General features: G+C 64.7%; 54 protein-coding genes. 26 read left to right on the plus strand and 28 right to left on the minus strand.

From position 1 onward, the window contains the following. The 14 genes from Q7A36_RS28650 to Q7A36_RS28715 all read right to left on the minus strand — a co-directional run. A partial coding sequence (locus Q7A36_RS28650) for a TrbI/VirB10 family protein (protein WP_305107201.1) occupies positions 1-837 on the minus strand: 837 nt, incomplete at its 3' end. Next, positions 821-1,819, minus strand: a complete 999-nt coding sequence (locus Q7A36_RS28655) for a TrbG/VirB9 family P-type conjugative transfer protein (protein ID WP_305107202.1) — start codon at positions 1,817-1,819, stop codon at positions 821-823. The genes Q7A36_RS28655 and Q7A36_RS28650, both read right to left, overlap by 17 nt. 11 nt (positions 1,820-1,830) lie before the next feature. After that, complete coding sequence (locus Q7A36_RS28660; protein ID WP_305107203.1) at positions 1,831-2,616, minus strand: VirB8/TrbF family protein; 786 nt, start codon at positions 2,614-2,616, stop codon at positions 1,831-1,833. Then, complete coding sequence (locus tag Q7A36_RS28665; RefSeq protein ID WP_305107204.1) at positions 2,613-2,804, minus strand: hypothetical protein; 192 nt, start codon at positions 2,802-2,804, stop codon at positions 2,613-2,615. The genes Q7A36_RS28660 and Q7A36_RS28665 overlap by 4 nt, the downstream gene beginning before the upstream one ends. Before the next feature lie 10 nt (positions 2,805-2,814). Further along, positions 2,815-3,969 carry a type IV secretion system protein gene (locus Q7A36_RS28670; RefSeq protein ID WP_305107205.1) on the minus strand — a complete coding sequence of 385 codons (1,155 nt, stop codon included), beginning with the start codon at positions 3,967-3,969 and terminating at the stop codon, positions 2,815-2,817. Between the two features lie 274 nt (positions 3,970-4,243). Further along, a complete protein-coding gene (locus tag Q7A36_RS28675; RefSeq protein WP_305107206.1) occupies positions 4,244-5,089 on the minus strand; it encodes a type IV secretion system protein in 846 nt (281 codons plus the stop codon). Position 5,090: 1 nt separating this feature from the next. Then, the gene (locus Q7A36_RS28680) at positions 5,091-5,408 is read right to left on the minus strand and encodes a hypothetical protein (RefSeq protein WP_305107207.1); all 318 of its coding nucleotides are present in this window, start codon (positions 5,406-5,408) and stop codon (positions 5,091-5,093) included. Then, complete coding sequence (locus tag Q7A36_RS28685) at positions 5,405-7,846, minus strand: VirB4 family type IV secretion/conjugal transfer ATPase (protein WP_305107208.1); 2,442 nt, start codon at positions 7,844-7,846, stop codon at positions 5,405-5,407. The genes Q7A36_RS28680 and Q7A36_RS28685 overlap by 4 nt, the downstream gene beginning before the upstream one ends. A 3-nt stretch (positions 7,847-7,849) precedes the next feature. Further along, positions 7,850-8,236, minus strand: a complete 387-nt coding sequence (locus Q7A36_RS28690) for a hypothetical protein (protein WP_305107209.1) — start codon at positions 8,234-8,236, stop codon at positions 7,850-7,852. Next, entirely contained in the window at positions 8,236-8,562 is a 327-nt protein-coding gene (locus Q7A36_RS28695) for a hypothetical protein (protein ID WP_305107210.1), read from the minus strand. The genes Q7A36_RS28690 and Q7A36_RS28695 overlap by 1 nt, the downstream gene beginning before the upstream one ends. Further along, positions 8,559-9,212, minus strand: coding sequence for a transglycosylase SLT domain-containing protein (locus tag Q7A36_RS28700; RefSeq protein WP_305107211.1), 654 nt, complete (start codon positions 9,210-9,212; stop codon positions 8,559-8,561). The genes Q7A36_RS28695 and Q7A36_RS28700 overlap by 4 nt, the downstream gene beginning before the upstream one ends. Then, positions 9,209-9,364: a hypothetical protein gene (locus Q7A36_RS28705; RefSeq protein WP_305107212.1), complete on the minus strand. Its 156-nt coding sequence runs from the start codon at positions 9,362-9,364 to the stop codon at positions 9,209-9,211. The genes Q7A36_RS28700 and Q7A36_RS28705 overlap by 4 nt, the downstream gene beginning before the upstream one ends. Positions 9,365-9,375: 11 nt before the next feature. Next, a complete protein-coding gene (locus tag Q7A36_RS28710) occupies positions 9,376-10,698 on the minus strand; it encodes a carbohydrate-binding domain-containing protein (protein ID WP_305107213.1) in 1,323 nt (440 codons plus the stop codon). 74 nt (positions 10,699-10,772) lie between these two features. Next, a complete protein-coding gene (locus tag Q7A36_RS28715) occupies positions 10,773-10,910 on the minus strand; it encodes a hypothetical protein (protein ID WP_305107214.1) in 138 nt (45 codons plus the stop codon). 120 nt (positions 10,911-11,030) lie between these two features. Between Q7A36_RS28715 and Q7A36_RS28720 the strand changes: the two genes are divergently transcribed. Then, complete coding sequence (locus tag Q7A36_RS28720) at positions 11,031-11,321, plus strand: helix-turn-helix domain-containing protein (RefSeq protein WP_305107215.1); 291 nt, start codon at positions 11,031-11,033, stop codon at positions 11,319-11,321. Positions 11,322-11,383: 62 nt separating this feature from the next. Here Q7A36_RS28720 and Q7A36_RS28725 read toward each other — a convergent pair whose 3' ends face one another. Continuing rightward, positions 11,384-12,301 (minus strand): replication protein RepA, encoded by a 918-nt coding sequence (locus tag Q7A36_RS28725; protein WP_305107216.1) that lies wholly within the window; start codon positions 12,299-12,301, stop codon positions 11,384-11,386. Positions 12,302-13,501: 1,200 nt separating this feature from the next. On the opposite strand from Q7A36_RS28725, the gene Q7A36_RS28730 reads away from it, so the two are divergent. The 8 genes from Q7A36_RS28730 (at position 13,502) to Q7A36_RS28765 (ending at position 21,027) form a co-directional block, all read left to right on the plus strand. Next, complete coding sequence (locus tag Q7A36_RS28730) at positions 13,502-15,901, plus strand: phage/plasmid primase, P4 family (RefSeq protein WP_305107217.1); 2,400 nt, start codon at positions 13,502-13,504, stop codon at positions 15,899-15,901. 615 nt (positions 15,902-16,516) lie between these two features. Next, entirely contained in the window at positions 16,517-16,708 is a 192-nt protein-coding gene (locus Q7A36_RS28735; RefSeq protein ID WP_305107218.1) for a hypothetical protein, read from the plus strand. 238 nt (positions 16,709-16,946) lie between these two features. After that, positions 16,947-17,306: a hypothetical protein gene (locus Q7A36_RS28740; RefSeq protein WP_305107219.1), complete on the plus strand. Its 360-nt coding sequence runs from the start codon at positions 16,947-16,949 to the stop codon at positions 17,304-17,306. Between the two features lie 105 nt (positions 17,307-17,411). Continuing rightward, positions 17,412-17,645, plus strand: coding sequence for a hypothetical protein (locus Q7A36_RS28745; protein ID WP_305107220.1), 234 nt, complete (start codon positions 17,412-17,414; stop codon positions 17,643-17,645). A gap of 95 nt (positions 17,646-17,740) precedes the next feature. Continuing rightward, positions 17,741-18,097 carry a hypothetical protein gene (locus tag Q7A36_RS28750; RefSeq protein ID WP_305107221.1) on the plus strand — a complete coding sequence of 119 codons (357 nt, stop codon included), beginning with the start codon at positions 17,741-17,743 and terminating at the stop codon, positions 18,095-18,097. After that, entirely contained in the window at positions 18,063-19,424 is a 1,362-nt protein-coding gene (gene terL, locus Q7A36_RS28755; RefSeq protein ID WP_305107222.1) for a phage terminase large subunit, read from the plus strand. Before Q7A36_RS28750 ends, terL begins: the two co-directional genes overlap by 35 nt. Before the next feature lie 11 nt (positions 19,425-19,435). Continuing rightward, positions 19,436-20,773 carry a phage portal protein gene (locus Q7A36_RS28760; RefSeq protein WP_305107223.1) on the plus strand — a complete coding sequence of 446 codons (1,338 nt, stop codon included), beginning with the start codon at positions 19,436-19,438 and terminating at the stop codon, positions 20,771-20,773. Positions 20,774-20,778: 5 nt separating this feature from the next. After that, entirely contained in the window at positions 20,779-21,027 is a 249-nt protein-coding gene (locus tag Q7A36_RS28765; protein WP_305107224.1) for a hypothetical protein, read from the plus strand. Here the strand turns inward: Q7A36_RS28765 and Q7A36_RS28770 are convergent. Continuing rightward, entirely contained in the window at positions 21,024-21,209 is a 186-nt protein-coding gene (locus Q7A36_RS28770) for a hypothetical protein (protein WP_305107225.1), read from the minus strand. The genes Q7A36_RS28765 and Q7A36_RS28770 overlap by 4 nt on opposite strands. Positions 21,210-21,655: 446 nt before the next feature. Here Q7A36_RS28770 and Q7A36_RS28775 point away from each other — a divergent pair, with 446 nt between their 5' ends. The 3 genes from Q7A36_RS28775 (at position 21,656) to Q7A36_RS28785 (ending at position 26,166) form a co-directional block, all read left to right on the plus strand. After that, positions 21,656-22,642, plus strand: coding sequence for a site-specific integrase (locus Q7A36_RS28775; protein WP_305107226.1), 987 nt, complete (start codon positions 21,656-21,658; stop codon positions 22,640-22,642). 138 nt (positions 22,643-22,780) lie between these two features. Continuing rightward, positions 22,781-24,082, plus strand: a complete 1,302-nt coding sequence (locus Q7A36_RS28780; RefSeq protein ID WP_305107227.1) for a hypothetical protein — start codon at positions 22,781-22,783, stop codon at positions 24,080-24,082. A 797-nt stretch (positions 24,083-24,879) separates the two neighbouring features. Beyond that, positions 24,880-26,166: an ImmA/IrrE family metallo-endopeptidase gene (locus Q7A36_RS28785; RefSeq protein ID WP_305107228.1), complete on the plus strand. Its 1,287-nt coding sequence runs from the start codon at positions 24,880-24,882 to the stop codon at positions 26,164-26,166. Here the strand turns inward: Q7A36_RS28785 and Q7A36_RS28790 are convergent. Next, positions 26,145-26,831, minus strand: coding sequence for a hypothetical protein (locus Q7A36_RS28790; protein ID WP_305107229.1), 687 nt, complete (start codon positions 26,829-26,831; stop codon positions 26,145-26,147). The genes Q7A36_RS28785 and Q7A36_RS28790 overlap by 22 nt on opposite strands. Positions 26,832-27,183: 352 nt before the next feature. Here Q7A36_RS28790 and Q7A36_RS28795 point away from each other — a divergent pair, with 352 nt between their 5' ends. Both Q7A36_RS28795 and Q7A36_RS28800 read left to right on the plus strand, forming a co-directional pair. Beyond that, the gene (locus Q7A36_RS28795) at positions 27,184-27,375 is read left to right on the plus strand and encodes a hypothetical protein (RefSeq protein ID WP_305107230.1); all 192 of its coding nucleotides are present in this window, start codon (positions 27,184-27,186) and stop codon (positions 27,373-27,375) included. 1,543 nt (positions 27,376-28,918) lie between these two features. Continuing rightward, positions 28,919-29,446, plus strand: a complete 528-nt coding sequence (locus tag Q7A36_RS28800) for a hypothetical protein (protein WP_305107231.1) — start codon at positions 28,919-28,921, stop codon at positions 29,444-29,446. 116 nt (positions 29,447-29,562) lie between these two features. Here Q7A36_RS28800 and Q7A36_RS28805 read toward each other — a convergent pair whose 3' ends face one another. Genes Q7A36_RS28805 through Q7A36_RS41675 form a run of 4 tightly spaced genes read right to left on the minus strand, consistent with a single transcriptional unit; the run spans position 29,563 to position 30,664 of the window. After that, complete coding sequence (locus Q7A36_RS28805; protein ID WP_305107232.1) at positions 29,563-29,820, minus strand: hypothetical protein; 258 nt, start codon at positions 29,818-29,820, stop codon at positions 29,563-29,565. Positions 29,821-29,824: 4 nt separating this feature from the next. Further along, positions 29,825-30,079 carry a hypothetical protein gene (locus Q7A36_RS28810; RefSeq protein ID WP_305107233.1) on the minus strand — a complete coding sequence of 85 codons (255 nt, stop codon included), beginning with the start codon at positions 30,077-30,079 and terminating at the stop codon, positions 29,825-29,827. Further along, positions 30,076-30,372, minus strand: coding sequence for a hypothetical protein (locus Q7A36_RS28815; protein ID WP_305107234.1), 297 nt, complete (start codon positions 30,370-30,372; stop codon positions 30,076-30,078). The genes Q7A36_RS28810 and Q7A36_RS28815 overlap by 4 nt, the downstream gene beginning before the upstream one ends. 16 nt (positions 30,373-30,388) lie before the next feature. After that, the gene (locus tag Q7A36_RS41675) at positions 30,389-30,664 is read right to left on the minus strand and encodes a helix-turn-helix domain-containing protein (protein ID WP_370655716.1); all 276 of its coding nucleotides are present in this window, start codon (positions 30,662-30,664) and stop codon (positions 30,389-30,391) included. Between the two features lie 122 nt (positions 30,665-30,786). On the opposite strand from Q7A36_RS41675, the gene Q7A36_RS28820 reads away from it, so the two are divergent. The 9 genes from Q7A36_RS28820 (at position 30,787) to Q7A36_RS28860 (ending at position 36,423) form a co-directional block, all read left to right on the plus strand. Beyond that, positions 30,787-31,152, plus strand: a complete 366-nt coding sequence (locus Q7A36_RS28820; RefSeq protein ID WP_305107235.1) for a hypothetical protein — start codon at positions 30,787-30,789, stop codon at positions 31,150-31,152. A gap of 14 nt (positions 31,153-31,166) precedes the next feature. Then, the gene (locus Q7A36_RS28825; protein ID WP_305107236.1) at positions 31,167-31,430 is read left to right on the plus strand and encodes a hypothetical protein; all 264 of its coding nucleotides are present in this window, start codon (positions 31,167-31,169) and stop codon (positions 31,428-31,430) included. Next, positions 31,430-31,897, plus strand: coding sequence for a hypothetical protein (locus Q7A36_RS28830; protein ID WP_305107237.1), 468 nt, complete (start codon positions 31,430-31,432; stop codon positions 31,895-31,897). Before Q7A36_RS28825 ends, Q7A36_RS28830 begins: the two co-directional genes overlap by 1 nt. Further along, a complete protein-coding gene (locus Q7A36_RS28835) occupies positions 31,894-32,196 on the plus strand; it encodes a hypothetical protein (protein ID WP_305107238.1) in 303 nt (100 codons plus the stop codon). Before Q7A36_RS28830 ends, Q7A36_RS28835 begins: the two co-directional genes overlap by 4 nt. Then, positions 32,193-32,564: a hypothetical protein gene (locus Q7A36_RS28840; RefSeq protein ID WP_305107239.1), complete on the plus strand. Its 372-nt coding sequence runs from the start codon at positions 32,193-32,195 to the stop codon at positions 32,562-32,564. The genes Q7A36_RS28835 and Q7A36_RS28840 overlap by 4 nt, the downstream gene beginning before the upstream one ends. Before the next feature lie 488 nt (positions 32,565-33,052). Continuing rightward, complete coding sequence (locus Q7A36_RS28845) at positions 33,053-33,826, plus strand: hypothetical protein (protein ID WP_305107240.1); 774 nt, start codon at positions 33,053-33,055, stop codon at positions 33,824-33,826. A 14-nt stretch (positions 33,827-33,840) separates the two neighbouring features. Next, the gene (locus Q7A36_RS28850) at positions 33,841-34,350 is read left to right on the plus strand and encodes a hypothetical protein (protein WP_305107241.1); all 510 of its coding nucleotides are present in this window, start codon (positions 33,841-33,843) and stop codon (positions 34,348-34,350) included. Position 34,351: 1 nt separating this feature from the next. After that, on the plus strand, positions 34,352-34,570 hold the full coding sequence (locus Q7A36_RS28855) for a hypothetical protein (protein WP_305107242.1): 219 nt from the start codon (positions 34,352-34,354) through the stop codon (positions 34,568-34,570). Continuing rightward, positions 34,570-36,423: a LamG domain-containing protein gene (locus Q7A36_RS28860; RefSeq protein ID WP_305107244.1), complete on the plus strand. Its 1,854-nt coding sequence runs from the start codon at positions 34,570-34,572 to the stop codon at positions 36,421-36,423. The genes Q7A36_RS28855 and Q7A36_RS28860 overlap by 1 nt, the downstream gene beginning before the upstream one ends. A gap of 33 nt (positions 36,424-36,456) precedes the next feature. Here the strand turns inward: Q7A36_RS28860 and Q7A36_RS28865 are convergent, their stop codons facing one another. The 3 genes from Q7A36_RS28865 to Q7A36_RS28875 all read right to left on the minus strand — a co-directional run bounded on the left by Q7A36_RS28865 (position 36,457) and on the right by Q7A36_RS28875 (position 40,557). Continuing rightward, entirely contained in the window at positions 36,457-36,900 is a 444-nt protein-coding gene (locus Q7A36_RS28865; protein WP_305107245.1) for a hypothetical protein, read from the minus strand. 1,808 nt (positions 36,901-38,708) lie between these two features. Further along, positions 38,709-39,326, minus strand: coding sequence for a hypothetical protein (locus Q7A36_RS28870; RefSeq protein WP_305107246.1), 618 nt, complete (start codon positions 39,324-39,326; stop codon positions 38,709-38,711). 283 nt (positions 39,327-39,609) lie between these two features. Beyond that, positions 39,610-40,557, minus strand: a complete 948-nt coding sequence (locus tag Q7A36_RS28875; protein ID WP_305107247.1) for a hypothetical protein — start codon at positions 40,555-40,557, stop codon at positions 39,610-39,612. Positions 40,558-41,270: 713 nt separating this feature from the next. Between Q7A36_RS28875 and Q7A36_RS41680 the strand changes: the two genes are divergently transcribed. Genes Q7A36_RS41680 through Q7A36_RS28885 form a run of 3 tightly spaced genes read left to right on the plus strand, consistent with a single transcriptional unit; the run spans position 41,271 to position 44,456 of the window. Then, on the plus strand, positions 41,271-41,687 hold the full coding sequence (locus Q7A36_RS41680; RefSeq protein WP_370655717.1) for a GIY-YIG nuclease family protein: 417 nt from the start codon (positions 41,271-41,273) through the stop codon (positions 41,685-41,687). After that, a complete protein-coding gene (locus Q7A36_RS28880; protein WP_305107248.1) occupies positions 41,684-42,058 on the plus strand; it encodes a hypothetical protein in 375 nt (124 codons plus the stop codon). The genes Q7A36_RS41680 and Q7A36_RS28880 overlap by 4 nt, the downstream gene beginning before the upstream one ends. A gap of 1 nt (position 42,059) precedes the next feature. Further along, on the plus strand, positions 42,060-44,456 hold the full coding sequence (locus Q7A36_RS28885; protein WP_305107249.1) for a relaxase domain-containing protein: 2,397 nt from the start codon (positions 42,060-42,062) through the stop codon (positions 44,454-44,456). On the opposite strand, the gene Q7A36_RS28890 is transcribed toward Q7A36_RS28885, so the two are convergent. The 4 genes from Q7A36_RS28890 to Q7A36_RS28905 all read right to left on the minus strand — a co-directional run. Continuing rightward, the gene (locus tag Q7A36_RS28890; RefSeq protein WP_305107250.1) at positions 44,453-44,638 is read right to left on the minus strand and encodes a hypothetical protein; all 186 of its coding nucleotides are present in this window, start codon (positions 44,636-44,638) and stop codon (positions 44,453-44,455) included. The two genes, Q7A36_RS28885 and Q7A36_RS28890, sit on opposite strands and share 4 nt — an antisense overlap. 12 nt (positions 44,639-44,650) lie before the next feature. Then, positions 44,651-46,462, minus strand: coding sequence for a type IV secretory system conjugative DNA transfer family protein (locus tag Q7A36_RS28895; protein ID WP_305107251.1), 1,812 nt, complete (start codon positions 46,460-46,462; stop codon positions 44,651-44,653). Then, entirely contained in the window at positions 46,459-47,508 is a 1,050-nt protein-coding gene (locus tag Q7A36_RS28900) for an ATPase, T2SS/T4P/T4SS family (protein WP_305107252.1), read from the minus strand. Before Q7A36_RS28900 ends, Q7A36_RS28895 begins: the two co-directional genes overlap by 4 nt. Then, the coding region (locus Q7A36_RS28905) for a hypothetical protein (protein WP_456306825.1) at positions 47,505-47,819 on the minus strand (315 nt) is incomplete at its 5' end. The genes Q7A36_RS28900 and Q7A36_RS28905, both read right to left, overlap by 4 nt.

Here is a 47,819-nt window from a genome sequence, read left to right on the forward strand (position 1 = left end):
CTGGATCTTCTCCCACAGATGGCTGTCGTAAGTTCCGGTGATGCCGTTCTCGCCAAGCTGGGAGGCGCCGATGCCCCGCAGTGGGATCCGGACATAGTCGGTGGTTCGGATGCGCTCGAAGGCCACCATGAGCCGCCGCTGGCCGTACTGCAGGCCGCTGCTCAGGTAGCCTTCGATGACGGCGCCAGGCCAAAGCAGGAAGTTCGTCCCGTCCTCCGAGCGCACCGCGGCGTCGATGGTGCAGGTGATAGGGCCCTGCGCCTCACTGTTTATCGGCCCGTCCGGCGTGCAGGAGATCGGCGTGTGGCTCGGGATGGTGAACTCGGGATGCTCGTTCACCCAGGGCGCCGCCCGGTTCACCCCCGGCCGCTCTCCCTCGCGCTGCGCAACCTGCTGCTGGGCACCTTGCCGGGCGGCAGCGCGGCTCTTCTCGACTTCCTCGGCCTTGGTGCGGGCCGCCTCGGCACGATTGGTGCTCGCGAGGGCCGAAGCCTCCCGCACGACGACCACCGCCCGAGTGCTCGCCGGTGGTGGAGTGGACGGGCCGGCTGCCGGTGCCGGAGCCGCCGCCGCGCCGGTGCTGGCCTCGGGCACAGCAGGTCGCAGCGGGGGAGGGGGCGGGGTAGTGACGACCGCCGCCGCCGGCTCCTGCATCACCCGCTGGCCCGTCATGGCGCATGTGGTGAGGGTGATGGCCACGGGCAGGCCTGTGCCGAGCAGTACCCAAGGCCATACCCGGCGCCGAGGCCGCTCACGCGATGCTTCGGCTTCGCCAGTCTCCTCGTAGAGGCAGTCGAGTTCGTCGTCATCCTCCTGCAGGTCAGTAACGGGGGCCACGACGCACCGTCCTCACAATGTTCGGGCTGATCGTGCCGGTGCCCGGGTTGGCGCCGTAGGGGTCGAAGCCGATGTTGCGAACCTCGGTCGCCTTGGTCGGGGTGCGGCGGAAGCACAGCACAGGGAAGGTGCCGTGGATGCGGAACAGGCCGGGCCCGAGGGTGTCTCGCGTCACCAAGGCCTCGCTCTCGGCGCCATCGCACTTGCCCGTCTCGGACTTGTAGACGTTCGGCACAGGCAGCCCGACGTCAAACCGGACCACGGTATCGAGGCCGTTGTCGGAGATTTCGAGCGGCTGGGTCTCTGCGTCGCCCCGAGCGATGTACTGCCAGTTGCGCGGATGCGGCCCGTAGAACGCCTCCTGCCGCAGCGTGCCGGCCAAGCGGTTCGAGGTCTGCACCGCGGCAGGCTGGGCCGGGGAGCCGTCCACCGCGATGCGCGGGGCTGGCCGCGGCGGCGGGTTCTGCTGGGCCGTATAGCTGAACCGCAGCAGCAGCATGGTGTCGGCATTGGCTGCCTTGCGCTTGGCCTCGTCAGGCTCGTCCGTTTCAGACAGCAGTGCCGCGCCGGCCTTGCCCGGGTTCGGCGCCAGGGCGTCGAGTTGAAAAAGGTGGTTCAGCACCTTGCCGTCGCGCATCTGCACCGGGACGGTCATCACCGTGCTTGGCAGGTCGGAGCGCAGCGCTTGCAGTTGCAGGGTGTTGGCGTCCGGTACGATCTGCCATTCCTTGGGCTTGTTGTCGTCGCCTTCCTTCCTCGCGGCGATCATGGCGCCGGCCGGATCGAGGATGGTGCTGCCCTCGGCGAACAGGATGGTGACGTGGGCCCCGACGCGGGCCGGCACGCGATAGACCTGCACCTCGTCGTAGGGAGCGCATCGTACCCGCGGATCGCCGGCGGCCGAGCAAGCTGGCGGGTCCACCATGGCAAGGGCAGGACTGGCGAGGATGGCGGCAGCGGAGGCGAGCAGCAGGTGGCGCATGAGGTTCTCCGTCAGCGGCAGGTGGTTGGGTCGATGGGGGTTGGGTCGACGTCGCGGCTGCGACCAACGAACATGATGTCAGCGGTCGGGTACTGGAGGTGCAGCGAGGTCGGCAGGCTTTTCACGGCCGAGTAGGACAACCGGATCAATCGGCGAGCGCACTGCGGCTGCTCCCCAGGCCGCGCCGCGACGATGATGGTCGGGACAACGATCGCGGTGGTGCCGGTGCGGATGGGCTTGCCGGTAGCGACCCGCTTCCAGCCATTGGTGCCGAAGAGAGCCTGCGCACTGTCCTTGTTCGTTGGATCCCATTCGGAGACGACTTCCTGGCGCAGCATCGCGGCCGAGAGCCCGGCGCAATAGTCGTACTGGCTCTGCGCCTCGACCCAGCTATATCCCTCGCAGGCGCGGACGAACTGCGCGGCGGTGCCAAGGATCAGCGCCTCGCGCTTGCTCTCCGGAAGGTCCCAGGTGCTCTCGAAGACGGCGGCCGTGTGGTCGGTGTCGTTCAGCACCGTGAAGTGGTGCACGTCGCGCCGCAGCGGGTAAGTGCCGCTCCACCCCCAGGCCATGGCCGCGGCCGAGATCCAGCCCGCCACACCCACGCCGACGCCAATGCGCCGCCACGTCCTCGTGGTCGCCTCACGGTCACGGGCATCGCGCCGGCCGGCGGCCAAATCCTTCCGAAGCTCGAACATCTCGTCCGCCGACGGCGTAAACAGGGCGCGCGGCGGCGGGGGCAGTTCGGCCACGACCTGGTTGCCGGTGGCGCCGGCGGCCGGCAGGGCGTCGCTCACCGAACGCCTCCGAGGCCGGTAGCTTCCGCAGCGCCGAGCGGCGGGCGGGCGATCTCATTCCCATTCCACGCCCATTGCCCGGCATTGAGTTGGCGCCAATCGCCGCCGGGGGTGACCAGTGCCGGGCGATCCTTGGACGAGCTACAGGCGGCGAGAAGAAGGGCGGTGACGATCAGCAGGGCGCGCATGTCGAACCTCTCACGATCCATACGGACGGGGGCGGGCAGGGCTGGCGACAGAGGTGGCCTGACGAGCGATGGCACCGCCGGGCCCACCTGAGCCGCGCGGCGGACGGCCTTGCGGACCAGGACCGGAACCTGGGCCGCGCCCCGAAGGCCCGCCCCGCCCGCCGCCATGGATGTGCTGCATCATGTTGCGAATTGTATTGGTGGTGCCGGCGACCAGCGCGTAAGCGCCGCGCGCCGCAGTGCCGGCGGCCCTGCCGGTGGGGCCAGCAAGGTCGGGCACGATGGTGGGGGCCATGCCCGAGCCGCCGATCTGGTAGGCCAGCAGAGAGGCGTAGCCCATCAGCAGCAATCCGACGCAGCAGACGATGGCGATGAAGTGCAAGACCCGATACGACTGCAGCGGCCCAGGGGTGTCGGCCGAGGTCATCGGCGGATCAACCAGGGCGTCGAGCATGACAAGTTCGCTCTGGAGCGACATCTGCGTCACCGCAACGAGCATCACGCCGGCCAGGATCAGCGAGACAATCTTCCCTAGCCACCGATCGAAGAACGGCCGGGTCCGATCGAACAGCGCCAACATGAGGAAGACGGGCGCGAAGCCGATCAGCATGCCGCGCAGGACGCTGGTCACGAGATAGCCGACGAGACACCCCATGATCTGGATGCCCGTCGCGGCAACGACCATTATGAACGAGGCATGGCCGAACAAGTCGTAATAGCTGACCTTGCTCCACAAGGCCGCAACGCGCTTCCATCCGTGGGCCCAGAGCGCATCAAGGTCGGTGCCGAAGTTCCCGGGCATGGTCAGGCCGAAGTCAGCAGGCGAGGCAGTATTCTCACCCGCGAACCCGGCGCTCGTCAGGGTGCGGGTGAGCCAGCCGGGAAGCGACACGCCGAAGAAGTCGCGGACATACTGGTTCAGCAGCGGCGTCGAGAGAGCGAGGGAGACGAGCAGGGCCATCGCCACGCCACGGCGGATCAGGTACTTCAACTCTTGCTCGTTGTCGCCAACCAGAAAACGCCAGCCGGTCACCAGGCACCAAGCCGTCAGGGCGATGATGGCTGCCGCTCCCATCTCGCGGACGAAGGCCTCCAGCAGCCGGTCCGTTGCTCCGACGACGGCGCGGTCCCAGAAATCGACGATGCTGGCGATGTCGGGTTTCACCGCGCGTCGAGCCTCCGGGCTTCGCCGGCAGCGGCGCACGCACGGGCACTGGGCCGCCCCGTGGGCCGGCTGCACATCGACAGCACCCAATCGCGGGTCCAGGGCGTGCCAGCGTAGAACAGCGGGTTGCCGGGGTCAGACCGAGGATGAGCGCGGATGAAGGCGTCGGCTTGCCGCGTCATGGCGCGAGCGTCGGCAGCGCGTGCCTCGCGGCTCTCTCGTGCCAGGGCAGGGGAGGCGACCGCCAGCAGCACCGCCACGACGAACCGGCCCCTCATGGGATCAAGCTCGCGGTGACGGGGATGTAGCGGGCTCGGCGCCGCGCAAGGACCGCGTCCGCCTCCCGCACCATGTCCTCAGCGCTCTTGCGGTTTCGCTGCTCGTCCTGCTGCTTGCGCCGCTCCTGCTCGGCCTGGTTCGTCATCTCCAAGGCTTTGAGTTGATTGGCCTGGGTCTGCGCAAAGGCCACTTCCGCCAGCAGGCGGTTGTTCAAGTCAGCGCGCTCTGCGGTGGTGGCCTGCTTGCCGATCTGTCCCGCGAGTTCGCCTAAGCCGTCGATCCGGCGGGCATTTCCCTCATATCCCTGCTGTGTCATGGCAAGCTGGGCGGCGTTGGAAGACGCCTCCTCCCGCAGCCGCACCGCATCAGGATCGTCGCCTTCGGGGCGATAGACGAGGTTGCGTTGGAGGAAGTCATTCATCAGGCCGGACAACTGGAAGCTGGCCGGGTCGAAGCCGAGCGCGCCGGCGAGCGCATCGCGGACTTGGTTGCTGTCGCCGGGCAAGGGTGCTCGGACGTTCGCCCGCACAAGGGACATGGCGAAGTTCTGTAAGTAGGTTGGGTCAGTAAAGTTGTGGTAGAGTTGGACGCCCTGGTTCACCTGTTCCACACCGTTGCGGATGATCGCCGTCCCCTGCGTGATGGTCTTCGCCATCTGCGCTCCCTGGGTGATCCAGCGAGCCGTTGTCTCGGCGGCTTCCTTGCCGACCAGGGCGTTCAGCGCGACGTCCACCACGGGAATGCCAGCGGCGCCAGCGAGCCCAGAGGCCAGGGTGGCGCAGGCGGCGGACGACAGCACGAAGGCGGCCAGCGGTCCGCGGCGAAAAGCGGGATGGGTCACGTCAGCGTCCCCCCACGCGAAAGGACTGCCGGGCAGCGGTACGCGCCAGCAGGCGGTCCGCATAGCGGTTGATGGCGGATCCGATGAAACGCAGCAGCGGGAAAGCGCCGCTAATGCCGCCGATCCAGCCGCCCGCAACCATGCAGGGAGGGACGGCAACGCAGATCATCCGGCCAATCTCATCCGGTCCCCACGGATGAAACGGGTCCAGCGACATGAGCATGGTCGCCACCGTAGCGGATCCTGCTCCCCCAATGACGCCGCCGACGACGCCCTTGAGAGCGCCCATCACCGCATCTGATGCTATGCGCGCGTTCATTCTGCGGCCTCCAAAACTGGTTGCTTGGCCCGCTCCGCATCCTTGGCCGCCTGACGGGCGGCTTCGGCCATGGCGCGCGCATGGGCCTGCGGCGCGCGCTGTAGGAAGATCGGCACCCACGCCTCCGGATCGGGACCGACTTCGGCGATGATGCGATCCAATTCGTCGCCGGTGGACGAGCGTCCGGACAGCATCCAGAGGTGCTGCTTGATCGAGGATAGGTCGAAGTCGAGGACGACGCTCGCGCCGGCCCGGCTGATGACGAAGCGCTTCGGGCCGCGAGTGAAGTCTTGTGTGACCATGCGGAACATCACCGGCGTGAAGCCGATAGCCTGATACTCGTCCCAGTCCGCCTCCTTGTTGGCGAAGCTGATCTTGGTCGGCGTCTGCTGCTTGATGACGTCGCCGATCTTGCTGGCGAGCAGCGCGCCGGGCGACTGCGAGGCCATGACGACGACGCCGTTCTTCTTCCGGATGGTCGATAGATTGTCGCCGATGATGTCCTCGAACTCGGGAATCTTGAGTGCCTGGGCCAGCTCGTCCCAATAGAGGAAGAGCGGCTCGCCGGTCGCCAAGCGCCGCACCCGCCACGACAGGTCGGCGAGGATTGGCCCGCACACCTCCGGGTGTTCGAGCAGGGCGGTGGTGTCAAAGCCGGCGCAGCGGCGCGTCAGGTCCACCTCGTCCCGCTCGTTGGCGAAGACCCAACCCAGCGTGCCGCCCTCGCACCAGGGTTCCAGCCAGGCGCCGGCGCCTTGGTTGTTCCGCCAGCCCATGATCTGCCGCACGCAGGCCCAGGACCGCATGGCCGGCGGCATCCGCAGTTGCTGCGCAATGGCCCGGTTGAGGCGGTCCACCTCCTCAGGTGTCCAGGCGAAGTCCTCCGGCGCTTTGGCATTGATCGCCGCAGTGAACAGCTTGACCAGGTGCCCGTGATCTTCTGGGGTGTTGCGGGCAGCCTTGAGCGGGGCGAGGCCGGACGGCACGCCGTACCGCAGGGTCAGGTAGCTGCCGCCCATGCCGAGGATGCAGGGTTTGGAGCCCTGGTCCTTGTCGAACATGATCCCGCGGGCGTTCAGCCGCTCCACCGCGCCCAGCAGCAGCACGCAGGCCAGCACCGACTTGCCCTCGCCCGTCATGCCCAACAGCAAGGTTGAGCCGACCTCGCCACGGTGAAGGTTGTGCCGGTAGAGGGTGCCGCCCGTGGTCCGGAAATCGGCGACGTAGTCCCCCCACAGCGGGTCGTCGTCACCGGGCGGGTAGTTGTGCAGCGGCGCCACGGCAGCGAAGTTCAACGAGGTGAAGTTGTCCCGGCGGGCGATCTTGTGCCAGCAGCCCGGGGCCTGCGCTGCCCAGGCGGCTTCCAGGTTGAGGTCCTCCTGCACCGGGCTCATACTGGCGTCTTTGAGGACGGTCACGGCATGGTTGGTGAGGTCGTTCAGTCGCGGACGGGTAGGGGCATAGACCGCGACAGAGAGGTGCATGGAGCCAAGCACCCATTCCTTGCGGTGGAACTCCTTCCGCGCCGCGCCAATGCTGCCGACGTCGTCCTCTTCCTCCTCGCCGGCGGTTTTCGCGTGACCCTGCCGGCGCTTCATGATGGTGCGGGCGATGGTTGAACTCTTGAACCCGAAGGTCGCGGTGATGACGCAGGTGCCGGGGAAGCTCAGCAGCCCGTTGAGAACCCCTGGCTCCATACCCTCGGGCCATGCGGTGAAGCCCAGCATCGTGCCGAAGTAGCGGGCCGCCGCCCCATTGCCTGGCGTGCGGATCTCGATGGTGCGGGCGCCGGGAGTGAAGATCGGTCGGTCGCGCAGGATGGCGCGGCCGATGCGGCTGCCGCGCGCCGGCATGGGCACCCGATCATAGCGGCCGTACAGGATGATGCCGACCGCCTCGGCGACCTGGCTGTACCAGCGCAGCACGCCGTTCCGCCGGCGCTCCGCGCGCAGGCCGAGCGGGGCGATGCCGTAGAGGGCGAGGTCGCTCTCCAGTACAGCGCAGATTTCGTCCATCCGCCGAATGTCCTCCGGCGTCGGCATGCCGGTCTTCCCGCCGAACAGCCGGCCGAAGCCGGACGAGCGGAGCGTGACCGAGATGTAGATCGTGTTCCGGGTCAGGCCGTGGCCGAGGACGTGCTGGCGGTAGTCCTGGTCGAACTGACGCGGCCAGGTGTGGCGCATATCGCCAGCCTGGGGGACGCCATGCTCCATCAGCTTGCATACATGGACGCCGATGGTGAGGTTCGGGTGCGCGATGCTGCCGAGCGTGCTCTTCAGGCGGTTGTGCAGCCGGCCGATGGAGCGGTTCGTCTCCAACTCCCAGGGAAGGCCTGAAACCTGGTAGACGCGAACTTGCGTCCCGCCGTCGCGCAGGATCGTGCGCTCGTCATGATGCGCCCAATAAGGAAGAAGCTCGTCCGAGGTCCGGAGCGGCATGCGTCAGTCCTCGGGCAGGGTGATGTGGCGAGGCCGGCCGCCAACGCTGCCCAGGGGCAGGGACGAGACGGTCGAGCCGCCCCAAAGGCGACCACGCTTGCCGCCCGGCCGCATCACGACCGGATCCGGCGTCCACCAGGCGCCCGTGGCGTACTGCCACAGGGTCGCCAGCTTCTTCAGGTCGCCATTGAACCACCGCTGCGCCGCCGCCCAGGCGATCGGCAGCACGGCGATGGAGAACGGATGCACCAGCACCGCCGAAGCTGCACCTGCAATCAAGCCGGCGATGCTCAGACCGAGAGGCACGCCGCCCGGCGCCGCAGCGCGCGAGATTGGGTACACAGGGTCGCTGTGTGGAGGATCGTCGTCCCAATCGGGCGGCGCGCTCATCAGAGGGCGACCCCGCCGCCGCCGAGCAGGCGCTGACCGATAAATGCGCAGCCGGCGATGAAGCAGGTGCCGATGATACCACCGACGATCCAGCGCCCCTCTACCGGGTTGCCGCGCAGGTGCATGGCGCCGACCACGCCCCAATAGCCGAGGATCAGAGCGCCGAGCACGAGCAGCAGGAGATTGATGCCGTTGGAAATGACGGTGGTCGGATTGAGGTTGCCGCTGATGTTGACGCCTCCGGTCGTGATTTGAGCGAGTGCCGGCGAGGCTGCCGTGGTGGCAAGCAGGATGGCCGTGGTGATGCGCTTCGACGGGAAGGTCATGGATTGCGGTCCGCGAGGCGCTGGGGAGGGGCCCCGGTGCTGCCCGCCTCGGATGGCGGCACGGGGAAGCTCGTCGCAGGACGGCGGCCCTGCTCGAAAGCGGTTGCCCTAGCCGCACGCTCGAAGGCCGTCGCGCGGGCGCGCGGGGTGGCGACTTCCGAAGTCGCGGCGGGGGAGGGGGCGTTCAGGAGCGGCGCGAGCCGGGCGCGGCGGTCGGCCACCTGACGGGCATAGGCGGGGGCGCCATCAAGCCGGCCGGAGTTGTACCGCTGGTCGACGGCGGCCTTGAGGTCGGCAACCCAGTGCGCGGCGCCGGCGGCCATGTTGGCGCACGGGTCAGTCAGACGCTCGATCGTCGTCAGGCCGTGACGGCGCCAGTTGCCCTCGCCGGTGAGTTGGAACAAGCCGATGCCAAGGACGTGCCCTGCTGCCAAGCGACGGAGCATCTCGGCCGCAAGCGCGTCTCGGGATATCAGGAACAGGCTCTCGCGGGTGGTCTCGTCCCGCAGCGCCCATGGATTAAAAGCGCTCTCCTGCTCCGCGACGGCGGCGAGGTCGAGCCGATAGGGTTGATACTGCGGAGGCAGGCATACGGGATCGGTCGCCAGGCAGCGGAACAGCGCGATGCCGGCAACCCCGAGGCAGGTCACCGGACCACCGAGAACGCCACGGCGCGCACCGTCCACAGCAACGCCTGCAAAGCAACCCAGACGGCAGCCAACGCCACGCCGAGCGCGAGGCCGATTACCGTGGCGAGGATGTCGAGCAGGCAAGCAAGTGGCGATGCGGCACCGGACGGCATGGACTTCCTCCCTAGACGAGCGGGCTGTCCGCAGCGGCACCAGTCAGTTGCGAAAGCGTCGCGCCGGTGTCTGCCGCTGACGGTGTCGCATAGACGTAGCCCTCAAGCGTGCCGGTGTTGGCGACGCCCTCAAACTTCGAACCGATGCCGGGGCTCGTGTTGGTGCCGCCGTCGACGAAGGCCTGCGGCACGTGATCGGTGAAGGTTTTGAACGCGTGGTCGTCGACGCCGAAGGTGATGTGGTCTTTTTGCCAGTCGACCCAGTAGGCGTGCGGCTGCGACGCGTCGATGCCGGTGTAAACGAAAGACGAATAGCCGTTGTTCGCCTCGCCGCCCTGGCCCGTGACGCCATCTCGCGCCCAGTGCAAAGTGCCGTAGGGCTGGCCGTCGCCATTGATCTCGACGAGGTCGATTTCTGGCCCTGGCCACTTGTCGTCAGATGGCCACAGCGCGGCGTAGGTGCCGCTGTGCCAAGCGGGCGTGAGCGAGCCGAACAAAATATGCAGGCCGTAGGCGAGGCCGCCGTCCGGACCACTTGCCGGGATCATAAGCCCCGAGAAGTCGGCCGAGGTCTGGACTTGGCTATATCCAGTGCCGTCCGTGACACCGGCTTGGCCCCAGTGATTGGTGAACAGGCCGCCGCCGTTGCCGAAGTCCTCGACGTACTTGATGTCGTAGTGCCCGCCGTTGAAGTCGAGCGACTTGTCATCGACCGCTACCGGGGCGCCGCCGTTCTTCACGCCGGGCGAGTAGATGTCGTCGTTGAGCCCGGTGCCAGCGAGCGCCTCCGTCATCGCTTTCTGATAGGCGTCGATGTCCGCCTGCGTGATGCCCGCCGCTGCGAACTGCTGCGCCTGCGCCTGGATGTCGGTGAAGGCGCTCTGCCCCGCATGAGCGGTGATGGTGGTGTTGTTGGCTGGCGCGAGGCTAGACGTGGTGAAGGTATTCACTCCGACCGTGTCGCTGTAGATACCGTGCGGACCACCCGGCAGCGCGACACCATCGAACGTGGCGCTGTCGATGATTAAGTTCCGGTCGTTGCCCGGTACCGCCATCACCGCTTCTGGGTTCGACCAATCGACAAGCTGGTTCCATCCATCGTTCAAGTAATCGATGCTGACGACGGCATTCGGTCCCCAGGTGCCGTGCAGAGTGATCGCCTGCGTCTGCCCAGAAAAATGGTCGGCGTCAGCGGTGAAGACGCCGCCGACCTGGTGGCCGTCCACAGAGACGGTGAACATCGGCATCACGCCAGCATAGGGAGTACCCGAAACCTGCAAGATCAGCGTGTCGGGTCCGGCGCCCGCGACGGTGCTGGTGAGCGGCGAAGCCATCAGCGTCTCTCCGTATCAGTGGTGATCGAGGACGAGCACAGCATCGGCCGGGCTCGGGATGACGGCAGGCCGGGTCATAAGATCGCCCAGCCCAATAGGCAGGAGCCGGCACTGCAAAAGCCGCACGCGACCACGAAGCCGCGGTTTTTCAAAAGCAGGATCAGGCCGGCGGCCATCAGGGTCGCGCCGAGGAGGGCGGGGACGGCGGTCATGCCGGAACACCAAACCCGTTGCGATTTGTGCTACCCATGGCGTCGAACCACATCCTAGGGGTTGTCTAAAACTATGTCCGTGTTAAAATGCCACGTCTGAGCGATGGAGGCAAGGCCCGCATGGCAAAAATCGGCTTGACCCGCGCCCAATGCCGGGCGGCTCGGAACGCTGTGGGGCTAAGTCAGCGCAAGCTCGCTGAGGAGGCGGCTGTTAGCCTGCCGGTGGTACAGGAGTTCGAGGGGAAAGCTGGGCGCATCCCGATGGAGAAGAACCTTCGGGACATCAAAGAAGCTCTGGCGCGCGCGGGCGTGGAATTTCAAAAGTTTCCGGACGGGCGCGTGGCCGTCATTTTCAGCGACAATGACACCGAACAGGCTTCGGTTGCTCCCGAAGAGGCTGGTGGCAAGTGATCGCCACCACGGTCACCTGCACCGTGGACGATTGCCGCTGCGCTGGAGTGATGCCGCCGCCGTCAGCGCACCGCTACGATGCGCGGCGCCACTGGCGGGCGAGAAGGATACAGCACCAGGCCGCGCTCCTCGACCTGCACCTTGGCGTCCCGGTAGACCGCCAGTGCGAGCTTCAGGTTTGCGAGGAAGGTCGGCTTGAAGTTGTTCATGCGAGTGAAGCCGGTGCCGAACTGGCCCTTCACGGCCACCCAGGATACTGGTGTGGACTTTTCAAGCGCGTGCAGCCGGTACGCCAGCCACGCATACAGGTCCAAGGCCATCGAGTTGTTGGAGATCGCCCGGATCGCGGCTTCCTCGACCGGAACAGGGTGGCGACGGAGTTGGTCGAAAAACACCTCCGAAAGGCGGGCCACCTCTACAAAGAGAGCATTCTGCGCCGGATCCTCACTTGGCACGAACATGGCGGTGTCCATGACGTTTTGATTGACCAAGCCGACATGGGTCCCGGCTGTAACGTGGAAGGTGAAGCGGCAGCGCGCGATACGGTCGGCCTGCTCCCGGACGTCGACAAGCGACTTTCCGCCGATACTGATGTTCATCCGACCGAGCCAATCGCGCAGGCTGCGCCCGAGCAGCACGTCACGTGTGCCAGTCCGCAGGGCCTCAGATTGCAGGTAGAGCATGATCAAGCGAGCGCGCGAGCCGTAGGGCACGCCCACCGGAACCAGCTTGCCGTCCGCTCCGGGTTTGCGACCAGGCTCGACGGCCAAGGTGAGGTTAGGGCGGGTGATCGTCCAATCTTCATCGTCGGCGAGGCGTCGATGGGGAAGGGCGGCTTGGCACCAGCCGCTGTAGAGAAAGCCGATGCCGCCAGTCTCATCCGAAAGGTACGTCGACGCGGCCTCGACCACTGCCCGGTCGATCGCGGCCAAAGCCGCCTCCTTGCCTCGCGCCTCCAGGATGTCGTGCACCGTGCCCATGTGCAGAAACATGCGCCGCCGCAGGGGACCTGTCGCTGTGGACTTTACCAGCAGGAAGCTACTAGGCAGGTAATTGAAGACTCTAATTGTATGTGCTGGCAAAGTCCTCGGGATAACCCGCCTAAGCTGTTGATTTTATTGCGACACCCTCCTTCCCGGGCGCTGGTAAAGTCCACGCATCCCGCTGGCAAAGTCCACGGGCTGGTTGTGAGTAACCGGGGCACACAGCATCAGCGCAGGCTACCTTCCACCAACCCGCTTCACCCACTGCGCGGTTGGGTCGCAGAACCGTTTGTGCTTGACGTCGCTCAGATTAAACGACACTCTCTCCCCCATCCTCGTGAAGTCCGTCCAGCAGTCAGATCGCCGTCAAACGCGATGCTGAGTGGTGGCGTCTATGCGCTGACAAATGTCACTCATGGACTAGAGGTGCAGTCCCGCACTGGGCACTCTAATGGAAATGTCTGTCGACGGACCGCCACAGGTTTATGTGGCCGCCCGTGGGCACAGGCATGTCTAAGCGCAGACGGCGCGTGTCATTTTGCCCGACCTGAAAACGAGTTCGAGGTACTTGCGGGCCTGTCGTCGGACAGGCGCGAGCATGGGGGCGCTGGCGCCCTTCACGCCAACAATCCCCGTAGGTGACGAGGTAAAACGAAAGCGTCGGTCCGCTTCTGGGAAGGTAGACCCTCAAGAGAGGTATGATGATGAGCAATCTTAGCGCACCCAAACTACGCCCTCTTCGTGAAGTCGTTCTCGCCGTCAAAGAGAATGCTAGGAAAGCCGGAGCTTCCGAGGTTGAACTTGGCGCTGCGAAGCATCGGCGCGCTTACACGGCTGTACTGAATGGTGACATTCCGACCGTTCTGGTGAACGGCCGACACCATGTGACTGAAGACAACGAACTGCGAGTGGCCCAGGCACTTGGCCTGAACTTCGTCGGATAAGAAACCCCGGACGCGGTCAGAGACCGGCCGGGGCATAAAGGTAGGCTACAAAGTTCCCAACGAAAAAGTAGCCGCCTAGCTCGCTGGCCGCAAGCCCAGACCGCGCCTCAAAACGAGGCCGAATTGTTATGCCTTCTGAAAGCACTCGTTCGACCAACACGTTGGTCGAGTGGAAGCCGCTTGTCCGCAACTCATCTCGGGGATTCGCGGCGGTTCTCGCTTTGCTCGATGCCGAGCGCACCGGGAGTGCCGGATGATGCCGGACGATCATTCCCAGCAAGCACGCGACCCGCAGACTGGCCGCCGGCTCCTGATGCACGATAACGGCTTCCCCCCGGTGCCGACCGCGGGCAAGCGCGCCCTTCTGCGAGACTGGCCGCGCGTGTGCGCAACTGCCAGCGTCGAGGAAATCCAACGCTGGTCGGCCAGGTATCCTGACTGGACGAATACAGGCGCGCTCTGCGGCGCCCCGACCGCCCCTGACGCAGACGGGTGCCTTTGGGCTGCGTCCGCTGTGGATATTGACGTGCTGAACGCGACGGCCGTGAACCAGATCGTGGCCCACGCGGATACCATTCTAGGGGTGACGCCTCTGTGCCGGATCGGCCGAGCGCCGAAGACCCTGTTGGTCTTCCGCACTGCGGCCCAACTGCGGAAGATGGCAGTCAGCTACCTTATGCCGAACGGCGAGATTGCGAAGGTCGAGATCCTCGGTCAGGGCAACCAGTTCGTCGCCTTCGGCATCCATCCGGACACCCACAAGGAATACTTGTGGGTCCGCGAGGGTAGCCCCGACATGGTGCCGCTGACCGAGCTACCCCCGGTGGACGAAGCCTTGCTGCGGCGCTTCCTGGCTGCGGCTGAGGCCGCACTCCGCGACGTTGGCGGTGTTGCGTGCGACAGCAACGGGAAGCCCATTCCAGAGGCGCCAAAGACCGCGAACCAGCCGCCCCCCGCCGGTCGTCGCTTCACCTCAGCCGATGACGGAGGAGGCCGCTATGTCTCGGCGGCCCTGGAGGCCGAATGCCGTGCCGTTGCGGAGACCCGCGAGGGCAGCCGCAATAACCGGCTAAACATCGCCGCCACGAAGCTCGGTGGCTTCGTCGCTAACGGCCATCTGGGAGAGGAAGAGGTAAAGACGCGGCTGCTGGCTGCTGCGCTGGCAGCCGGGTTAACGCGCCCAGAGGCGGAAAAGACCATCATCTCGGGCCTCTCATACGGGAAGCAGACGCCCCGTGACGTGCCTCGCCGCGATGCGCCGGAAGTCGGCAGCAGGAAGCAGAAATCTGGTACGGCCAAGCCAAAACACGAAAAGGCGGAGGCGGCGGCACACACAGATCTTGACCCTGACGACCTCACGGAAGACCGGCTGGCGCTAATCTACGCCGAACGCCACGCCAATGCTCTGCGCTACTGCCATGACAGTGACGCGTGGTTCCTCTGGGACAACTGCCTGTGGCAGCGGGACCGAACCCGGCTCGCGGCGGACTGGGCGCGCGAGCTTTGTCGTGACCTCGCCACTGAGACCGGCGCGACCGGAAAGGCGAAGGCGGCCCTCGGCCGCGCCGCCACATGTTCAGCCGTTGAGCGCTTGGCACGGCTGGATCGAGGCTTTGCCGCAACCCGCGAGACTTGGGACGCTGATCCCTGGTTGCTCGGCACCCCCGGCGGCACGGTGGACCTGCGAACCGGCATCTTGAGACCTGGGCAGCAATCCGACCACATCACGAAGTCAACGACGGTCGCTCCGTCCGAAACCGTAGACTGCTCGCGCTGGCTGCAATTCATGCACGAAGCGACGAACGGTGACACGGCCCTGATCCGCTTCCTCCAGCAATGGGCTGGATACAGCCTCACCGGCGATACACGTGAGCAAGCGCTGCTGTTCGTTTATGGCAAGGGTGGCAACGGGAAGGGACTCTACCTGAACACGTTGGGTGACCTTCTGGGCGACTACTGTCGGAATGCACCCATGGACACGTTCGAGGCGACGAAGGGCGACCGGCACCCGACTGACCTTGCACATCTGCATGGGGCGCGCATGGTCCGCGCCTCGGAAACCAGCGAAAACCGCACATGGGACAGCCGGCGCATCAAGCAGGCGACGGGTGGCGACCCGATCTCGGCCCGCCACATGCGGCAGGACTTTTTCGAGTACATTCCGACCTTCAAGATTACCGTCATTGGAAACTACAAGCCGGCGCTGTCTTCGGTCGGGGACGCGGAGCGGAGGCGGTTCAACATCGTCCCGTTTATCCATGAGCCACCGGAGAAGGACCTGACCCTTCCTGCGAAGCTCCGCGAGGAATGGGCCGGTATCCTACGTTGGGCCATCGAGGGATGCCTTGATTGGCAGCAGAACGGGCTGGTGCGACCGAAGGTCGTTCTGGACGCCACCGCTGATTATTTCGAAGCGCAAGACCTGCTTGGCCAGTGGATTGAGGAACGTTGCGAAGTCACCCCAATGGGTTCGGCCCAGTCCTCTCTGCTCTACGCAGACTGGAGCACATGGGCTCGGGAACGGGGCGAGGAACCTGGCACCAACAAGACATTCTCCGGGCAGATGGAGCGCCAGTTCCAAAAAGGCCGGGACAAGAATGGCGTGCGGTTCTTCGGGCTGAAGCTCCAGCCGTCCGAAACCGGAGTCTGGTAACGACCTCTCTCCGTCGTCGCCGGTGAGCAGGGTCTAGACCGCCCAAGTAGCGCATCCCGCAACAGCAGATGATCGCTGACCTTCTGTAGGGGCCAGAGCGCATGCAAAAGCAGGAACATATGATGAACTATATTAGGGCTGCACAACCCTACACCGGCCGCCTTGATCATCCCAGCCAGTGCGACAGCGGTGTAGGGTGTAGGATAGTGCAGGGTATTTGCAGGTTAACAGGTCTACACGCGCACGCGCGCGTGTATAAGGGGATAAACCCCCATTCACCCTACATCAACCTGCACCCTACACCCTCGGATCGCCCCCGCCACAATGGGTGGCCAGTTTGAGGCACACACGATCGGCGGTAGCGGCAGGCTGTATCGCGCCGTTCCGGCAAACCGCTCGCCTCCAGGCAATCGGCGTTGCTGCTACTAGGGCTAGCTTTCTTGAGCAGGCTGCCGAAGCCGCCCTCGCCGCACTGACTGAGGCCGAGCCCGACCTTGTCGCTCAGGAAGAGCGGGCAGCCATCCAAGCCGAGGCCGAGGGCCACCGGCAGACCATTCCCCAGGAAACCATGCTCGCCGGCCTGCTGGCCGGTGCTCGGCGCCACGGAGACACGCGATGAGGCCCTTCCGCCGCCCTACCCGGCCTCGCCGTGCAAAGCCGCTATGCTTCACCAGCGCGGCGCTGCGGGCAAAGGCCGAGCGCGAGTTCGCCGCCCTGCTGGCGCCTCCGCTGGTTCGTGCCGAGGCCGCGCAGGTGCTGCCGGCGCCGATCCAGACGGCGACGGCCGAGAACCCGCCGGCACCCTAGGCGCCTCAAGGGAGGTCTGGCCGATGTAGGTTTTTAAGAATAAGGCGCGCCGCGCTTCGGTCCTGGTTGGCTGAAGTCTCCGCTGGGTGCCACGAAGGCCTTCGATGACACGCAAGCGGAAGGCTGCATCGAAACTAAATTTAGATCCATTTGTTGAACCTCCATGCCACCAGGGGCGCAACCGCCTTCACTGCGTGGCTTGAAGTCGGGACAGAACCCGAAACCAGGGAGGTAGGACATGAGGAGCACCACGTCCGGGATGGTCGTCGCAACGCTTGCGGCGGCGTGCCTCGCCATCCCCACAGCGTCTGCCCAGCAGCAAGGCCCCGTGACGCGAGAAAGCAACGTGCAGAAGGTCCAGCCATCCCCCGAGGCGAAGGAGCGTCTTGGGCAAGAAATTGCGCTCTCCGAGGTGCCGCCGAAGGTCATGCAGACAGCGCAACGCGAACTCAAGGTGGCGGTCACCAGGGCAGAGAAGATGATGGTCTACACGCAGCCGGTTTATGAACTGACGGGGCAGGACGCGACCGGTCAGGAATTGAAGGTCAAGGTGAACGACGACGGCACGGTCATGCCGAGCGGTACTGAGCGCCGTTGAACGGTCGTCAAAGCACAGCGGAGGGCTGGCCTCCCTTCGGCTGTGTGGACCCTTGAAGCACCTCGCTCCATCTGGAAGTGAGGTGAAGAACTAAGGGGATTGCAGATGGCGACCGAGCACGATCTGAAAGTAGCCAGGGCAGAGTTTGATGAAGCTTTCAGTAAAGCTGTTCTGCATGCGTTAGCACCACAACTAATAGAGCTTCAGCAAACTACACTCTATGATTTGGATGAACTTCCTGTTGCTGCTCAAATTCTCCGGCTACAGGCGGTGGCGGTTCAGTTCCGGGACTTCGCCGCAGGTCGGATCAAGTTGGTTGATCTGCAGCCTCAACCGTAATGAATCTCGTGTGATCGCTAGTTGAGATCTGTTGGAACGAACACCGAACGGGGCCATGTCGGAAGCGTGAGTATCTAATCTGGACCCCAGTTGCGATGGCGAAGTACGTGAGGACCGGCGGTCGCAAGCCGGGGACGAAAAACAAGGCCACGCTGGAACGCGAGGCCCGCGCTCGTGCCGGCCTCACCGAGGCGCTCACCGGTGGCCCGATGCCGCTGGACGTCATCCTGACCGTGATGCGCGGTGGCGAGGCTGCGGCGCAGATCTCCGAGCGTCAGTACGACGCCGCGGTCGCAGCCGCCCCCTACCTCCACCCCCGTCTGGCGAGTACGACCGTCGATGCCACCGTCCGCCGTAGCCTCTCTGACTTCACCGACGAGGAACTTGCGGCTCTTGCAGGCGCAGCAGACGGCGAGGATGGAGCTGGCGAGGCGCCGAGCGGCCCGCACTGACCTGTTGGCGTTCACCGGATACACGAACCCGAGCTACCGGCCTGGCGCGATGCATCGGCGTATCGCAGAGGCGCTGGAGCGGGTTGAGCGTGGCGAGTGCCGGCGGCTCCTGATCTTCGCCCCGCCGCGGCACGGCAAGTCTGAACTGGTCAGCCGACGCTTTCCGGCATGGGCGCTGGGCCGGAACCCGCATCGGCAGTTCATCAGCGCGAGTTACGGGCAGGACCTGGCCAGTGATTTTGGTCGGGACGTTCGAAATCTCGTCGCCTCGGCGGAGTTCGCGGCGCTGTTTCCTGGGGTGGGCTTGGCCGAGGACAGCGGCAGCAAGGCGCGCTGGCACACCAACCAGGGCGGCAGCTACGTCGCGGCTGGTGTCGGGACCGCAATAACCGGCCGTGGGGCCGACATCCTTAGTATCGATGACCCAACGAAAGACCGCGCGGACGCCGAGAGCCCGGTGGTGCGTGAAGGGGTCTGGTCCTGGTTCACCAGCACCGCCTTCACTCGCTTGATGCCCAACGGCGCGGTGATCGTTACGCAAACAAGGTGGCACGCCGACGACCTCAGTGGGCGGCTGCTGGACCAGATGGCGGCCGGTGGCGAGCGCTGGGAGGTCCTGAACCTGCCGGCGCTGGATGACGCTGGCGAGGCGCTCTGGCCCGAGCGCTACTCGGCCGAGGCACTGGCGGGCATTCGGGAGGCGATCGGCCCGCGCGACTGGGCCGCCTTGTACCTGCAGAGCCCAGTGGTCGCTGAAGGCGCTGTTTTCGACGTGGACGCCATCAAGGTCTGCGACATCCCGCCCGCGCCAGGTCGGGGCACCTGGATCCGGGCCTGGGATCTCGCGGCGACTGCGGCGCCGAATGGCCGGTCGCCGGACTGGACGGCCGGCCTGCTGCTTCACCAGGCACCGGACAACCGGCTGACGGTCTGCGATATCGTCCGCCTGCGCGCTGGCCCGGAAGGTGTCGAGCGCGCGATCGTCGAGACGGCCAAGCGGGACGGAGGCGGTGTCCTCATCTCGCTGCCGGTGGATCCTGGCGCAGCCGGGAAGACCGTCGCCGAATATTTCGTCCGGCAGTTGCTGGGCTACACAGTCCAGACCTCGCGGGAGACGGGTTCGAAAACGACGCGGGCAATGCCGATCGCGTCGCAGGCCAACGGCGGCAACCTCGCCATCGTCCGCGCGCCCTGGAACAGAGCGTTCCTCGAAGAGCTTCGGGCGTTTCCGAACGGTCAGCATGATGATCAGGCTGACGCGCTCAGCCGTGCCTTTGCCGAAATGGCTGTCCCAACCTTCGACGCTTCCTATTCGTGGGTCGGGTGACCCGGGAGCCCATGATGAACGCCACCTCTTCCATTTCCCGTCCGATGGTCGATTCGCTGCGCTCCCTCGTCGGCGAGATGGCCGGCATTGGCAGTGCTCGTGATAAGGGTTCGGCCGCGCACTACACCTGGGACCGGGTCTCGCCTGCCGAAATCCGGGCCATGGTCGAGACCAGTTGGATCGCGGCGCGGGCGATCGAGCAGCCGGCTGCCGATATGACGTCGCGGTGGCGCACGTGGCAGGGCAAATCCTCTGACGTCGCGGCGATCGAGGCGGAGGAGCAGCGGATAGGTCTGCAGGCGAAGGTGGCGACCGCACTGACTTTGACAGCGCGCGACGGCGCGGGCCTCCTGCTAGTCGGCGCTGGCGACGGCAATTCGGCCGAGCCATTGGAGCCGGCGTCCTTGGGAAAGGGCGGGTTGGGCTGGATCCAGGTGATGGCCCGCGACCAAGTGAGCGTCGGCCCGCTGATCCGGGATCCGGCTAATCCGTGGTACGGCCAGCCCGCGGAATACCGCCTCGCCTTCGACGGCAGTTATGTGCCCATTCACCCGTCGCGGGTCTGCCTCTTCGTGCCGGCGCCGGTGCTCGATTGGCACCTCACCAATGAGCCGTGGGGCACGAGCGTTCTACAGCGGGCATATCGGCCGATTGCGGACCTGGAGCAGACGCTCCGCGCGATCCAGCATCTGCTGTTCGAGAGCAAGCAAGACATCGTCGCAATTGAAGGTCTAAACCGCGGTGTAACCAACCCCGAGTACCGGAGCGCTATTATCAGCAGGTTCGCTCTGGCCAACATGATGAAGGGGTTGTTCTCGACCTTGCTTATGGACAAGGCTGAGGAAATCACCACTCGGCAACTCGACCTTGGCGCGGGACTGCCTGAAACGGTCGACAGGCTAGTCATTCAGGTTTGCGGGGCGCTGGACATCCCGGCGAGCCGTTTGTTCGGCCGGTCGAGCGCCAGCGGGCTGCAAGCCAGCACTGCCGGGGAGAGCGACGATGAGCGGTATTTCAATTCGCTCTCGTCGAAGCAGCGCACCATGGTGGGGCCCGCGCTGCGTACTATCGATGAATGTCTCGTCCGGAGTGCGCTGGGGCGGCGGCCGCGGGCGAGTTGGTACTCTTGGAATCCCCTCTGGGCCGACCGCGCCGAGGTTCAGGCCGAGGTCCGCCTGAAGCACAGCCAGGCGGCCAAGAATCTTGCTGATGCCGGCCTCGTCGATCGCGCTGCGCTTGGTAAGGCCGTGGTCAGCCAAAGCGAGGACGATGGGTGGCTGCCGGCGCTCGCGCAGCACGTCACCGCTGCGGCAGCTACGCCAGAGTCGGATCGCCGGGCGGGAGGATGACGGACATGGACGCGACGGTCTCGGACCCACTTTTGAACATCGTCGAGGACCGCATGCACGAGGCGATCGCGGCCGGCGCCGATGTGCCCGAGCTTGCCGCGATCGCCGTGGACGGCGTGCTGGTCGAGGTCGTGACGCTGCTGGAGACCTACGGCGCCGCGTTGCGGGATCCGGCCCAGCGTGATGCGGTACTGGGTGCGGCCGAGCGGATCATGGCAGCGCAGTTCTCGGGCTGGGTGTCGCTGCGGCGCTAGTCGTTTGCTTTGTCGGGATACATGATCTGCAACACGTCGCCGAGTTGTTCGAGGAGTTCTGCCATACCGGGCGGCACCAGCGTCTGAACTGCCGCATGACGCTCGGCCGCGGCCTGGTCGCCCAGCGCGCGGAATGCATCGACCCAAATCGAGGTCGGAAGCGATGGGCTGGGCTCGTACATCGGCAGACCTGTCGTGTTGAAGGCGGTCCGCCTCAAACCCGGACGATCCGGGAGGGGAGCGAGGCGGACCGCAGTGCTGCCACAGAAAGGGGCTCCCTGCGACAACATGGTCTGCAACACGTGTGCAAGCACATTAGTTGCAGGAAAACCAAGCTCGCAATGAAAGCGCCCATTTGTGTTACGGGATAGCTTGGTAGCTAGAATCTGATGGTCGAGATGGCCTGGGTTGCAGCCCGCCGAGGTACTTCTGGGGGGCGGCCCGCCTCCCGGGCGAGAAAGTCAGGAAGCGGGCGCCGGAGCCGCCGCTTGAGTTTGGGGTTAAGCGGCAGCGGCTATATACCCGCAGCAGTCTGCTGCGGCATTGCAATGGCCCGTGAGATATCTTCCTTATCCGCATTGAGTTTGGTAAGCGCTATTACCGCACGCTATTCGGCAGGGCTCGATCCATGAACGATACGGCCACCAGTCCGGCGCCAGCCGCCCCCGCCAGCACCGCGCTGGTGCTATCTGACGACCTGCGGGCCCGGATCGAGGACGGTCTGCACGAAGCACGCGGCACCATGGCCGAGGAGACCGTGCGGGCGCTGCGCAAGGGTGTCACGGCCTTTGCCGCATGGTGTGCGCCGCGTGGCTTTTGCCCATTGCCCGCCGCGCCGGACGTGGTGGCTGCCTACGTCGATGACCTGCACGACCAAGGCCGCAAGCCGGCCGGCATCCGCCAGGCGGTCTGGGCGATCGGCCGGCTGCACACGCTGGCGCGGCTGGACAATCCCACCGAGGACCAGGTCGTCGCCCTGGCGGTGAAGCGTGTGGTCCGCGCCAGCGGCTCCCGCCAGCGCCAGGCCGCGCCGCTCGGCGAGCTTGCCGTCGCGCGCATCCAGGCCACCACCGGACTGAAGCTGTCGGACCTGCGCGACCTCGCCATGCTCCTGGTCGCCCGCGACCTGCTGGCTCGCCGCTCCGAGGTCGTCGCGCTGCACGTCGAGGATGTCGAGTTCGCCGCCAACGGCACGGCCACGGCGCTGATCCGGCGATCGAAGACCGATCAGGCCGGCGAGGGCGTGGTGCTGTTCCTCGGCCAGTCCACGGTGACGGCGCTCCGCGACTGGCTCAATGCTGCCGGCATCGTCGCCGGGCCGGTCTTCAGGCCGGTGAACAAGGGCGGTCGCATCGGCGCCGACGCGCTGGACCCGAGCAAGGTGGCGGCAATCCTGAAGCGGATGGCCGGCCGCGCCGGCCTCGATGCCACACGCATCTCCGGTCACTCCTGCCGCGTCGGCATGGCGCAGGATCTGGTGGCGAGCGGCGCCGACACGGCCGCTGTACAGCAGGCCGGGCGGTGGAAGACGCCCGTCATGCCGGCCCGCTACGTCGAGCATTTGGAGGCCGGGCGCGGCGCGGTGGCGCGCTACCACCAGCGGCGTGGCGACTGATCAAAGCGCACTGCCTGGGGCGAAGTTAGACCTGTGCAGGCACCCTCCCTTCGCGCTGGCCTACTACCGTCATCACGGGTATGTGAGTGAGTACCTCAGGTGCTCGTTCTGGGTGCCCGATAGCAATTGGCGTTCATTATGCATCCGACCCTAGATAACATTCGCAACCTTCTTCTCACCATCGGTCAGCAGATCTATGTCAAAATACCCCACGATGAGCCGTTAAATATTGCGGTTAGTTGGAATGTACCTGCTCTAACCCGCGCCGAATTAAAGGCGATGGTTCAGAGTATTGCTGATGAAATTGAAGCGCGCGGCCGGGAAGACTTAGGCGCTAACGCCGCCCAAATTACCGATTACGTACGCCGACTTGAACACATTGCGTCGTCGTCAATAATGGACAATTTGCTCAATGGCAATCTCCCATGGGCAGTCCATATGCTCGAAAGCAGTATGAGAGGGTTGCGCCAAGCCCTTAATTCAGCGCTGGACAGCGATCCCGAGGTTGCTCGCTCTCTAAATCAATCTGTAAGAGCTTCCCGTTCTATCATGCAGCGGCTGGCAGAATTGGAGCCGCGGACCGTCACTCTCAAAGCTAAGATTGATGACATTGAACGAGCACATGACGCTGCGGAGAGCCTGCCTGCTGATCTTGCAAAGCTACAGGACGTTCGTAAGCAGGTAGACGATTCGGCGGCGCAAGCGGTGAAGAACAGTGCCGCGACCCAGATATCGAAGGAGGAGGCGTCTGCCGCGCTGGCTGCAATCCAAGCAATCCGCAAAGAGGCTGAGACTATAACGGCGGAACTCGGTGCGGCTTACGCGGCCGCAACAAGTCAGGGCTTGGCATCGGCATTTTCCGAGCGATCGGCGAATATCGAGCGCGCAGCAAAGTGGTGGATTGGTGGATTGGTTGCTGCGCTGATTGTGGGCGGTGGTTACGGCAGCTACCGTGTCCACGAGCTTGTCGCGACTTTGGCGAACCCGCAGGTATCAAGTGTTAACATTGTGGGCACGGCACTGCTCTCGTTGTTCTCAGTAGGTGGTGCTGTTTGGTTCGGTTGGCTTGCCACCAAGCAGATAGGGCAGCGCTTTCGCCTAGCTGAAGATTACGCTTTCAAGGCTGCTGTTTCACGCTCGTACGAGGGATATAGGCGTGAGGCGAGCCGATTGGATGAGACACTTGCCACGCGACTTCTTGCGTCGGCCCTGGATCGCATGGACGAGCAGCCGCTTCGGCTTGTGGAAGCACAAAGCTTTGGAAGCCCAGTGCACGAGTTAATGTCCTCCGAAACGCTTCGTGAGGGCCTCAGGGCAGTTCCGGGTCTGTCTAAGGAAATTCTAGAGTTCGTAGCGAGCCGAACGAAACGGCGAAGCACGGAGACCCCTTTGGTGCACGTCCTGGATAGCACAAAGCAGCCGCTCGCTGCCGCTGAATAGCCGCGCCCGCTCGTTCACTCCAGGGAGCCGGAAGGGGCTCGTTCGCGTGCGCGGCTGCGGTTGGTTAGGCGGGCGGTGGGCTGGGTCGGATGATTCCCTCCTCTCTCACCGCACCCCTACTGGTAGAGTACTGGTAGAGTCTCCGAACGCCATGCAGTGGTGTGCAGCGGCGGTCGCGAGATCCAACACCAGCGTGAGCGCGGTGTGGTAAAGCAGAGCGGACGACCGGGTCGGTCTAGGTTGTGGGAAGTGGCGGGCTGACCCAGGTCTCTTTGAGCGCCGCCCAGGCTCTGCCCATGTTGTACCCGAGAGGTCGAGTGCTAGGGTAACATCAGCAATCCCAACGCCCCACTTACCACAATCGGCGGTTGTATGCGGAAGCGCAAATCATTTAACCAGAAGCGCGACATAATGTCTGCTACTCGGTTTGATGAAGTGAGAACAATGTTAGCTACATTAGCCTCAAGAGTGCGGTATGGGGGCAATCCGGAACACAAGAGGAATCCTGGAGATTTCAACCTGAGCCCACCCGCTATTCCACGGAGGGGCAAGAGCCTTTGTGACGAGGTCGGTATTTTTAGACGGACCGAAGCCTTGTTTTTGTTGCGAAGTGGGATTAGAATGGGGCTGGTTGACGCTCGTTGGTCCGGGGAGGGGTGGCCACAACTGGTATGGGCCGTTAGCGAGGCTGGGCATCCGCTTGAAGCTCAGCGAGAGGCTGATGGAGTCTACCATGGTTACCCCATGCAGGTGGACGATCCGCTTCGTGAGGCGGTCAGTGAGCGGTGGAGGACAGGATGAGGGACGGCCTGACGATTTTTGCGGACTGGGCCGCTGCAGAAGGCGACGTTACCTCAGCGCGAATCAAAATTGATATTGCCGGGAACAATGCTTCTCGTGCAGAGAATCACTGGTCTCAATCAATAGATGATGCGCCCATCCTATCTGCTATGCCACTAGCGCTTTGGCTAGCGAGCTTCTGGTGGCGGTTACGTTGGGAAGGAAAGCCGGTGGTTGGACACTGCTCCACCTCCTGGCGCATGGCTCATGAGGTTGCGGCAGCCGGCTACGGCTTTTTGTGGCCACGCCTTACTTTTGTTTCTGACGGGGAAATCATCCGAGCGGAGTGCTTGCCGACTGAACCTCGGTCGCGTGAGATGATCCGATACATATCTAATTTCGATATATCAATATCCGCAGAGGCGTTCGAAGCTGGAGTCGATAATTTCCTAAGTTTGGTGCTGGAGCGCACGGCTGGAAGTGCGCCCCATCTCAGAGATCTTTGGTCAGACGTTTTAGCGGAACGAGCCGACCCGGAAGCCACCAACATGCGGCGCTTGGAAGCTGCACTTGGCTTTGATCCCGAAGAAGTACCCGACGCATTAATGCAACGGCTTGTTCACCTCCAAAAAATTGCTGGCCAAGAAGCCGCAATGGAAATTGCTGCTCTTTGTTCAGGTGCAAACCCAAGCGCCGAAATCGAGAAAGTCACAACGTTTGCTGAAGATGTGCCGGGAGTCTCAGCCCATTTGGTGCGCAGTCTGCGATTTGAGCAACCTAACAAAACGATGTCCGCGCCGGATCGTGGGCGTACATTGGCTCACTCACTGCGCGCTGCCGCCGGTATAAGCCAAGATGGTCCGGTATCCGACGATAAGCTTGGTGACCTGCTTGGTTTAAGGGAAGCGCAGTTCTCTGACGAGGCTAACGCTCCGCGCCCAAGGCATCCTCTTGCTATGATGGTGTCGGACGAAAGTGGCCGAGATCGAATTATATTCCGTGGACGCTACTCCACTGGGAAACGATTCGAGGCCGCTCGACTGTTGTGTGATGGTTTGATGCAGAAAGGGGAAAGTTGGCACCCCGCCACAGCTTCTGACACGGCACGGCAAAAAATGCAGCGTGCATTTGCTGCTGAATTTTTGGTCCCAATCGAAAGTCTTGCAGAGTACCTTGGTCGAGATTACTCGATGGACGCCATCGAAGGAGCGGCCGACTATTTTTCAGTTAGTTCCTATACGGTTGGGAGCCATCTGGCAAACAATGGTTTAATTAGGCGCACTCACCCCGCTGTTCCTGCGTAAGCGTTATGCGCAAGCGCCTGCGCTAGCAGGGCGTCGGCCAGGGCTCGCGCGTAATCCGTGCCCTTCGTCTCCACAATCCGCGCAGCCGCGTCAGCCGGCTCGCCTAGCGACACGCGATCCGACTTCGCCACCGTGATGCCGGCAGCCCGCGCCGCAGCCGCCACGCTTGGATATTCGTGGATGCGCGCGGCAATCTCCGGCGCGTCGCGCTCGATCCTAGCCTTTAGGTAAGCGGCGCTCGTCCCGTATGCGGGCGCGCGCTGGCCGTCAGGGCGGTCTTTGCGGACCTTCGCTGCGTTGTCATTCCCAGGTTGGCCGCCGCGCTTCCCTAGCTTCACAGCGTCTGCCATCGGGATCGGCTGGTCGGCGCCGCACATTTTCAGGCCGGCCAACGCCCAATCCACCATGGCCGGATCTACGCCAAGTCCGTCCCGCAGATACGAAGCCCGCGACCCGTACCCCAGCCAGTCGCTGGTTGCCTCGGCGTCCTCCACATAGAAGACGAGAGATCGGCAATCCTGCGGGATATCGCGCTGTGTCGTAATGCGTCGCCAACTCACAAGCTCAGGCCACCACTCCCGCGGAAGGTCGCTGGCCGGCGAATCTGCACTCGGTCCCTGATTGATGGTGACTGGCAATGCGGGACTGCCGGAAGGCTTCGTCATATCGACTCAGTATCACTGAACGGACATGATGGCAATAAGGTTCGGCAGCACCTATTATCGCCCGACCTCCACTTCCGGCCTCCGCGCCCCGCACCTTGAGCACCGCAGCCGCCGCACAAGCTCCCAGACCCGCTGATGGCCGCTCATGCCAGCGCGCCATGCCAGCAGCCCGATGACGCCGCTCGCTCTGTGTCCGCACTGGCAGCGGATGTGCAGCGTCTCGTGCTGTCGAAACCACAGCGGATCCACCGGCTTCGGGCTGCCATCCAGGTGCCGCGACATGCGTGAACAAAGATGGAACACTCCGGGCGGTTTCGCCTAGACTTCGGGCCGTCCCGAAGGGCGAATCGCCATGAGCACGGACCTGGATCGCGTGGCTGTCGAGGCTGAGGCTGACCGGCTCAGCGGCGTCTATCTGCATGTCATGCTGATCGCCCGGGCCCAGCGCCTCGACCTGCTGCAAGCCGGCCACGAGGCGGTGGCGAAGGGCGTCATCAGCGCGGCGGATTGGGAGATCGTCCGCGAGGCGCTCGTCGGCCGATGAGCTAAATATATACCAAAGGTTGATAATTGTCGGTAGGAAGTTGTATCTTGAACCCGGTTTGTGAGATCCAGCCATTTCGGCCGGGTCGGGTGCCAGGCAGACGGGCAGCAACGATGGTGCGAGGATTCACGGTTCTCGGTTTCCTGAGCTTGGCAGCGTGTGCGCAGCCCTTAATGACGCCGATGAATAACCATTACAGATTGTCGAACGGCTCCACGACTACGGATCTAGCTGTGTGGGAGCGGGACAACGCGGAGGCAACTGCGCGATTTAAACGCCAGACTGCTCCAGTTTCATCGCCTAGTATCCCCGCGAAAGCGGCAACCAAACCTCATACCGTCGTCGTGTCGCCGCAGAAAATGGCAGTTTACCAAAGTGCCGTCGCGGACACTCTCCGAGACCCTGAGAGCACCCGCTTTCGCGCTGTTCGCGTCGTCAGGGAAGCGGATGGCACGGATGCGCTATGCGGCGAGCTTAATGGCAAAAACGCCTATGGCGGCTACGTCGGCTATGAGCCGTTTTACGCACCGCTGGTATCGGTCGGGAACAAGGCGGTTGCCGTCTTGTGGTCGTCGTCCAAGGTTGGGCTAGAGACTGTCCTGGAAAAATGCGGCCGGAGCTAACGCGACTGGCGACCGGAGGGGCCGTGCGGCGTGGGCTTTCCGGACTTTGTGTAGCAGCGTCGCCGACTGCCCCTTCGCATCTGCTGTAGGCCGAGAGGCATGGCGTTTTGGATGCAACAGGAGGCGGTGCGGCCCGCTCAGAAGCCGAGACAATTCGTGCCGTAAGAGATAAAGCGGTAACAGATTATCAGCAATTGAGCGGGACTATTTTAGTTACCTTGCTGCCTATCATCGGAGGTTTTTATGGCGAGGAGCACGCGTGATTGGATCTCTAAAACTGATGCACTCTCCATTGCGACGCAAGCGATGCACTCGTCTCGCGCTGTCAACGCGCTGGTATTGGTGCGCGAGGCTTTGCAAAAGCGCGGCCTGATCTATTCAGACAATGCTCTAAGCATGGAGAGGGCTGAGTATATGGCTGACGATATAGTTCATTTCGCGCGGCCTATCGGTTACCGTTGAATGGCAGAAGGCCTAAGCGTTGACGCCGCCGCCAGCCGGTGCGGCGTCCAGTTAGGGCGTAGTGCCGCGTTATGGGCAGTCAGCGGCCGGTAGTCTCCTCGTCGTCCTCATCCATCTCGATCTCGCGCGCCATCGCGCCGAGGAAAAGCTCGGCCAGGACGTCAGCGAGGTCTAGCCGGATCTCAGCAGGCTCGGTCATGTTGGCATCATCCATGTCGCTGAGGCCGCCCCGTGTCTTCCCCACGCGGGACGGCTTGCTCGCAACCGGAGAAGGTGCTCCCCCCTCCAATCGGGTAGGCGAACGCGCCGCCACTAACGCGGTTTGAGGGGCAGCGGGAAGGTGGTTAGCCTTCGGTGGGGAAGCCGGAAGAGGCTCGGTTTGCGATGCACGGCTATGGTCGGGTGAAAACGCGGGCAGTGAGCCAAGGCCATTTATTTGGTTTAGGGAGGCCACTCATATGGAATTACCTGATCCTATTTACCTATACACGCTGGCAACAGTTGCAATGACCTATGCGGCGCTTAGCATGATTTTTGTATTTTTCAGGCAAATACGAGGTGGAGTGCTAACTATTTTCGAGGTTTTTATCGCTAGAAATTTTTTACACCTATCGTTTATAGTAGTCACCGGATCTTTGCTACCACCTCTGCTTGCACATCTTGCTTTGCCACCTTGGCTGATCTGGCGTTTAGCAAGTGCTATCACCGCTGGATTTGTAATTGAACATGTAATTACGACGCCTATTCGAAGGCGCAAAATCACCAATGTGAAAAATCCACCTGCAATCATAATAGCGTCAGTGGTTCTTTGGATATCCGCGTTATCACTAACACTCAACATTGTTGGAATGCCAAATGTACCAAGCAGTGGTTTGTTTTCTCTCGGAGTAACGCTCCCATTGTTTGTAGCGATCTGGCAACTTCTTCGTCGAGTTAACACCTTGCTTTCACACCCTGAAGACGATTTTGATCCGAAACAGGCCTAGCAGATCCTGCGGCCCGCCCATCCGGACCAACAGCACGGTCAGTACAGCGCCTCCCCGGCTCGCGCATCGCGCTGCACTCGCCACAGTGTAGGCAGTGGGCGAGACGGGGCCTGAAGTCAGACGGACAGCCCGAGCCGTGCAGCGGCGGCCTGAAGCGCCGCCACATCGCCTTCGCGCCACTGGCGGCGGGTCAGCAAGCCGTTCGCTTCGGCTGCCGGCATCCCGAGTGCCTCGCCGATCGCGGCCAGCGTGGTGATGCCGCGGTCATCCAGCGCCTGGCCAATCGCCATCCGGAGGCGAATGCAGGCGACGCGGTCATTGAACCGACGCTGGCGGTCGGAGGAGGCGAGCTTGGTTTTGGATTGGCTTGTCATAATCTCAATCTTCCTCAGCGGCTTGGCCGTGCCGTTTGCGCCCTTCGTAGGAGACCTGAGGCGTCCATCCCTTCGGTAGCGGATGGGCCAGCAGTGACTTTGCAGCGTGCTCCAGCCAGCGTTCGACGTTGTCCGGCATCCTCGTCGGATCGGCGCGCCAGCGGCGCACTGTGGTCCAGTGCTCGCCCAACACGACGGCCAGCGTGCGCTCTCCCCAGTGCAGCGCGCCGAGCAACTCCTCGAACCGGTCCTGCGTCATCGGCCACCTTCGGCGAGAAGTCGCTGCGCCTCATTGACCAGGTGGCGGTCGGCCGCGCTGGCGACCAGGCCGGCAGCAGAGAATGCCTTGAAGGCAGCGACGGCTTCGGATGCGGTGGCGTGCAGGCGCTGCTCGATGCGACGCCCCTGTGCCATCCAGAAGCGGTCGACCTCGGCAGCCGGTTGCCCCTTCAGCCCGCGATGAGCGGTCAGCAGCATGCCCTGAGCCTTTTGGAAGGCCTCCAGGGCTCGTTGCAGCCGGCCGGGGACCTTGGGCTCGACTGAGGTGGTCATGGGGTGGGGTGCTCTTTCATGTGGGGTGCCCTTCCCCGCTCAGTTTCCTGGGTCGAACGCCGCCGTCTGGCAGGAACACCGCTCCTGCGTCCTCCAGGGCGCGCCGTAGGGCCGCGAGGTTGGCGCGGGTCATGGTCGGCTCGCCGTCCACTTTCTCCGCGCGAATGATAGTCGCCACGCTCACGCCCGAGGCGGTGGCGAGGTCCTGGAGCGTGAGCCGCAGGAGAGCCCGCGCCGCTCTGATCTGACTTCCCATGATTGTCATACTATCACATGCAAACTGAGCTTGCATCCCTGTTTGCAGATGATAGTCTGGTTGTCACCGAGGGGCCAGCCCCCAAGGCGGGCCAAGCGGGAGGGGTCGGATCCTCCCGCGAGACCCTGGCCACAACCCGAACCTTGGGAATTCGGACTATGGTTGCCTTCAGCTTAGACCAATCAGCCCGGTCGCGCCTCACCGCCATGCGCGGCGTCACCGTCATCGCCCACCCCTCCCCTCGCAACCCGGCGACGCTGGCGATGATCATCGCCGGCGTGCGCTGCATCGACGTGCGGCACGACGGTGACGCCTTCCGCGCTACTGTCCACATGCGGGATGGCGAGTGGCTGCCCCTGGCCGACGGCGTGGCCGAGGACGCGGCCTTCTCGGCCGTCCTCAGCTTCGTGTCGCTGGTGGCCGGCATCCCCCAGCACTACGCGCTGGAGCACGACGCGGCCGAGCGCGCCGCCGCGGCGGAGGTCTTCGCCTCCTTCGCCTTCCCCGTCCCGATGGCAGCGTGAGGGAGGACGGAGCCATGTGCACGATGCAGCATCTCGCCGCCCTGTCTCGGGCCCACGTCCCTGCCGCGATCGCCGGCCTCGACCTCCAGACCGAGCAGGGCTGCACCGCGGCCCGCCTGCGGCTCGCCACCAGCTTTGCCTGCGCCATGACGACCGAGGCGCTGCTGTGCACCTGCCGCGTCCTCGGCATGCAGCACGTCGCGCAGGGGCACCAGGCCGCCCACGCGCTGGCGGTGGTTGCCATCCCCTCTCCCGTCAGCAGGGAGGAGATGCACTGATGCGCACCTCTCCCTTCGTGCTCGACACGATCTCCGAAGTCCTTGGCACCGTCGTGGCTCGGAACGGCGCCGTTCGGGATAGTGGCGAGTGCTGGCTCAACAGCCACGAGGTCGTCCATGACGGCCTGGGCAACGGCTTCACGGTCCGAGCGGCGCTGCACCCCGGCGAGGCGCGTGACGCGGCGCGGGACCTCCTGGACGGGCTGGCGGCGCATGGGCTCGCTGTCCATCGCCAGATCCCCCGGGGCGGCAACAGCCTCTCCGCTCGCCTCCTGCGGCTGGTCGACGAGCTTGGCGATGCGGCCGGTGACGCCGACCAGGTGGTGCGCATCGCCGACGCATTGTCCGCCCTGGCCGTCGAAGCCCAACACCGAGACGATGCCGTGGTGCCAGCGCACCTTCGCCAGCAGGTGCGGGACATTCCGGCGAGCGTCGCGCGGTTGGCAGAGCACAGGAGGCGGGCGTGAGCGCCCCCTCGCCTTCCGTGTGGGTGATCGCGGACCGCAGCGGCTGGCAGTTCGATGCCGGCAGCCGGGCCGACTGGCTCGCTGAATGGCGCCGGCGCGTGGCCGAGATCGAGCGCGCTGACCGGCCGGTGCCAGCCCGACGCGCGAGCTTAGAAACTACGCTCGTGGCGAACGCCGACGCGTTCCAGGCGCTGGCTAAGCACGGCGCGATGGATGCCGCGCTGGAGGTCACCGGCATGATTGCGGCTGCTGATGGACGGCTGTCGCGAATGGACACCAAAATGGAGTTTGCAGCATGAGCGAGATGGAGACGAACATTTGCGCCGCCGCCAGGATCTACATGGAGGCGACGGTCGCCTTCGACCTCGCTGCAACGGAGGAGGACGTGGCGCCGGAAGGCGCCCTCAGGCTCAAGATGGAGGGCCGTGTTGAGGCGATAGCCGAGCGGCGGGACCGCGCCTACGCCAACATCTGCGACACCCCGGCGCGGACACAAAGGGAGCGCCTGGCGAAGGTTGCGGTCATGCATTGCGAATCGAAATTGCGTGGCGACCTGACAGAGATCGAACTGTCGGTCATCCGCGACCTGCTTGGCTTCGACTTGGATGCTCTCGGCGATAACGAGGCGACGGCTGCGAGCGAGTTCCTCCGGCGCGGGCTGGTGTAGCGCACGTACCTGCTGTGCCGAAAAAAGGAAGGGCCGCGGCAATAGGTTCGCGGCCCTTCCTCCCGCAGGAGGTATCGCGGAGGCGGCGTGAACCGCACCAAAGCGCTCTGTCGGCCTTGGCGCCGATATAACAGGCGGCCGTCCTGCCAGTTTCCCCACCTGAAATAGCGTTTCCTGCATCTCAAGCTATCGGCCGAAATTGGATGAACCGGCACGTGTGTTGTGCCGGAAATCGGCCACACCAGACCTTGAACGAAGGCACTGGCGACATGTTATATTGTCAGTTCCTTCCGTGAGGCTCCTATGGCCGTGTCCACCCAGAGCGGGGTCGTGTATACCGGCGTTTGTTTCCCTCCTGACGTCCGACAGATGGCACTTCGTATTGCAGTCGATCGCGCCGAGCGTAAGGGCGGCAGGATCAGCGTCAGTGCCACCCTCGCCGACCTGGTCCGGGAGGCCGCCGCTAAGCTCGCGCCGGCGCGCCGCCAGTGATCGCCTCAGCGTTCGAGATCGCCCGGATTGACGCGCAGGCTGCTGCCCTGCGTTCCAAGGCGGCTGCGGAAGCAGAGGCAGCCGCTGCCCGGCAGGCGGCGGAACAGGCCCAACGCGAGGCCGAGGACGAGGCCGTTCGGCGGGACATCGCCCGCCTGGTGCCGGCCGATCTGGATCAGCAGGTGAATGCCGGTCGCATCTCGCCAGCCGAGGACCGGCGGCGCGAGGCGGAGGCACTCCATGCTGCACAGGATGCGGCAGACCGCGTGACCGCGGCCAAGGCTGCGCTGGCAGCTATGCCCGAGCGCGCGGAAGCCGGCGGGATCCCAACGGCCGAGGAGTTTGCGGCTGCAAACCGCGCTGTGGTTGAGGCGCAGCAGTACGCCGAGTTCACTCTCAGTGTCTGGAAACGCCGGCAGGCGGTCACGGCCCGCACGGTCGTGGCCGAGCAATCGCGGGCCTCTTCGATGGTGGCCAATGCCTACGGCCCGGTCGTGGAGGAAGGCCTCCGGCTGCGGTTGGAGGCGGTGCAGGAATATGTGCGCACAATGCGCTCCTGGCACGCCCTCCGGGACGTCGCAGTGAAGCAGCGAGGTCCGGATGCCGACGCGCTGGCCGCCGCGGAGCGCAAGTATCGGCATGCGAACCGCCTGCTGACCACGGCGAAGGAGCACGGTGCGCACGTGGCGGGCGGGATCCCGACACAATGGCCTATCGCCGAGCATGAAGAGCGCCAGCGTGTCTATGCCGCGCGCAATGGCATGGCCTAGCGCGGACGCCATCGATGACCCATCAGATGATTCACTTCGGCCCTCTCGCCTTCCGCGTTTCCGCGGCTGATGCGGCCGAAATCGAGGCGCGGCGCGGCGCCGGTGACAATGACGGAGCCCTCGCCCTCGCGCGCCAACTCGATCATGGCGAGATGCTGATTGTGTCGATGACGATGATGGACGGCGCCCAGCCCCGCCCTGAGCCGCCCTCCGCTCCGAAGTCTCCCCCCGCTGGAAAGGAACTGCCCGTGTCGTACTCCATGAAGAAGGTTCGCGTCGGCGACGCGGACATTTGGACGGACTTCCGTGTGGCCGACGAACTTGCCCGCCTGCGCGACGAGAAAGACGGGCTCAAGGGCGAGCTGGAAGCGACAAAGGCGATTGCTCAGCATGGTCTGCCAGGGCTCGCGCCGGAACAGGCTGCCATGACCGAGCTACAGCATTTGCGCGCCCAGCGCGATAAGGCTCGGAACGAGTACATCCATCGGACGGCAAACGCCTGGCGTAACCCACCGAGCGCTTGACATGCGGCAAAAGGGCTCCGACGCAGTCGCGCATATCGAGCGGCTAAACGCCGAGATCGCGCGGCTGCGCGGGGACCTCGCAAATGCGGAGCGGGTAAACCAGTCCCAGCAAGGGACGATTGCCGCGTTGCACTGCATGGAGCGAGAGCGGCAGAGCGCGGAAGCGCTTGCCGCCTCTGTCGCAAAATTGCGGTTCGTCTTCCCGGCCGGAACCGCCTGATGGGTCTGCTCACCCGTAACTTTTTGCCGATGGTGGCCCGCGGCGGCGCACCGATGTTGCAGGCGCCTGCCTCAGTTCAGGCCAAGCCGATCAACAGCGCCGACGCGAAGGCGGCTCGTGATTTCGTCGCACCACTGACTGTCGGCGTCGCGGTCGAGCGGTGGCGACCCATGTACATGGCCTATGGCGGCAAGCCGCTGGCGACCGACACGGCCTATTGGACCTACCTCAAGGGCCTCGGCATCACCCACGTCCGCCTGTTCCTGCCGTGGCGGACCAAAATCGATATGTACGGCGGCTGGGTCGGCGGCGTGCAACCGACGGACGCGCAGTTGGGCCAGTTCTTCGACATGGTCGAGACGGTCATCCGCGCCGGGCTGAAGGTGCTGTACGAGTGCGCCGACGTCCTCGGCGACGACATCACGACCAATCCTTCCGACATCTACACGATGCTCGACCGACAGGCGAACCTCATCGTCCAGCGGGGCACGACGCGCTTTCCGAAGGACATGATCGCCATAGGCCCGTGCGCGAGCATCGAACTCGGCACCAATGCGGCGGCCAACGCTTTCCGGCTTGAGGCGCACCGCCGGCTCCGGGCCAAGCTCGCCGGCTACGTCCTGCTGACCGGCGCGGCAGCCAACTACAGCCCCGACGCGCTGACCGCAGCGGACTGGGTCATGGTGCAGGACCAGCGGGTGATCCTGACGGTTCACGAGTATGCCGGGGTGCCGACCGCGAGCCAGTTGCAGGCGCAGCAGGCGGCCTATGACATCGTGTCGCAGGGCAACGGCGGCGTTCCGGTGCTGATCACCGAGGCGGCGCACGGCAGCAGCACCTATGCCGACACCTGGCGCCAGCACCTCTACGCCTATGCTCAGTACCAGCCCCGAACGCGGGCGACGCTCTGGACTGTCACGGATGGCGCGTGGTTTGCGCTGAACGTGAGCAGTACCGACCCGACGCTGCGCCCAGCCATGGAGTTTGGCGTCAAAAAGGGCGTCGCCCTCATTGAGAACACCCCGGAGTGGCTGGCCGACAACCCGGGCGCGACGGCGCCGGAGATCCCGGTCGAGGCGCCCACTGGCGGCAACCCGGGTGGCGGCGGCGGCACGACCACGCCGGGCACCAACACGATCTACGTCAGCGGCAAGCTGGTCGCTGGACCCGGCAGCACCGTGTTCGAGGATTTCAACGATGGTCCCGGGCTGCTCTGGCAGTGGTGGCACGCCGATGGTCCGTCCTACTCCGTGCAGAACAGCATCGCGCGCATCGAGAACTATCCCGGTGCTGACTATGGCGACAACGGCGCCGGGCTTTATGCGAAACCTTCGGCGATCTGGGAAGGTTACGGATACGGATGGTTCGCATTCCGTGTCAAGGCATTCGGTGGTCTGGGGTATAACAATGACGGCTATTGGGCTCAGGGCAGCGCCAGCGTCCTCTGGCCAGCTTCAGACGACTGGCCCGGCGCCGAAACCGACATGGGCGAGATCGACAGTGGCGGCAGTCTCTACTATGCGTTGCATTATTGGGACGGTAGCAGAGATCAGAACGGCAATCGCAGAGACATGTTCCGGTTGATCTATCCGCCCGGCGACTACCGCTACAACTGGGGCGAATGGCACACCCACATGTGCTGCTGGGGACCTGGATACTATCGTTGGTTCATTGACGACGTTGAGTTCGAATACACGGACACGAACGCGATCTACATCGACGAAAGTCAGACCTCGCGCGCTTGGCAGTTCGCCGACTACGCCCATGGCGGACAGAATAAGGCCATGGGGATCATGTTGCGTGCCCGCAACGTGGCTATTGAATGTGATTTCGTCTCATGGAATCCATTGTAGAAGCGGCCCTTCTACAGAGCCGCCCCCTGCCCTTCAGACTTCCGCGTAGACTTCCATGGCGCCTTCCACAAAGCCATTTGTCCAACCAGCTTCCAATTCAAAGTCCTCCGGGTATTCGTCCACGCCCGGCACATCCAGCCAGCGAGCGCTTTCGTCCTTCAATATAATCTTGGCCAAGTGGTCAGGAGTTGGCTCCGATATGTGTTCCGACGCTGCGTGAAGGCGCCGCAGATGCACCATTCGAGCATGGTGCTTGGCCCACTCGCGGCCGGCCTTTACTGCCAGTTCGCCGGCATTGTCATTGTCTTCCATTTCGGTCTGCTTCAGCCGCCGCTTCACCGGGTCATCGATGCTCGCCAAGTAGGCCAACTTGTCCACCTCCTGCTGAAAGGCCGCTGCCGCGATCGCCGACCAGTTCGTCTTGTCGTCGAACGGCTGCATCTTCTCTCGAAGAGCGTCCGGCACGCTGATGTTCATGCGCATATGTGTCCCGCGTCACCCATGACATGCGCACGATGCGCTGTCAGTGTGTATAATGCACAAGTCGCAGTAGGGTTCCAAGAGGTTTATGTATGAGATGGCCCATGTGCGCATAGGCGCCCCAGAAGTCGACTAGCGGCGTAATGGTGCCCACGACGCCGAAGGTGCCTCGGCCCGAGAGCGGGTGGCCGTCCATGACGAAGCCGCAGACGTGGCCGCCTGGTAGGCATTCGATGGTGGCGCCGCGGTACCGGTAGGACGGACCGCCCCAGGAGCCCGCAGCCGCGGTTTGCTCAAGGAGCGCCGGCTCGGCCGGATCAGGATTCGTCGCCATCGCCGGATCCTATGGTATCCAGCGCCGCTCAATCACCAGCCGTGTACTGGTGTCGTGGAGGGAGGGGGCCATCCGGCCCCGGCATGCTACGGCTGCCGTACAAAGCGTACCGGCATGCCCCTTCCGGCTCCGCTGCCTACCTATCAGTAAACCTGAAGCGCGCTGTATAGGCCGCGTGCCTCAGCCGTGCCCTTAGATGGCACTTAGATGCCAGTAATCGGGAAGGACTGCGGTGAGCCCCAGCGCGACCGGCTGGGCGTTGTCCCTTGTATCTTTCGAATGTATCTGAACACTAGTTGTAGTCGCTAGTGGGTTCAAGGTTCAACAGATTTACCACTCATCTCCCATGGGCGGTCCCAATTGCGACGGCTCTGGTTCAGTCAGAGACTGGTAGCTCGCAGCATTTCGTCTGGCCTCCTGAGCGTTCATAGTTCTGTAATTAGAAAATCCTTCTTCGAGGCGAGTTCCGTTTGGCAGGGGGACAGGATTGGCCATGTGGCCGATCGCGTCGGCTGGCGACTTACCTCCGCACAAATGCGCCAACTCGTGTATTATCGTACTTGGGCCAGCATGCGTCGCTACGACCTTGATCTTATTCACAGCCTCGCCTGACCCATCAAGCTCGTCTTCTAGCGCGTCCCATCCGCCAATCGAAGTATACATTACAGCTTGGTCGCTTGATTTCGCAAATCCTAACTGGAATAGCGGGCGGGCCCGTGTGATGTGCCATGTCAGACGCTGATCCATACGGTCGTATATGGCTAAGATAAGTCCTATTGCTCCAACAGGGTCATCCGTTTTATGGGTTTTGAAGTGCCAATCTACCAGCTTTTGATCTTGATGGGTGGGCTTAATAAGCTTACCACTATAAGCAGCTCTAGCGTTTTGAAGTCGCTGACGTGCTATCCTAACTCGCCGAACGACCTCTGGAACATAGGCGTTTACGATAAGTAGGAACTGCTGGCGAGATACGCCATCTACAGAAGTTCTGCGTCTTGTGGTAAGCTCATTGAGACGACGAATAGTCCTCTTCCCTGGATCGATACGAATATCGGGTTTAGAGCTTGGAAATTGCTTGAGCTGAAAATCCCGTATAGCATCTCTGGTGTATTTACCGCATCTGCCATCCTCATCTAGAACTGGGCGAGGGCCTCCACTTTCTTCTGGAACTCCGTTTAGACGTTGCTGAATGATTCTAACATCCTCCTCGCGATTCACCCCGTTTAGGCCTACGGATGCGCTAATATCACTCAAAGGCTGCGTCGACCCGTTGGAAAAAAACTGTGCTGTGCGATAACAGGACCCGTTGGCTCGGCAGTTGTAAATAAACATCCGTTTAATCCTTCAGCAGCATCTACCATTAAGGCCCTCTGGCCCAGACCGAGACAGCGTGGGGCCACAAAGCCGGAGGATTGCTCCGCCAACCGTTCAAAATCTCTGCGCCGAGGTACCTAGTCAGCGTTCGTCGCCATCAGCCCAGGATCCGTGCCATGGCCAGCATCAGCAGCACGAAAGCCCCGCCAGCAGCGAAAACCACTCCCGCCGCGGCCCACGATTTGAGCATCATCGATCGCAGCGCCGCCGGCGTCATTGCCTGGGCCACCGCCAGCTTCGCTCCTGCTGCCAGCGCGCGGCGCTGCTCCTCTACCGACACTGCGGCAGGCTGCACTGGCACCAGCGCTCGCTCCGGCCGTATCTGCTCCTGCGCCTTGGCTGCAACGGGCTCAAGGATAGTCCGGACCGCTTCGACCAGCCGATCGGCCAGGACCTCCCGCTCGGCTTGGCCGGGGAGCGCGCCCACCGCCAACTGCGCGACCTCTGCCCGCAGCGCTTGGCGCTCTTCGGGCCCATAGGGGGATTTCAGCCGCGTCTCAGCCTCGGCCAGCAGCTTGGTCAGCGCCTCGATCAAGTCGCGCTGCCGCTGGTCTTCCCGCCGCTGCGCAGCCTCGATCACCGCCACGGCTGCGGCGATCGCACCGACGAACCAGCGCGCGTCGGTATCTCGCACCCCGTCGCGCGAGAGTGCCGCGACCAGCCGCAGGCGAGCCTCGCGCACGATTTCCTCGAAAGCCTCGCGCTCTCCCGACACCACCGGCCGCGGCGGAGGAAGCGGCTCGGCTCGCTCCGGCTGCACCGGCTCGGTAGCAGGTCGCTCGACAGCCTTCAGCCGCAGGAGCCGTGCTCGGGGAGAGGAACCCCCCTCCCCTTCAGCGTCGCTCGCCGCCGCTGGTATGTCCCCCTTCGTATCCGCTGTGGTTCCAGGCGTCGCCGCCGGCTGACGTAGTCGAAGCCGGGCACGTTGCGTCTCCGGGGGCGGCCCAGCCTGGACCACCCCGTCTTCGTCCACCCACTCGGCCGGCGGTTCGCTCATGTCAGCGCAGCCAGGAGGCCACCGGCGAGCGCGCCTCGCGCCACTTGCTCATCCACTCGGCGACAGCCACCCGGCCGGCTTGGTCGAGCGGTTCGGCGTCGCTCCCCTTGGGCACCTTGCCATCGCGCGCCGCCCAGAACGGCAGGCTGAGGTGCTCGACCTCTTGCGCCCACTCCTCGGCCAATGCCGGCAGCACGAGTTCGGCCGCGCCGGCCCGCAACAACCGCTGCCACGGAGCCTGCGCCCGCATGGTCTCGTAGCTCTCCAGGCCGCGGGCAGCCTTCGCCATGTTCATCGTGAGCATGGTGTGGGGGGAGACCAGCCCGAGGTCCCGGTGCTGATCCAGCAGGACCAAATCATCCACCCGGGGTACCCAATAGTAGCTAAGCACCACCGCTACCCCGGCAGCCTCAAGCTCGGCGACGAACTTGGGATTGCGTGCCAGCACCACCGGCAGCGCGGTGTTGTTGCCGCCGCAGTCCAGCACGAAGATCTGGTACCGGCGCTCGTCGTCTGACGACATGAAGTTGTGCGCCGCCTCAATGAAGTCGACGCAGTCGTCCTGGCGCGCTGAGGCTGGCTGGCTGACGTCGAGGTAGCGGCCGAGCGCCCGCGGGCCCGGATCCACCGGTGCAAAGCAGGTGCGCTTCAGCAGGTCCGCCTCGTAAAGCTCGGAGCCCACCATCCGCATGTCGAGAGTCTTGCCGGCGTTCTGCGGCCCCATAACGATAACGAACTTCCGCCGGCCGGCCAGGTCTACGAGCGGCGGCACACCGGGTTCGCGTGGCAGAACCAGCGTCTCGGCCTTCCGCTCCGGCAACACGGACGGCATAGGCGGCAAAGCCACCTGCCGAACCGGCCGCTTGCTGAGCCCAGCCTTCATAATGGCGCGGAAGTCGACGACCTCCGCCTCACCCGCCGGTGCGGGCTTCTTCGTCGTCTCGGCCATACCCCCTGCCCCTCCTAAGGTTCATCGTCCCTGTTGCCCCCGGCCGGACGAAAGATGTCCGTCGGATCTTTCAGCTTTGGCTTCGATACTGGCACAACCGGCGCAGCGGCCGGCGCTGGCGCTGGCTCCACAGCAGGGCGCGTCCCCCGGCTCGCCGCTCTCGCAGCAACCCGCTCCTTGCTCCTGCGAATCTTGTCGTGCGTCTTCCGGGCAAGCTCGGCATCGGCCCGGCGCCCATCGGCATAGGTAACGCCGTCTGCCCGCATGAAAGCCGCCACCTCCGTCCATGTCGGCGGAGTGGCTTGCCGGCGTAACTCCTCAAGCTCGTCCCAGCGGTGCCGCATCCAGGCCACGGCCCGGCCGCCGCTGGACGAAGGCTGCGAACGGAGTTCACGCAGCAAGTCCGCTAGTCGCTGGTCCCCCATGCCCCCTCCATGCGGACACGGAACCACATCGCGACCGGGCACGCCACCATGAATCTCCATTCGTCTCCCCGCCTGTCTCCCGCTACGTCTCCAAACGTCTCCTTTTATCCCCTTACGGCGCTCATTGTCTGCACTTAGCTGCCGAGCCCCTAAAATGTCTCCTTTGATCTCTACACGTCGCCGTGTATGTCTCCTATTGTCTCCTTATGTCGCCTAATCAGGGTTAGAAAAGGTCGGGGCCAAAGCGAGGGGCGCCAAGGGTGAATCAGAGGGGGGTGGTGCAGACCGATGGCTCTCCAAAGGCGCCGATGGCCGCAGCCGGGCCAGGTCTACGTCCTGGCGACCCGCCACTCGGGCGTGGTGAAGGTCGGGCACACCACCGTCTGCCCGCATCGCCGCGCCGCGGCGCTGTCCCGGCAGCCCGGATACCGCGGCTTCGCGCCCCTGACCGTCGCCTGGGCGGTCGCCGTCCCTGACTGCCGCCGCGTCGAACGGCTGGCGCACCGACTGCTGCGACGTCGGCGAATCCGGCTGCACTTGGGATGCCGGGAGATGTTCCGCGTGGACGTGGCCACGGCCTGCCGCGCCATTGAAACCGCCGCCATTGCGATCCGGCCGAAACCGCCCCAGTGGCGGCGTTGCTGGTTCGCGCTGGCGCGGGCCGCAGCCCGGTTACGCCGGGCATTTGGGAGGATCAGGCGTTGACCGAGAGCAGCACCACCCCTGCCCCGCCGACCGGCTATGATACGGTTTTGCAGGTACTGGCCGACATGCGGCGCGAGCAGGCCGAACGGGATCGGGCACAGGCCGAGCGCGACATCGAGACGCACCGGCTCCTCGAAGCACTGATCGGCGCCCTGGAGGCGCATGACGGCACGCTGCGGGAAATGGTCGAGGCCGCCAAACCGCCGAAGGACGGCAAGAGCGTCCAGCAGGTTCTGAAAGACCTGCTCGGCGGCATTGAGGAGAAGCTGGACGGCCTCGGTGAGAAGGTGGACGCCCTTCCCGAAGACGTCGCCGGCGAGGTTGGCAAGATGGTCGAGCCAGTCGAGCCCGACCAAGCCGTGAGCCACTGACATGGCCTTCGCCTATGTCGATCTCGCTAAAACGAGGTCACCGGTGCGGATGGCGGCGCATCTGACGCACCCGACCGAGCCGAAGGCAGAGCGTGATGCAGCGGCGCGTCTGGCCAACGAGCCGCCCGCCCGCGAACCCGGCACGCCGCTACGGCCGTGGGAGGGAATGCACCCCGCGGCAGCGGAAGCCATGCGGGCTGAGCCAGGGAAGGCGCTGACGAAGGAGCAGTTGACCGCGCTCGTCGGCGGCAAGCGCGCGGACGGGAGCGAGATGCCCCGTCCGAAGCGAGCGCGCCGCTACACCGGCGGCGATGCTGACGGCAAGCAGGCGGTGAAGTTCGTTCACTTCATCCTGTCGCCGCATCCGTCGTGGTCGCTCGCCCACGCCAATGCCGCAACGCCAGCCGGCGCCGCCGTCATCGCGTCGGTCTTCGAGCGGGCGACGAGCAAGATGCTGGCCGATGTGGAGGCGCGCTCGGCGGTGGCCGTGGTGCGCAAGGACAAGCAGCGCATCGAGGTCCGCGGGCGGTTCGCGGCCTGGGGCGCGACGCATCACACGACGCGTCCCTTCAAGGACGGCACCGCGGCGCCCGGCCTGCATAAGCAGTTCGTCGTGCCGAATGCCGTGGTTCTCCCGAACCGAGAGATCCGGGCGATCGACGCCCGCAAGCTCATTGAACTCGCCAAGGACCGCGCCCCCTCCGCGCTGCTTTCGCATCACCTCCAGGAAGAAGGTAGAGCGGCCGGCCTACGTGTCGAGCAGCGAAACGGCGTCGCCGTGCTGTCCGACGTGCCGGATCATGTCGTGGAGCACTTCTCCCGCCGTTCCCGCGAGGCTGAGGAGCACGCCAAAGCATACACACTGACGAAGGGGCAGGTTTGGACGGACCTCACGGAGCGGCAGCGTCAGGTCCGCGTCAAGATTGGCATGCGGGCGACTGAAGGGGCGACGCGCGACGGCATGGCCGACCGACCGGCCTGGCGCAGGCAGTGCGAGAACCTGGGCTGGCCACCGACTGACCTGGCAGGCCAGGAGCCAATCCGGTCGGCACCTCGACCGCAGCGGGCTACACCTGGTGCGCAGGGGAGGGGTGACTTGCACGCCCGCGTCGCTTCGCTGCGCTCGGCCTCCGTCCAAACCCGCCAGCACGCCCAGCGCCTGCGGCAGGCGGCCGAACTCGGGATCGTCTTCGGGCCGTCTATCGCCGCCCGCGTGGCAGAGAACAAGGTCCGCCGTGTCCTCGATAATCCGAGGAGCCGCCGGGCGCTGCTGGGCAGTGCCCGGATCCTCCAGGCCGGCGCCCAAGCTTTCTACCGGCGCTATCAGGTCCGCACCGCTTACCGGATGGGTGTGGCGATCAGGAGGGCCTGGGACCGCAGCCTGACGGTCAAGGCGGCACGCTTCGTCGCCCGGCAGCTTCGACCTTCGGTCCTGCGGCGCCGAGCGGAGATCCTCGCCGACGCGGCACGAGCCACGCTGGGCGCGGTGCGCGCTGGCAGGCACGCGCTGGTGGGCGGCTTCCAAGCGCTGCGGGAGGCGAGGGACATCCAGCGCCTGGTGCCGCCTGCCGCTGCCGACCGGGCTCAGCAACGGGTGCGGGCCGAGGTCTTGCAGGGTAGGGCACAGGGGCGGCCGTCGACGATGGCACGCGCGGCTGGTGTCGGTATCGGCGTGCGGTGGGAAATCGAGCAGCTTGAGGCGTTGAACCGGGCCCACCAGAGCCGCATGCCCGCGGCTAACTTGGCGCGCTCTCTCCGCAAGCGGGCCGAGACCTTGGAGAAAACCGCCGCCCAGACGCCCCGGGCGGCGGCCCGCGCCAGCGGGTTGGAGTTGGCCGAGCAACGGAACCGGGCGATCCTAGTGGCGATTGCGGACGCCACAGGGCAGCCTGCTCAGGCAGCCACGACATCGGCTCCGGTGAGCACTCCTGCTGAAGCATCAGCGTCGATTGTCGTCTCCTCGGCGTTGGTCGCAAAGTCTGCGCAAGGAGCCGTGCGCGATCCCATGGAGCGGCTCGCAGAGGGCTTTGCCGAGAGCATTCTGGACGGGCGCTTGAACTACGCCAGCGCGCTCGACCTGCTGCGCAAGCAGGAAACGCTGGCTGCGGAGAAGGGGGCGGAGCGTGATCCGGTGCACGGAACACTGCGGGGCGCGCGCGAGCCGCGGCCGGACAAGGTTCTAGAGGCGATGATGGACCGAGCGATCGAGACGATCGAGAAGCGGGCGATTACCGGGGCTGATGCCCAGGAAGGCGGGAAGGGTGACCCGCAGAAGCCGTCGGCACCACGGCCTGCTGCGGATGATCTCGGCCCCTGGGCGCAGCTCATCGAACAAGGAAAAGCGGCGGCAGGCAACCAACCCGCCGCCGCCCGGCCGCGCCGTGGTGCGCGTGTCTAGACTCTAACTCGGAGGCCGCGACCGCGATCTTCCTTCGCGGCCTCCACGCCATCCTCCTTCGCCTTCACGGCCTCGGCCGCCCGGCGATCGCGCATTACCTGCTCGCCGGCGGCGCGCATCGGCTCCCACACCGCGAGATCGGTCTTATCGCGCTCGCGGCGCTGTTGGTCGGTCAGTGCCATCCTGTCCTCCTGCTATGCCGCGATGGCGCGGCCTGGATCCGGTTGGAGCTTCCAGGCCCTCCTGGCCTCATCCACCGGGTTCGCGTCGAGGTGTGGCTTGATCTCCTCGTCCTGGAAGGCGAGCGGCAGCACGGCGCGAATCACCGGCATGCCGCGGGAGAGGAACAACACCTCATTGTCGGCAGTCGTCAGCACTTCGCTAGGCATCAGCAGTTTGCGCGCCACTTCCTGCTCGCTCTCCCCCTCGCCACGGCTGCGGGAGGTCGAGAAGGCGGCCTGCTGCGTCGCAGTCCCCTTATTGGTCGAGTGGTTGCGCACCAGGGCGCCGAAGCTGCCCGCGTATTCCGAAATCATCCGGGCAGTGTCGAGATCGGCGACGCCGGCATAGGCGATGTAGGCGAGGGACGAGTACCAGGCGCGTGTGCCCTGGCGGTACAGCACCTCAAGCTGGCCGAGCGATTGATACCACCAGCGGACCGTGATCCCGTAAGAGCGGCCGAGGTCGCGGACGAGTTCGAAAATCTCCATCCGGCCGAGCGTATAGGCCTCGTCGATGTCGTAGAGGATGCGACCCCGGATGAAGCCGTCGGCATCGTAAGCAGCGTCGAGCAGGGCGCCGTAGAGCACTCGGGCGCAGCCGGGGGCGACCTTCAGCGCCTTGGCCTTCACCTGGATGAAGACCGTGACTGGCCGGGTGCAGAGGTCCCTCGGCTGGACCGTGTCGTCGGAAACCATGTCCGCGAGCCGGGAGGCACCGAGCCAGGCGGTATGAGCCTGCAAGGTGCCGTAGACGCCGGTCCAGGTCTCCTCGGCTTCCAGCAGCACGCCTCGGGCGTTCTCGCGGGCGAACCGGCACTCGCTGTACGTGGCGATGCCGTTCAGCAACTGCTTCAGTTCCTGCTCGCCACAGGACGCCGCCGCTTTGAAGGTCCGCAGGTTCAGCTTCTCGCGCGGCCAGCCGGGCGCGGTCAGCATGTGAGAGAACATCGCCCACATGATCTGCTGGACCCAGGTGGACCACTCGCTGTTCTCGGTGCTGCGGCCCGGGTCGGGCTCCGGAGCGACGCGCCGGGCCAGCGTCATCACGTCGAGTTCGAAGTCTTCGTTCTGCGGGTCGATGTTAGCCAGGACGTTGATCCCGCTCCCGGGCCGGATGGCATAGACCTCCTGCCCCATGGCCTCACGGGTCCGGCGCGTCATCGCTTCCAGTTCCCGCTTCGGGTCGCCGACGACGTAACTGCCGGTCCAGCGCAGCGTGGGGTGGGCGAGAGCCTGGAGGAGGGTCTGGGATTTGCCGACGCCGGATCCCGCCACCCACGCGCTCATCGTCGAGCGGAGCGTACAGGGGTCGACTAGCATGCCGGCCTTCATGCCCTCGTCCCAAGTCGCCTTCCGGCGCGGATCGAAAGGTACGCCTGCCCATTGGGAGAGATCGCGACGGTAGTTCCGTGCGACCGGAATGCCGCCATAACCTTCGTCGGAGATCCCGGGGAAGCGGTCCCGGGCCTCCTGCTTGCTGGCGAAGCTGGCCGTGCCGTGGGTCGCGGTCTTCGCGCGCTCGATGGCCTTCGGTGTCTTCGGCTTCCCCGGGGGGAGAAGTAGCAGCGGTACGGCAAGGGCGGCGGTAGCGGATCCGGTCAGGGCGAGGGCGGCCGGGTCACCAGGCCAGAACCCTTCCCAAACCCCACGCCAGAAATACCAGGGCCAACACCAGGCGGTGGCGAGCCCAAGCGTCATGACGCGCCCCGTCCAAATGGCGAATGCGGCCGATGACGCCGCCACCCAGGCTGGCGTCAGCAGCAGCAAGCCGAGGGCGGCCTTCACGCCATCTCCGCCTGTTCGACGGTCAGCCCGAGGGGCTTGTCCACGCCGCGGAACCACACCTCGTCCTGACCATAGCTTCCCTTGCCGCCCGGTTCCGCTGGCGGAGTGAACTCGCAGTGCACAACGACATCGACGTAGCGGTTCAGCAGGCGGAAGATGTCCACGTCCTGCATGCCGTTGGCGCCGGAGCCGGGTGCCTTCAGCATGAGGCGGGTGCTGTCGAAGATGCCGAAGCACGAATCACCGTGGTTCGTGGTGAAGGTCTGAATAGTCGCAGCCATGCGCAGAAAGGCCCAGGCGCTGGCGTTGCGCAATTCCTGCACCATGGCGAACTCGACCGCCATGCGGAGTGCGGCAATCATCAGCTTCTCCGGCCCGACGTCCGCCTCACCCTGACCGCCCTCGCTGTAGAGCATCCCGACGCGGTTGGGCTGGGTCAGCCGGGCCTCGTCCTCGTCCTCGATGGAGCAGACGCGCTTGGCCGGGTCCACATCGGCGCCGAGGGCGCGGACGAACGTCGTCTTGCCGGAGCCCATGCGGCCTCCCGCCATGACGGTCAGGCCGTTGCGCACAACTGACTTCCAGAAGTTCTCCATGTCGCCTTCACGGTAGAACCGCTCCGGCTCCTCGTAGGCCCGCAGCCGTCCGCCGGCCTCATCGTGGCGACGGGTCGCAGCGAACAGGCCAGCGGCGCTGAGGCCTTCCAAGGTCGGCTGCCAGTCGCCCGCGCGCCGGGCCGAGTAGCTGTAGGTGCCGGGCAGCACGCAGGGGCGCTGGATGAGCTGCACCCGGTGGCCCCAAGGGGAGGTCGTGGCGCAGAGAGGGGTGTCGGTCCAGATGTCCTGGCGACGCAGGCCGGCAGAGTGGAGCCCGATCATCTCCAGGTCCTCCATCTCGTAGGGCGTCTCGACCGAGAACCAGGTGCCCCGCTGCTTTACCCATGCCTCCCCCGGATGGTTCATGCAAAAATCCGTCGTGGCCGGATCGGTCATCCACTTCTCCACCGGCTTGAGGAGCCAGCGCAGCGCGCGGTCATCCGTCATCATCGGGCCTGTCTTCTGGTGGTGGGGACGCCTGCGCGCGCAGCCGCATCGCGGACCTCGCGCAACTCGTAGATCGAGGACAGGTCGAGATCCCCGACGGTACGGACGGTGATGCTGTCGGCATGGTCCCGCCGCAGAGTGGGTGGGCGGTTGTAGTCCTGCTGCAAGGCGCTCTGGCCCAGCGTGCCCCGGGCGCGGCTGCCGACATTGCCGAAGTTGAGGAACTGATTGCCACCGCCGCTCTGTAGGCTGCTGGTCAGCGCACCCACGCCGGCATCCACCGCGCCCTCGATCACGGTCAACAGGACGCCGGC

The organism is Paracraurococcus lichenis (assembly GCF_030657435.1).
In the GTDB taxonomy this organism is placed as follows: domain Bacteria; phylum Pseudomonadota; class Alphaproteobacteria; order Acetobacterales; family Acetobacteraceae; genus Paracraurococcus; species Paracraurococcus lichenis.

Coding starts and splice junctions, on each gene's coding strand:
- Q7A36_RS28655 (WP_305107202.1), bottom strand. CDS start 1,819: ATGCGCCACCTGCTGCTCGCCTCCGCTGCCGCCATCCTCGCCAGTCCT.
- Q7A36_RS28665 (WP_305107204.1), bottom strand. CDS start 2,804: ATGCGCGCCCTGCTGATCGTCACCGCCCTTCTTCTCGCCGCCTGTAGC.
- Q7A36_RS28680 (WP_305107207.1), bottom strand. CDS start 5,408: ATGAACGCGCGCATAGCATCAGATGCGGTGATGGGCGCTCTCAAGGGC.
- Q7A36_RS28685 (WP_305107208.1), bottom strand. CDS start 7,846: ATGCCGCTCCGGACCTCGGACGAGCTTCTTCCTTATTGGGCGCATCAT.
- Q7A36_RS28690 (WP_305107209.1), bottom strand. CDS start 8,236: ATGAGCGCGCCGCCCGATTGGGACGACGATCCTCCACACAGCGACCCT.
- Q7A36_RS28695 (WP_305107210.1), bottom strand. CDS start 8,562: ATGACCTTCCCGTCGAAGCGCATCACCACGGCCATCCTGCTTGCCACC.
- Q7A36_RS28705 (WP_305107212.1), bottom strand. CDS start 9,364: ATGCCGTCCGGTGCCGCATCGCCACTTGCTTGCCTGCTCGACATCCTC.
- Q7A36_RS28710 (WP_305107213.1), bottom strand. CDS start 10,698: ATGGCTTCGCCGCTCACCAGCACCGTCGCGGGCGCCGGACCCGACACG.
- Q7A36_RS28715 (WP_305107214.1), bottom strand. CDS start 10,910: ATGACCGCCGTCCCCGCCCTCCTCGGCGCGACCCTGATGGCCGCCGGC.
- Q7A36_RS28720 (WP_305107215.1), top strand. CDS start 11,031: ATGGCAAAAATCGGCTTGACCCGCGCCCAATGCCGGGCGGCTCGGAAC.
- Q7A36_RS28725 (WP_305107216.1), bottom strand. CDS start 12,301: ATGGGCACGGTGCACGACATCCTGGAGGCGCGAGGCAAGGAGGCGGCT.
- Q7A36_RS28730 (WP_305107217.1), top strand. CDS start 13,502: ATGATGCCGGACGATCATTCCCAGCAAGCACGCGACCCGCAGACTGGC.
- Q7A36_RS28735 (WP_305107218.1), top strand. CDS start 16,517: ATGAGGCCCTTCCGCCGCCCTACCCGGCCTCGCCGTGCAAAGCCGCTA.
- Q7A36_RS28740 (WP_305107219.1), top strand. CDS start 16,947: ATGAGGAGCACCACGTCCGGGATGGTCGTCGCAACGCTTGCGGCGGCG.
- Q7A36_RS28745 (WP_305107220.1), top strand. CDS start 17,412: ATGGCGACCGAGCACGATCTGAAAGTAGCCAGGGCAGAGTTTGATGAA.
- Q7A36_RS28750 (WP_305107221.1), top strand. CDS start 17,741: ATGGCGAAGTACGTGAGGACCGGCGGTCGCAAGCCGGGGACGAAAAAC.
- terL (WP_305107222.1), top strand. CDS start 18,063: ATGGAGCTGGCGAGGCGCCGAGCGGCCCGCACTGACCTGTTGGCGTTC.
- Q7A36_RS28760 (WP_305107223.1), top strand. CDS start 19,436: ATGATGAACGCCACCTCTTCCATTTCCCGTCCGATGGTCGATTCGCTG.
- Q7A36_RS28765 (WP_305107224.1), top strand. CDS start 20,779: ATGGACGCGACGGTCTCGGACCCACTTTTGAACATCGTCGAGGACCGC.
- Q7A36_RS28770 (WP_305107225.1), bottom strand. CDS start 21,209: ATGTACGAGCCCAGCCCATCGCTTCCGACCTCGATTTGGGTCGATGCA.
- Q7A36_RS28775 (WP_305107226.1), top strand. CDS start 21,656: ATGAACGATACGGCCACCAGTCCGGCGCCAGCCGCCCCCGCCAGCACC.
- Q7A36_RS28780 (WP_305107227.1), top strand. CDS start 22,781: ATGCATCCGACCCTAGATAACATTCGCAACCTTCTTCTCACCATCGGT.
- Q7A36_RS28785 (WP_305107228.1), top strand. CDS start 24,880: ATGAGGGACGGCCTGACGATTTTTGCGGACTGGGCCGCTGCAGAAGGC.
- Q7A36_RS28790 (WP_305107229.1), bottom strand. CDS start 26,831: ATGACGAAGCCTTCCGGCAGTCCCGCATTGCCAGTCACCATCAATCAG.
- Q7A36_RS28795 (WP_305107230.1), top strand. CDS start 27,184: ATGAGCACGGACCTGGATCGCGTGGCTGTCGAGGCTGAGGCTGACCGG.
- Q7A36_RS28800 (WP_305107231.1), top strand. CDS start 28,919: ATGGAATTACCTGATCCTATTTACCTATACACGCTGGCAACAGTTGCA.
- Q7A36_RS28805 (WP_305107232.1), bottom strand. CDS start 29,820: ATGACAAGCCAATCCAAAACCAAGCTCGCCTCCTCCGACCGCCAGCGT.
- Q7A36_RS28810 (WP_305107233.1), bottom strand. CDS start 30,079: ATGACGCAGGACCGGTTCGAGGAGTTGCTCGGCGCGCTGCACTGGGGA.
- Q7A36_RS28815 (WP_305107234.1), bottom strand. CDS start 30,372: ATGACCACCTCAGTCGAGCCCAAGGTCCCCGGCCGGCTGCAACGAGCC.
- Q7A36_RS41675 (WP_370655716.1), bottom strand. CDS start 30,664: ATGCAAGCTCAGTTTGCATGTGATAGTATGACAATCATGGGAAGTCAG.
- Q7A36_RS28820 (WP_305107235.1), top strand. CDS start 30,787: ATGGTTGCCTTCAGCTTAGACCAATCAGCCCGGTCGCGCCTCACCGCC.
- Q7A36_RS28825 (WP_305107236.1), top strand. CDS start 31,167: ATGTGCACGATGCAGCATCTCGCCGCCCTGTCTCGGGCCCACGTCCCT.
- Q7A36_RS28830 (WP_305107237.1), top strand. CDS start 31,430: ATGCGCACCTCTCCCTTCGTGCTCGACACGATCTCCGAAGTCCTTGGC.
- Q7A36_RS28840 (WP_305107239.1), top strand. CDS start 32,193: ATGAGCGAGATGGAGACGAACATTTGCGCCGCCGCCAGGATCTACATG.
- Q7A36_RS28850 (WP_305107241.1), top strand. CDS start 33,841: ATGACCCATCAGATGATTCACTTCGGCCCTCTCGCCTTCCGCGTTTCC.
- Q7A36_RS28855 (WP_305107242.1), top strand. CDS start 34,352: ATGCGGCAAAAGGGCTCCGACGCAGTCGCGCATATCGAGCGGCTAAAC.
- Q7A36_RS28860 (WP_305107244.1), top strand. CDS start 34,570: ATGGGTCTGCTCACCCGTAACTTTTTGCCGATGGTGGCCCGCGGCGGC.
- Q7A36_RS28865 (WP_305107245.1), bottom strand. CDS start 36,900: ATGAACATCAGCGTGCCGGACGCTCTTCGAGAGAAGATGCAGCCGTTC.
- Q7A36_RS28875 (WP_305107247.1), bottom strand. CDS start 40,557: ATGGCCGAGACGACGAAGAAGCCCGCACCGGCGGGTGAGGCGGAGGTC.
- Q7A36_RS41680 (WP_370655717.1), top strand. CDS start 41,271: ATGGCTCTCCAAAGGCGCCGATGGCCGCAGCCGGGCCAGGTCTACGTC.
- Q7A36_RS28885 (WP_305107249.1), top strand. CDS start 42,060: ATGGCCTTCGCCTATGTCGATCTCGCTAAAACGAGGTCACCGGTGCGG.
- Q7A36_RS28890 (WP_305107250.1), bottom strand. CDS start 44,638: ATGGCACTGACCGACCAACAGCGCCGCGAGCGCGATAAGACCGATCTC.
- Q7A36_RS28900 (WP_305107252.1), bottom strand. CDS start 47,508: ATGATGACGGATGACCGCGCGCTGCGCTGGCTCCTCAAGCCGGTGGAG.